This window comes from Bifidobacterium porcinum (genome assembly GCF_055378475.1).
Genome location: NZ_AP029603.1, coordinates 692,056 through 749,726, shown reverse-complemented (window position 1 = coordinate 749,726; position 57,671 = coordinate 692,056). Strand labels below are relative to the sequence as shown.

At 59.4% G+C, this 57,671-nt stretch carries 50 protein-coding genes and 1 pseudogene (1 of these 51 running past the window's edge); 14 read left to right on the top strand and 37 right to left on the bottom strand.

Annotated elements, in window-relative coordinates; translation table 11 throughout:
• A protein-coding gene (locus tag ACZ41G_RS02770; protein WP_464145812.1) for an NADP-dependent oxidoreductase crosses the window boundary here: on the bottom strand, nucleotides 1-58 show its 5' end (the start). The gene continues 860 nt to the left of window position 1, outside the view; 58 of the gene's 918 nt are visible here — the first part of the coding sequence; the start codon lies at nucleotides 56-58; its stop codon lies off the left edge, out of view.
• A gap of 407 nt (nucleotides 59-465) precedes the next feature.
• Here ACZ41G_RS02770 and ACZ41G_RS02765 point away from each other — a divergent pair, with 407 nt between their 5' ends.
• A complete protein-coding gene (locus tag ACZ41G_RS02765) occupies nucleotides 466-762 on the top strand; it encodes a TetR-like C-terminal domain-containing protein (RefSeq protein WP_033505248.1) in 297 nt (98 codons plus the stop codon).
• 184 nt (nucleotides 763-946) lie between these two features.
• Here ACZ41G_RS02765 and ACZ41G_RS02760 read toward each other — a convergent pair whose 3' ends face one another.
• From ACZ41G_RS02760 to ACZ41G_RS02750, 3 genes are all read right to left on the bottom strand, one after another.
• Nucleotides 947-1,378 (bottom strand): hypothetical protein, encoded by a 432-nt coding sequence (locus ACZ41G_RS02760; RefSeq protein ID WP_464145810.1) that lies wholly within the window; start codon nucleotides 1,376-1,378, stop codon nucleotides 947-949.
• Between the two features lie 21 nt (nucleotides 1,379-1,399).
• Nucleotides 1,400-1,546, bottom strand: coding sequence for a type IV pilin protein (locus ACZ41G_RS02755; RefSeq protein WP_464146200.1), 147 nt, complete (start codon nucleotides 1,544-1,546; stop codon nucleotides 1,400-1,402).
• A 184-nt stretch (nucleotides 1,547-1,730) separates the two neighbouring features.
• Nucleotides 1,731-2,189 (bottom strand): hypothetical protein, encoded by a 459-nt coding sequence (locus ACZ41G_RS02750; RefSeq protein ID WP_464145808.1) that lies wholly within the window; start codon nucleotides 2,187-2,189, stop codon nucleotides 1,731-1,733.
• A 198-nt stretch (nucleotides 2,190-2,387) separates the two neighbouring features.
• On the opposite strand from ACZ41G_RS02750, the gene ACZ41G_RS02745 reads away from it, so the two are divergent.
• On the top strand, nucleotides 2,388-2,750 hold the full coding sequence (locus ACZ41G_RS02745) for a hypothetical protein (RefSeq protein WP_464145806.1): 363 nt from the start codon (nucleotides 2,388-2,390) through the stop codon (nucleotides 2,748-2,750).
• Nucleotides 2,751-2,813: 63 nt separating this feature from the next.
• Here ACZ41G_RS02745 and ACZ41G_RS02740 read toward each other — a convergent pair whose 3' ends face one another.
• The 12 genes from ACZ41G_RS02740 to ACZ41G_RS02685 form a co-directional block, all read right to left on the bottom strand.
• On the bottom strand, nucleotides 2,814-4,121 hold the full coding sequence (locus ACZ41G_RS02740; RefSeq protein WP_464145804.1) for a hypothetical protein: 1,308 nt from the start codon (nucleotides 4,119-4,121) through the stop codon (nucleotides 2,814-2,816).
• Nucleotides 4,122-4,573: 452 nt separating this feature from the next.
• Nucleotides 4,574-5,179 carry a YczE/YyaS/YitT family protein gene (locus tag ACZ41G_RS02735; RefSeq protein ID WP_464145802.1) on the bottom strand — a complete coding sequence of 202 codons (606 nt, stop codon included), beginning with the start codon at nucleotides 5,177-5,179 and terminating at the stop codon, nucleotides 4,574-4,576.
• 356 nt (nucleotides 5,180-5,535) lie between these two features.
• Nucleotides 5,536-5,904, bottom strand: a complete 369-nt coding sequence (locus ACZ41G_RS02730; protein WP_464145800.1) for an ACT domain-containing protein — start codon at nucleotides 5,902-5,904, stop codon at nucleotides 5,536-5,538.
• Nucleotides 5,905-6,212: 308 nt separating this feature from the next.
• Nucleotides 6,213-7,511: a class I SAM-dependent RNA methyltransferase gene (locus ACZ41G_RS02725; protein ID WP_464145798.1), complete on the bottom strand. Its 1,299-nt coding sequence runs from the start codon at nucleotides 7,509-7,511 to the stop codon at nucleotides 6,213-6,215.
• Nucleotides 7,512-7,694: 183 nt separating this feature from the next.
• Entirely contained in the window at nucleotides 7,695-8,441 is a 747-nt protein-coding gene (locus tag ACZ41G_RS02720) for a DUF3159 domain-containing protein (RefSeq protein ID WP_441481647.1), read from the bottom strand.
• 8 nt (nucleotides 8,442-8,449) lie between these two features.
• Nucleotides 8,450-9,358: a DUF3710 domain-containing protein gene (locus ACZ41G_RS02715; RefSeq protein WP_441481646.1), complete on the bottom strand. Its 909-nt coding sequence runs from the start codon at nucleotides 9,356-9,358 to the stop codon at nucleotides 8,450-8,452.
• Between the two features lie 130 nt (nucleotides 9,359-9,488).
• Entirely contained in the window at nucleotides 9,489-10,349 is an 861-nt protein-coding gene (locus ACZ41G_RS02710) for an exodeoxyribonuclease III (RefSeq protein WP_033505226.1), read from the bottom strand.
• A 374-nt stretch (nucleotides 10,350-10,723) separates the two neighbouring features.
• On the bottom strand, nucleotides 10,724-12,757 hold the full coding sequence (locus ACZ41G_RS02705) for a dipeptide ABC transporter ATP-binding protein (protein ID WP_412171115.1): 2,034 nt from the start codon (nucleotides 12,755-12,757) through the stop codon (nucleotides 10,724-10,726).
• A gap of 13 nt (nucleotides 12,758-12,770) precedes the next feature.
• Nucleotides 12,771-13,739: an ABC transporter permease gene (locus tag ACZ41G_RS02700; protein ID WP_033505221.1), complete on the bottom strand. Its 969-nt coding sequence runs from the start codon at nucleotides 13,737-13,739 to the stop codon at nucleotides 12,771-12,773.
• A gap of 19 nt (nucleotides 13,740-13,758) precedes the next feature.
• On the bottom strand, nucleotides 13,759-14,685 hold the full coding sequence (locus ACZ41G_RS02695; RefSeq protein ID WP_464145794.1) for an ABC transporter permease: 927 nt from the start codon (nucleotides 14,683-14,685) through the stop codon (nucleotides 13,759-13,761).
• A gap of 310 nt (nucleotides 14,686-14,995) precedes the next feature.
• The gene (locus tag ACZ41G_RS02690; RefSeq protein ID WP_464145792.1) at nucleotides 14,996-16,633 is read right to left on the bottom strand and encodes a peptide ABC transporter substrate-binding protein; all 1,638 of its coding nucleotides are present in this window, start codon (nucleotides 16,631-16,633) and stop codon (nucleotides 14,996-14,998) included.
• Between the two features lie 582 nt (nucleotides 16,634-17,215).
• Entirely contained in the window at nucleotides 17,216-18,256 is a 1,041-nt protein-coding gene (locus tag ACZ41G_RS02685) for a tyrosine recombinase XerC (protein ID WP_412171144.1), read from the bottom strand.
• 409 nt (nucleotides 18,257-18,665) lie between these two features.
• Here ACZ41G_RS02685 and ACZ41G_RS02680 point away from each other — a divergent pair, with 409 nt between their 5' ends.
• The gene (locus tag ACZ41G_RS02680) at nucleotides 18,666-18,944 is read left to right on the top strand and encodes a DUF6725 family protein (RefSeq protein ID WP_029576521.1); all 279 of its coding nucleotides are present in this window, start codon (nucleotides 18,666-18,668) and stop codon (nucleotides 18,942-18,944) included.
• A gap of 249 nt (nucleotides 18,945-19,193) precedes the next feature.
• Here the strand turns inward: ACZ41G_RS02680 and ACZ41G_RS02675 are convergent, their stop codons facing one another.
• The 11 genes from ACZ41G_RS02675 to infC form a co-directional block, all read right to left on the bottom strand.
• Nucleotides 19,194-20,288 carry a prephenate dehydrogenase gene (locus ACZ41G_RS02675; RefSeq protein WP_464146198.1) on the bottom strand — a complete coding sequence of 365 codons (1,095 nt, stop codon included), beginning with the start codon at nucleotides 20,286-20,288 and terminating at the stop codon, nucleotides 19,194-19,196.
• A 119-nt stretch (nucleotides 20,289-20,407) separates the two neighbouring features.
• A complete protein-coding gene (locus ACZ41G_RS02670) occupies nucleotides 20,408-21,457 on the bottom strand; it encodes a prephenate dehydratase (protein WP_152570312.1) in 1,050 nt (349 codons plus the stop codon).
• Nucleotides 21,454-21,987, bottom strand: a complete 534-nt coding sequence (locus ACZ41G_RS02665) for an alcohol dehydrogenase (protein WP_441481643.1) — start codon at nucleotides 21,985-21,987, stop codon at nucleotides 21,454-21,456. The genes ACZ41G_RS02670 and ACZ41G_RS02665 overlap by 4 nt, the downstream gene beginning before the upstream one ends.
• Nucleotides 21,988-22,178: 191 nt before the next feature.
• Nucleotides 22,179-24,107 carry a translational GTPase TypA gene (gene typA, locus ACZ41G_RS02660; protein ID WP_033505208.1) on the bottom strand — a complete coding sequence of 643 codons (1,929 nt, stop codon included), beginning with the start codon at nucleotides 24,105-24,107 and terminating at the stop codon, nucleotides 22,179-22,181.
• A gap of 158 nt (nucleotides 24,108-24,265) precedes the next feature.
• Nucleotides 24,266-24,949, bottom strand: a complete 684-nt coding sequence (scpB, locus tag ACZ41G_RS02655) for an SMC-Scp complex subunit ScpB (protein ID WP_464145788.1) — start codon at nucleotides 24,947-24,949, stop codon at nucleotides 24,266-24,268.
• Nucleotides 24,946-25,758 carry a segregation and condensation protein A gene (locus ACZ41G_RS02650; protein WP_321046819.1) on the bottom strand — a complete coding sequence of 271 codons (813 nt, stop codon included), beginning with the start codon at nucleotides 25,756-25,758 and terminating at the stop codon, nucleotides 24,946-24,948. Before ACZ41G_RS02650 ends, scpB begins: the two co-directional genes overlap by 4 nt.
• Nucleotides 25,759-25,856: 98 nt before the next feature.
• The gene (locus tag ACZ41G_RS02645) at nucleotides 25,857-26,696 is read right to left on the bottom strand and encodes a ParA family protein (protein ID WP_029576527.1); all 840 of its coding nucleotides are present in this window, start codon (nucleotides 26,694-26,696) and stop codon (nucleotides 25,857-25,859) included.
• Nucleotides 26,697-26,978: 282 nt separating this feature from the next.
• Nucleotides 26,979-27,929, bottom strand: coding sequence for a site-specific tyrosine recombinase XerD (gene xerD / locus ACZ41G_RS02640; protein ID WP_464145786.1), 951 nt, complete (start codon nucleotides 27,927-27,929; stop codon nucleotides 26,979-26,981).
• A gap of 462 nt (nucleotides 27,930-28,391) precedes the next feature.
• Entirely contained in the window at nucleotides 28,392-28,775 is a 384-nt protein-coding gene (gene rplT, locus ACZ41G_RS02635; protein ID WP_033492307.1) for a 50S ribosomal protein L20, read from the bottom strand.
• Nucleotides 28,776-28,824: 49 nt separating this feature from the next.
• Nucleotides 28,825-29,019 (bottom strand): 50S ribosomal protein L35, encoded by a 195-nt coding sequence (gene rpmI, locus ACZ41G_RS02630; RefSeq protein WP_015450200.1) that lies wholly within the window; start codon nucleotides 29,017-29,019, stop codon nucleotides 28,825-28,827.
• An 84-nt stretch (nucleotides 29,020-29,103) separates the two neighbouring features.
• Complete coding sequence (infC, locus tag ACZ41G_RS02625; RefSeq protein WP_033505203.1) at nucleotides 29,104-29,805, bottom strand: translation initiation factor IF-3; 702 nt, start codon at nucleotides 29,803-29,805, stop codon at nucleotides 29,104-29,106.
• A gap of 351 nt (nucleotides 29,806-30,156) precedes the next feature.
• On the opposite strand from infC, the gene ACZ41G_RS02620 reads away from it, so the two are divergent.
• The 3 genes from ACZ41G_RS02620 to ybaK all read left to right on the top strand — a co-directional run bounded on the left by ACZ41G_RS02620 (nucleotide 30,157) and on the right by ybaK (nucleotide 32,898).
• Nucleotides 30,157-30,945 carry a thiamine diphosphokinase gene (locus ACZ41G_RS02620; RefSeq protein ID WP_321046411.1) on the top strand — a complete coding sequence of 263 codons (789 nt, stop codon included), beginning with the start codon at nucleotides 30,157-30,159 and terminating at the stop codon, nucleotides 30,943-30,945.
• A gap of 289 nt (nucleotides 30,946-31,234) precedes the next feature.
• Nucleotides 31,235-32,290, top strand: coding sequence for a type I glyceraldehyde-3-phosphate dehydrogenase (gene gap, locus ACZ41G_RS02615; RefSeq protein WP_029576532.1), 1,056 nt, complete (start codon nucleotides 31,235-31,237; stop codon nucleotides 32,288-32,290).
• A gap of 98 nt (nucleotides 32,291-32,388) precedes the next feature.
• Nucleotides 32,389-32,898 (top strand): Cys-tRNA(Pro) deacylase, encoded by a 510-nt coding sequence (gene ybaK / locus ACZ41G_RS02610; protein WP_033492368.1) that lies wholly within the window; start codon nucleotides 32,389-32,391, stop codon nucleotides 32,896-32,898.
• An 83-nt stretch (nucleotides 32,899-32,981) separates the two neighbouring features.
• On the opposite strand, the gene ACZ41G_RS02605 is transcribed toward ybaK, so the two are convergent.
• Entirely contained in the window at nucleotides 32,982-33,962 is a 981-nt protein-coding gene (locus tag ACZ41G_RS02605; protein ID WP_464146195.1) for a 4-hydroxy-3-methylbut-2-enyl diphosphate reductase, read from the bottom strand.
• A gap of 268 nt (nucleotides 33,963-34,230) precedes the next feature.
• Between ACZ41G_RS02605 and ACZ41G_RS02600 the strand changes: the two genes are divergently transcribed.
• Nucleotides 34,231-35,172 carry an aldose 1-epimerase family protein gene (locus ACZ41G_RS02600; RefSeq protein WP_464145783.1) on the top strand — a complete coding sequence of 314 codons (942 nt, stop codon included), beginning with the start codon at nucleotides 34,231-34,233 and terminating at the stop codon, nucleotides 35,170-35,172.
• A 101-nt stretch (nucleotides 35,173-35,273) separates the two neighbouring features.
• The gene (locus ACZ41G_RS02595) at nucleotides 35,274-35,348 is read left to right on the top strand and encodes a 50S ribosomal protein bL37 (protein ID WP_369803150.1); all 75 of its coding nucleotides are present in this window, start codon (nucleotides 35,274-35,276) and stop codon (nucleotides 35,346-35,348) included.
• 739 nt (nucleotides 35,349-36,087) lie between these two features.
• Here the strand turns inward: ACZ41G_RS02595 and ACZ41G_RS02590 are convergent.
• Nucleotides 36,088-36,387 (bottom strand): annotated as a pseudogene (locus ACZ41G_RS02590) (hypothetical protein); the annotation flags it as partial.
• Nucleotides 36,388-36,435: 48 nt separating this feature from the next.
• Nucleotides 36,436-37,059, bottom strand: a complete 624-nt coding sequence (locus tag ACZ41G_RS02585; RefSeq protein WP_244898942.1) for a sigma-70 family RNA polymerase sigma factor — start codon at nucleotides 37,057-37,059, stop codon at nucleotides 36,436-36,438.
• 169 nt (nucleotides 37,060-37,228) lie between these two features.
• Here ACZ41G_RS02585 and ACZ41G_RS02580 point away from each other — a divergent pair, with 169 nt between their 5' ends.
• The 3 genes from ACZ41G_RS02580 (at nucleotide 37,229) to ACZ41G_RS02570 (ending at nucleotide 40,972) form a co-directional block, all read left to right on the top strand.
• Nucleotides 37,229-37,999, top strand: coding sequence for an exonuclease domain-containing protein (locus ACZ41G_RS02580; RefSeq protein ID WP_033492295.1), 771 nt, complete (start codon nucleotides 37,229-37,231; stop codon nucleotides 37,997-37,999).
• A 128-nt stretch (nucleotides 38,000-38,127) separates the two neighbouring features.
• The gene (locus ACZ41G_RS02575) at nucleotides 38,128-39,675 is read left to right on the top strand and encodes a UDP-N-acetylmuramoyl-L-alanyl-D-glutamate--2,6-diaminopimelate ligase (protein ID WP_464145781.1); all 1,548 of its coding nucleotides are present in this window, start codon (nucleotides 38,128-38,130) and stop codon (nucleotides 39,673-39,675) included.
• Between the two features lie 52 nt (nucleotides 39,676-39,727).
• Entirely contained in the window at nucleotides 39,728-40,972 is a 1,245-nt protein-coding gene (locus ACZ41G_RS02570; protein WP_033505196.1) for a carboxylate--amine ligase, read from the top strand.
• Between the two features lie 60 nt (nucleotides 40,973-41,032).
• Here the strand turns inward: ACZ41G_RS02570 and ACZ41G_RS02565 are convergent, their stop codons facing one another.
• The 5 genes from ACZ41G_RS02565 to ACZ41G_RS02545 all read right to left on the bottom strand — a co-directional run bounded on the left by ACZ41G_RS02565 (nucleotide 41,033) and on the right by ACZ41G_RS02545 (nucleotide 50,402).
• Nucleotides 41,033-44,725, bottom strand: coding sequence for an AAA family ATPase (locus tag ACZ41G_RS02565; protein ID WP_464145778.1), 3,693 nt, complete (start codon nucleotides 44,723-44,725; stop codon nucleotides 41,033-41,035).
• A gap of 23 nt (nucleotides 44,726-44,748) precedes the next feature.
• Nucleotides 44,749-46,413 (bottom strand): bifunctional folylpolyglutamate synthase/dihydrofolate synthase, encoded by a 1,665-nt coding sequence (locus tag ACZ41G_RS02560; protein ID WP_033505192.1) that lies wholly within the window; start codon nucleotides 46,411-46,413, stop codon nucleotides 44,749-44,751.
• Between the two features lie 161 nt (nucleotides 46,414-46,574).
• Nucleotides 46,575-47,087: an NUDIX hydrolase gene (locus tag ACZ41G_RS02555; RefSeq protein ID WP_033505190.1), complete on the bottom strand. Its 513-nt coding sequence runs from the start codon at nucleotides 47,085-47,087 to the stop codon at nucleotides 46,575-46,577.
• 331 nt (nucleotides 47,088-47,418) lie between these two features.
• Nucleotides 47,419-49,017, bottom strand: a complete 1,599-nt coding sequence (locus ACZ41G_RS02550; protein WP_321046110.1) for an aminopeptidase P family protein — start codon at nucleotides 49,015-49,017, stop codon at nucleotides 47,419-47,421.
• A gap of 515 nt (nucleotides 49,018-49,532) precedes the next feature.
• Complete coding sequence (locus ACZ41G_RS02545; protein WP_464145775.1) at nucleotides 49,533-50,402, bottom strand: hypothetical protein; 870 nt, start codon at nucleotides 50,400-50,402, stop codon at nucleotides 49,533-49,535.
• A gap of 891 nt (nucleotides 50,403-51,293) precedes the next feature.
• Here ACZ41G_RS02545 and ACZ41G_RS02540 point away from each other — a divergent pair.
• The 3 genes from ACZ41G_RS02540 to ACZ41G_RS02530 all read left to right on the top strand — a co-directional run bounded on the left by ACZ41G_RS02540 (nucleotide 51,294) and on the right by ACZ41G_RS02530 (nucleotide 54,923).
• A complete protein-coding gene (locus ACZ41G_RS02540; RefSeq protein WP_464145773.1) occupies nucleotides 51,294-52,505 on the top strand; it encodes an ROK family transcriptional regulator in 1,212 nt (403 codons plus the stop codon).
• Between the two features lie 95 nt (nucleotides 52,506-52,600).
• Entirely contained in the window at nucleotides 52,601-53,497 is an 897-nt protein-coding gene (locus ACZ41G_RS02535) for a carbohydrate kinase family protein (protein ID WP_033505181.1), read from the top strand.
• Nucleotides 53,498-53,699: 202 nt separating this feature from the next.
• On the top strand, nucleotides 53,700-54,923 hold the full coding sequence (locus tag ACZ41G_RS02530; RefSeq protein WP_464145771.1) for an MFS transporter: 1,224 nt from the start codon (nucleotides 53,700-53,702) through the stop codon (nucleotides 54,921-54,923).
• A gap of 997 nt (nucleotides 54,924-55,920) precedes the next feature.
• Here the strand turns inward: ACZ41G_RS02530 and ACZ41G_RS02525 are convergent.
• Both ACZ41G_RS02525 and ACZ41G_RS02520 read right to left on the bottom strand, forming a co-directional pair.
• A complete protein-coding gene (locus ACZ41G_RS02525) occupies nucleotides 55,921-56,799 on the bottom strand; it encodes a class I SAM-dependent methyltransferase (protein WP_464145769.1) in 879 nt (292 codons plus the stop codon).
• Nucleotides 56,800-56,810: 11 nt separating this feature from the next.
• Nucleotides 56,811-57,404, bottom strand: coding sequence for a cupin domain-containing protein (locus ACZ41G_RS02520; protein ID WP_464145767.1), 594 nt, complete (start codon nucleotides 57,402-57,404; stop codon nucleotides 56,811-56,813).
• Nucleotides 57,405-57,671: the final 267 nt, after the last annotated feature.

Sequence of the window (57,671 nt, the reverse complement as noted above, 5' to 3'; positions counted from 1 at the left end):
CGCGGATGATCATGTTGTCGAGCGGGTTAACCGCCGCGGCCATGATTTTGACCAGCACTTCCGTGTCGCCGGGCTGTGGAACGGGGATGTCACGTATGCACCTCCATCCGCGACATGCCGCTCCGGTCAGTCCTATCCCGCCAGCGCCCCAAGCCACGCTCTGCCCAACCTCACCGTCACAATCGCCAGCCCCAGGCTGTACCGAAGGCGAGTTGCCGCATCAGCGTCAACGATTCAGACGCTATGGCTGTCCAAGAAGTCGGTCAGTCTGTCGAACACCTTACGCGCGGTGGGGTCGTTCCTTTCTTCCGCGACAAAGCAATCCGACATTGTGCGCCCCTACCCCTCAGCGGATCGACGAGTTCATTCACCGCTCCGGCTTAGTCCAGCGCACGACACGCCCGTTTTCTGATCAAGACGTGGACGCATGAATTCGAATCCGCCCCCGATTCGCAACCGTGGACCGTGTTCGAAAGCCTGTTTTGCCACATGAAGAAGCACCAGGCGTTTTACGAAGTCCTCCACGCGACAGGGCGGGACAACGTCCTGCGAACATCGTTGCGCGAGAAAATCGGATTGACGCAAGAACTCGCGAACGAGGAAGCCTATCGGAAAGCGTTTTTCGCCGACGGAATCAGCGGATGGATCGAGGAATGGATCGAACGAGGCATGCCAGAAACACCCGGCGAGCTGAATGAATCACTGAGACGCTATGTTGACGACGTGCTCTCCAACCTCAACCAGTTATTCGTCCGACCATGACCTTGCCTAGCGTGGAGGCCATTCGCCCAACGACAATTGGCCTCCACACAGCGTACTACCGGCGCCCACACCCGCTGAGCGCGTGGACGCTCTCGTCAATCGGGGCATACGTCGCCAACCGCCCGCCGAATCACTGCGACAGCACCCGCCGCGTGCCACCGATACCCGCTCGGCACCTCCACCATCATGGGCGGTAACACTTTTCGAGCGTGCAAGTAACAGGGCCATAGCTGCTGCGACTCCCACCTTTCCAACTCACCTGTCCGTCACCTGTTGCAGCAGGCTTCCGGTCAGGATTGTCCCGCTTTTCTATGCGCCCCGTCGCCGAATCATACACGTAGAAGACGCTGAGATTGTTGGAGTTGGTGGCATAAATCCGATAGGTGTCGCCGGGATTCAGTGTCTTGCTCGACATGTAGCACAGCGACACGCCCTTGGAAAGCGTGATCTGCGTGTCAAGGTCGGATCCGTGAGTGTAAGTGTGCTTGTGCACCGTGGCATTTCCTTTCAACGTGTAGATGCGACCTTTTTCGCTTGCTCCAACCTGGAAATTCGGCGGTAGCTTACCGCCGAGTTCAACGCTTGCATTCTCAATGGAGTCTGTTGCGTGCTTCACATCGGTCAGCGTGACGTTGTTCTACGCCGCCTTGCGCACTTGCAGATAAATCGGCACGCTAATCGATGCAAGAATGCCAATGATAATCACGACAACAAGCAACTCAATGAGAGTAAAACCCGATTGCCCCGAGGCACGCCGCCTAAGGGACCGATACACACCACGCATGGCTTCACCTCTCTTTCTTCCTGCAAACCCGCCATTGGGTCTGTGGAATAAGCCATCGGAGTCAAGCATCCGCTTGTCTACCCGATGTGTGTTCTTCCTCAGCATCATTACTGATGACTATGTGCTCATTATATAACGGTTCTCAGAATCCCGCATCCGCCTTCACAAACAGCGGGATTCCGCCTCACCGGTCGGGGTCAACGCATGTAATCCGCCGTCCCACCATGCGATGACATCGCCGCCTGGATTGCCCGACTGCCAGAAAGCATCGGAAACCACCCCGCCGACGGCCGACTTCAAGGCAGAAAGAAGCTTTGGACATTGATACCGAAAGTCCTACGCCTGCAACATACTCCAGACGCATTCCAGCAAAGTCAACGCCAGAACGATATTGATCATTCGGTAATGCCTGACATAGAACTTCTGTATCAGGTCGCAACCCACCGTTGGCATAATCACTAACCCAACCCGGCGACACCCAATGCTCGGGGGCAGAGAATGCCGTGTTGAAGATGAGAGCAAAAATCACGATGGAATAGACATAGGCAACAACAGGGCTGATGCTATTGACTATCGCCAGCATCGGGATATCGGAATCCTTCACCTCGTCTATATGGGCAAACAGAGAGAAGGATGCGGCCATCACTACAATCCCAACAAGCAGACCTCCGACAACGACCGACAACGACCGACAACGACCGACAACGACCTAAAACGACGACGGATTAGACGACGCAAACCATGAAACGCTCCAGCCGAACCGTCAAGGAAGACCTATTGCAAGATCACGATCAAGGCCGTCAATCGGACACTCACCGATAGCGACGGTTTCCTCCGGCAGATGCAGGAGAACATCGCAAAAGTTATAATGGCCGCCGACACGATGAGCCCGGACAGTATCCAGGCACGACTCGACGAGCTGCAGAAGAAGCTCATCCGAAAGGCCAACAGCAAGCAGGACTACGATGCCATCGCCGATGAAATCTTTACACTGCGCGAGCAGAAATCACAGGCTGAGGCAGACACCCGCAGCCGCGAGGAGCCCCGGAAGCGCATCGACGAGCTGCAGGGCTTCACCGGAAGTCAGCAATCCGAAATCATCGAATTCGACGAAAGCCCTCGCCCGAAAGCTGGTCCAGCAGATCACCGTTTACGACGACCACTTCACCGTGGAATTCGAGTCCGGGCTTGCAATCGAAATTGAAGCATAACAAGGCTCCTCGCCGCCGACGCATTTGCCGGCAGTGAGGAGACTCATATTTCACTTTCATTCTTCCTTATCCATTGGCAAATAATAGATTTTCCCGTCTTTAGAAATCAGTTGCACATCCTCGGCATACAACTCACCGTCATCCTGCGGATACTCGATCGATTGTGCCGACTCCTGTGCCGCTATCATATCCACTGTTTTCTCGTCAATCGCCCGGAAATTAAAATCGTCATTAACTAACCCGGGAATAAAATGGACCACACCATCGAAACCATCTCTTCTCCGCCTGATCTCGCCGGTATCAATGCCTAATCGTTTGACGGATGCCTGATGCCACGCAGTCAACAATGCTTGAGTATCTTTCACCTGTTTTGCATATGTCGGCAATAGCGCTGCACACTGCCGTCTTGACACAGCCCCCATATGAAGCGCATACCTCAATTCGGAAATCTTATACAGAATATCAAGTAATGCTTTCTGGTACGTATACCAGTTTTGTGACTCTTTCAATTCTTTTTCATAGGCAGAATAATTCAGATCGTTTTTCTTCGAAAAGCCCGCCAAAGTTAAATTGACCTGACCAAGCAACTGCGTACACTCTTCTTCCAGACCATCGAGCTGAGTAATCTTTGACAGCCTCAATTCATCGTTCTCGAGGATTTCCACTTGAAAATCAGCAATTTTCTTAACATGGGCAACGAGTGAAAATACCCGGCTCCGAAACTCGTTATCCTGGAAATCAGATACTTTAGATATACCGTCACTGATTTCTCCAAGCTCCGCATTGATCTGCGTCATGTAATACTGCCCGACAACCATTGCCGCAACTCCCATAGCTGCCGTTGCAGTATTTGCTATTGCTGCAGTCCTTTTTTGAGCTTGAACTGCCACAAGATTTGCATGACCCTTAATCCCATCGGCACCGTGATAGATTCCTCGCACTGCCCCTTTCATAGTCCGAGAATCGGCAAGTTTAGCACCAGCCGGAATTATGGCACGATACAACACTTCGTTACCAGCCTTTACAGCTTGGACAGCATTGGCCGCAGCTACACCAGCCTGGGCAAATGCGGGAACAAGATTATTCACCCGTGCCAGAACGTTATTATCAGTTATCTCTACCAGCCCACTCTCATCCGATACCGCTTCTGCAGGGAGCATATCCACCTGAATGGCAAGTTCATTGGCCTGTTGATCTGAATGAGATAATTCACTGGTTTGCTTTGAAATTATCTCTCCACCACCCCGACGAGATGTATTCTCACCTTTGGGAGAACCAATGCTCTTTTTCCGATACATGAGCAAAGCGACAATGGACGCCACTGCCACAATACATATCGCAATGACAACATACTCAATTTTCAACGCTGCCCCTTACATTGTTCAATGATCGAATACAGTAAATGTTGCGAAGAGATGAAGTTTTCCGGCGTTGACAGTTATCTTACAGCCGCAACTCCCCGACATCTAACTGGCAATCAATGTTCACGCCTGTTGGGCTGATTTGCGCTTGGATAAGATACCGGGCATCGCTCCGTCTGCCGGTGCCAGACACGCCCAAGTGCCCGGTAACCGCAGTGATACTCGACTTTCACTACTTTTCCTTGCTCTTTTCCTTCGCCCCGCTCAAGCAACGCCACCGTCTCAACGTGGCACAATACCTTCTGATTGATGTCAGGTTTTGTGCCCGTTCGCGGAAACATATCCTATCAAAACGGAAACGGGTCCACACCTCTGACATTGCGCATTCGCAGATGCAAACAGATGCGCGGCAAAATTGACATCCATATCACGGTCTTGACCATTGAAGTCTACTATCATATCTTTAAAACTTGTTTTGCTTTTGCATTAACAAATTGAATAATTGGACCTGAAATGATAACTGTAACAATCGTGCATACACCAAACTTTCCACCAAGCAAAACACCTGTAACAACAACCAAAATATCCAATGCCATTCGGACAAATTTAATCTGCCAGTGATTCTTTTCTGCTAAAGCAAAAGTGACTGCCTCATAGGAGCCTCTACCAAGGGATGCCGACGCATATAGTCCTGTTCCGACAGCAAACAAAACCACCCCTAACAACATAATTATAAAATTGATCCACTTATAGGTACTGTAAATATGGCAGTTAGCAAACAAATCAACACAGGCACTGTATACAATCTGGTACAACACAGTTCCTATCTGAATCTGACTTTTATCGTAAATGAGCGCAAACAAAATCATTCCCACTGCTACAACAAAAGATGCTGCCCCAATGCTTATGTGAAATGTTCTTGCAAACCCCTGCCACAGCACCGCAAGCGTAGCTCCGCCAAATCCAGCATACAGTGCAAGTGTAATTCCATAAGCCGCAATCATAGAACCTATTACAAGGATTACCAATTTCTTTAATGTTTTTTTATTGTTATTTTTCATTTACTTTTAATTCAAGTACTTCCGTGCGAGCATAATGTCCGATTGCATCATGCTCCATTTTACTGGCGGCAGGCAAATTCATATCAGGTTCTGCGTAAATGATAGTTTCTTTATCTCAGACAGGTTTTGTCAAATAATGCCCATATGGATCAATAATGCAGCCTCCTCCTCTGCACACAAGTCCTGAAAGTTCAGATGCGATATTATACTCCTGCAGATCAGAAGGGTAAGAACTGTGTCCGACAATCATATCAGCAATGATAAAGAAACATTTTCCTTCGATTGCAATATACTGAACTTACATGCTAATAATTCACCCATCGTATAATTTTCTTTGGATTTAAGGCATCTGAAATCTATATCACTGTATATCCAGCGTTTAATAATACAGCCAATGATTTTTCAAAATCAGCATCTTTCACTAAAATATAATCTGTGTTGTATGTAGATACCGCAAAAATTCCAATTTTATTATCCGCAAGTATTCCAGACAACTTTGAAAGAATGCCAATAAGTGAAAAATCCAAAATCCCTTGAATACGGAAACCACGCCACCCATCTTCACGTTCTATTGTGTTTTCAGGAACGTCATTTGTTTCACACACAAGAGATATTTCTTCATCTGTTTTACCAATGAAGTAGAATTCCCTGCTTAAATCTATATCATCAATATTTTTGACTTTACATACCGTTAGCAGCCGCTCTAATTTATTTAATACCAGCAAATTACTCTCCTTCGCAAATTCCGCTTTGCATAACCTCTCTTAACGTCTAATCCGCTGCCTGCAAACACCACAAATGGTCGAGTTGCCGGATTGATTGTCACCACTTTCCATTTTCCCAAAATCATCCCCAAATGCCTGATATCTAATCCACTGTCTCAAATCGTGACATCTAATCCAAGGTTACAACCTGACACACATTTTGCAGTGGATATGTTTCCATATAAGAAAACCGAGCTTTCCCAGAAGTCTGGCTTCAAATCCAAGCCTCCGAAAAAGCCCGGAAATATGCCGCTTTCAGGCACTCGATTTTAGTTCCTGGACATCAACGCTACCGTCTCAACGTGATGAGTCATCGGGTAGATGTCGTAGGCGTGGATGTCGGCGAGACGATAGCCGAGTTCGCCCACCATCGTCGCGGTATCACGGGCGAGGCTTGTCGGGTCGCACGCGATGTAGATGACCGATTTCGCGCCGCTTTCGGCGATTTGACGGCACACCGCGGCTCTTGCCCCCGCACGCGGTGGGTCCAGCACAACGACATCCGGCTGAGCCAGGTCGCTGGGGACATGTTGCAGCGTGCGGCGGACATCGCCAACACGGGCGTCCACGGAACTGATCTGGCAGTGCCTCAAGTTGTATTGGGCGTTACGCACAGCGGTACGCCCGCCCTCAACGCTGAGCATGCGCGTACGCTCGGCGGCCAGCATGCTCAACGGCAGCGTGAACAGGCCAGAGCCTGAGTACAAGTCCCACAATACGGCCTGTTTGCGGCCGTCAAGCGCCTTACGGACCAAATCCATCACATGGCTGGCAAGCATCACCGGAGCCATGCGGTGTACCTGCCAGAAACCGTTGGCATCCACGCGATAGTCGAAGGTTCCGCCGGCAACGCTTACGGATTCGCGCAGATGCTTGGAACCGGAACGCAACTCGCCATTAACCAGTACCGCGTAATTGTTGCCGACCGCTTTCAGCAACGCCTGCGAATCAGCATGAGTGGTATCGATGCCACGTGGTTCCGGCACGGATAATCTGATTTGAGAACCAGGCTCAAAACTACCATCCCAGATGCGCTCCTCGTCCGCCACCGCAAGCAGCGCACGGGATGCAAGCGGCATGGTGTCAATCGGGACCCGCACATGCGAACCCCGACGGCGCATGGACGGCATTCCATGCTCATCGGCGATCATCTCAATGCGTGTACGCCAATTCAGCCCGCCGAGTTCCACATCATGATCGGCACGTTCAACCGGCACTGGATCACACTCGACATGCCCCATGCGATGCATCTGATCGGTAATCACCGCGGACTTCCAAGCAAGCTGCCCCGGCAGACTCACATGCACCAAGTCCGCTCCCCCGACGCCGCCGCCTTGCGCCAATGGTCCCGCCAACCGCCAGACAGGTTCGACACGATCCGGGCTGGCTTCAAGCACCTCCGCCACTTCGCCGGTCCAGAACCGGTCATCACGGTCATGCGGCTCATCAAGTTCGACGCGCACCAACTCCCCCGGAAGCGCGAACCTGACGAACACCACACGGCCATCGATATGGCCGACACAGCGACCCTGATCGGCATACCGCTCGATACGCACTTCTACCTGCATATTTCCTATCACTTTCCTGCCTGCCAACAGCCGGGCGGTGTACGCGCCGGCCAATCAAGCGGCCCGGACATCGACATGCCGACCGCAACTTGCTGGTGCAACAACCTAGCACAACCTAGTGCCCAGAACACGATAATGGCGGATGATGCGCACACCCTGCACACCATCCGCCATATGACATCATCAGCCGCGTTCCGCAGTCTTGTTTTCCCCATCCTCCGATTGCCGTTGTGCCGCACGCTCAAGCTCACGATGCCGATGCATCGGCGTGGCGACAATCAAATACGACACCCAAATCGCCAACGCCCAGAACGGAATGCCCATCAGCAGACGAGCCGTACCCAGCCACGCCACCCGGTCAGACAGATACAGCGGAACCTGCACGAGCAGACGGAGCGCGAACACACCCACCCACAGCGCGGTTATCGTCATATACGCGCGTTTGAGCGGTTTGTCGTCCATCCAACCGCGGAACCAATCGCGGAAATGCTCAGTCGGCAACGACCGGATGAACTCGACCACCAGCCCAAGCCCCGGCACCCGTGCAATCAACGAGATGCCCAGCAGCACGATATACACGGCATTCGTGATGAAGCCGAACATATAGTAATTGCGCGCCTCATGGCTGTGCCACGCCCACACCAGGCAGATTGCGACCGACACCAATCCGCTCAACGCACCCATGACCGACTGGCGTTGGACAAGCCGGGCCAGCACTTGTACTACGGCGAGTATCGCGGATACCATCACCGTCAGGCGCAAATCGGACGTGACAACGAACATCACGACGAAAACGAAGCCTGGCAGCATCGATTCCACGACGCCACGCGGGCCGCCAATCGCCTCGATGACGGAGAAATCACCGTCCCCCGCTTGAGTGAGGGCGGCGACACCGGTACGCGGTTTGCGGTTCTGGGCCGAATCCGGCATCGCGCCACTCAACGCACTTCGGAGAACATCGGGCCACGGGACAAGGTGGTCTTCTGCTCTACTTGCTGATCGGAGTCGAACGGACCCTTCGGGCGCTGCGGAATCTCGGCGTTTCCCTGCTGCGATTGCTCTGCAGCGGCCTTACGCTCGCCCGGAGTGACCGGCGCATGCATCGGAATCAGGTCGCGCGGAGCGAGCGGCTCTTCTCCACGTTCCACGACGATTTGCGAGAAGAAGCGGTTCAGCGCCTGTGTTTCCTCGTCATCCGGATCGGTCGCGGCCTTGCCGGAGAAAATGCCACGCAGCATCCAACGCGGGCCGTCCACGCCCACGATGCGTGTGGTCACCATCTTGCCTTCCTTGATCGGGACCGGCAGAATGAGCTCCATGCCAAATACGCCCGGCACTTCCTTGGCGACATCACTCTTGGAATCCAGCAGGTCGGCGCGTACGTCGTCCCACAATCCCAGCGTCTTCGGCGCGGCGAACGCCTCGACTTCCAGGCTTGACGTGCCGTACGTAATGGTGGCGCCCAGCACCGCCTTATTCGCGCGGGCGGCTTTGATGCGCAGCTCGATGCCCTTCATGAACGGGATGTAGTAGGCACCAAGGTCGAGGTACTCATCATAGTCGGGGACGTATTCGTCGCGCACATCCCACGGGCCCCAGTCCTCACCGCGGCCTTCATACTCTTCGCTCACCTCGGTGGGATAGTCCACTTGCTCCTCGGCACCCTGGGATGCGTTCTGTTCCTTGGCTTGCGCGGCTACTTCCGACTGTTTCGCTTCGTTGTCGTCAGCCGCGGCTGCCTTGCTGCCGTTGGCATCAACCGCGTTCTGGTGTGCCTTCTTCGCGTCCTTGTCGCGCGCGGCATCATCGTCATGATGCTTCTTCTTGCCGAATCCGAACAATCCCATAGCTCCTCGTTTCTACGGATATGACAGTCCCAAGAATAACACCGCAGATGAAAGCCAGCTGTGAACGCGATGTCGTGCGTTCGCGCGGCTGAAGCCGGCATCGGCAGGTCTCAGGGACGACAACTGCTGTTCACACGTCGTACGTGATGCTCAGCGGCGCGTGGTCGGACCAACGGGCGTCGTAAGTGGGCGCCTTGTCGATGGTGAATCCGCGTGCGGTCTGCGCGAGCTCTGGCGTGGCGAACTGGTAGTCCAGGCGCCAACCGGTGTTATTGTCGAACGCCCTGCCGCGCTGGCTCCACCACGTGTACGGCCCTTGGATGTCACCGGCAAGCTCGCGCATCACATCGACGAACTCGTACTCGCCGAGCCATTTGTCGATATACGCGCGCTCCTCGGGCAAGAAGCCGGAGTGGGTCACATTCGCCTTCGCGTTCTTGATGTCGAGCGGGGTGTGCGCGATGTTGAAATCGCCGCACAGCACCGCCTGCTTGCCGCCGTGCGCCGCCTCGTCGCGCAGCTGCCCCATGCGGGTGAGCATGGTGTCGAGGAAACGGAATTTCTGGTGCATCTTGTTCGGATCGTCAACATCGCCGGAATGCACGTACACGCATACGACCGTAATCTCGTAGCCTTGCGGGGTGCGGACATCCGCCTCAATCCAGCGTCCGGAATCCACGTCTTCCTCAAGCCCGGGTAGCCCATACCGGGTGGCGACTACCGGCAGCGTCGACAGCAGCCCAACGCCGGCGCGACCTTTGATACGGCAGACTTCGTCCATGGTGTGGAAATCGGCGGGATTGGCGATTTTCCCGGAGTCCACGTAGGTATCGGCAATCTTGTTGAAAATCGGGTCGATTTCCTTCTGGGGCGCGCGGACCTCCTGCATGCACCAGACGTCAGGCGTATGCTCTTGCACCCAATGCATGATGCCCTTGCGGTTCGCCGCACGTAGGCCGTTGACATTCGATGTCGTGATCACAATGCTCATGGCTCCGAGCCTAGCAGCGCTCCCCTACGAGACGTCACGCGCTCTTGAGCGTCCGTTACCTTCGTTTCTGCACCGGTTATGCGTTCATCCGCGTGTCCACCTGTACCTCCCATCCGTACAAACTGGCTACGCTTACGGCCATCCCGGCGTAACCAGTTTGTGAGAAAGACCAGCCGCAAGAGAGGCAGACTCTGAGACGGAAGCTCCACAACCCTCTACCGACACGCAGGACAGTCTCAGTGTCGGCACAACCTTCTACCGACACGCAGCACGGTCCCAGCGTCGGCAGAAATACAAAACCGTCTACCGACGTTGAAGGGGTTCCTAGCGTCGGTAGACGGTTATGGGATGTATCTAGGGCAACAGGCTGCGAATCAGTCGAGACCGAGCTTGAGCTTGCCTCCCGGAATCGCGTCGAGCAGGTCGCGCGTGTACTGCTGCTGAGGGTGGTCGAACACCTCGTCGGTTGTCGCATGTTCGACCAGCTTGCCGTGTTGCATTACGACCACCTCGTCGGCGATCTGACGGACAACCGCGAGATCATGCGTGATGAACAGGTAGCTCAGCCCGCGTTCCGCCTGCAAATCATTGAGCAGATGAAGCACCTGGTCCTGCACCAGCACATCGAGCGCGGACACCGCCTCGTCGCAGATGATGACATCCGGGTCGAGCGCCATGGCACGTGCGATCGCGATGCGCTGACGCTGGCCGCCGGACAGCTCGTTCGGATACCGGGTCATCACGGATTCAGGCAGTTCGACCATGTCAAGCAGCTCGCGCACACGCTTCGCACGGCTCTTCTTGTCGCCGATATGGTGGATGCGCAACGGCTCCTCGATGGACCGGTAGATCGAGTACATCGGGTCGAGCGAACCATACGGGTTCTGGAAGACCGGCTGGACATGCCGACGGAAGTCCAGCAGCTCGGCCTTGCCGAAGTCCGAAATGTTCTTGCCTTCGTAGAAAACCTTACCCGACGTGGGCTCAAGCAGCCGCAACACCATGTTCGCGACGGTCGACTTGCCAGAGCCGGATTCTCCCACGATGGCGAGCGTCGTACCGCGCTTGACGGAGAAGGACACGTCATCCACCGCCTTGAACATCTCTTTCTTGCGCGGAAGCTTGAATTCCTTCGTCAGATGCTCGACAGTGATAATGTGTTCGCTCTTCTCCAGCGTCTGCTCGCCCTTGACCTGGTGCTCGAGCAACGCATCCGCATTCTGACCGCGTTCCTTAGCGGAGATGATGCGCTGCGAGGCGAGCGACGGAGCCGCCGCGACCAGCCGCTTGGTATACGGGTGCATCGGGTGCTGCAACACTTCGAGCGATGGGCCGGATTCGACAACCTGCCCCTTGTACATCACGACAATATGCTGCGCGCGTTCCGCCGCCAGACCCAGATCATGCGTGATGAACAGCACTGCAGTGCCCAGCGAATCGGTGAGCGTCTGCAAATGGTCAAGGATGCGCTTCTGGACGGTCACGTCGAGCGCGGACGTCGGTTCGTCGGCAATCAACAGGTCAGGACGGCATGCCAGACCGATGGCGATCAGCGCGCGTTGGCGCATACCGCCGGAGAACTCGTGCGGATACTGACGCGCACGCGTCGCAGCGTCCGGCAGACCGGCTTCATCAAGGAGGCCGGCGATGCGGTCGTTCATATTCGAACCGGTGACATGCTCCTTGGCGATCTGCCAGGCCTTGTCATCGTTTACGCCAGCCTTGATGAGGTCGTCGGCCACACGCCAACGGGTCTCGGAGCCAGGCGTCCATTCTTCAGTGAAGAACTCCATCGCATTGTCAAGCTTCTTACCGCTCATGCCGATCTCGGTGAGCGCCTGCTTGGCGGCGCCAAGCAACGCGGGAAGTTCAGCCGAGCCGATGAAGGTCTCGTCATCTTCGCTTTTGACGTTGACTTCATCGCCTGCAAGCGCTTTCGCAAGCTTGGACCGCTTCTCATGCGAGATGTCCATATGGTTGGCGACAAGCGCTTCCTTGACCTGGGTGCCGATGCGCCACACCGGGTTGAGGTTGCTCATCGGGTCCTGCGGGACCAGGCCCATCTTGCTGCCGCGCAGCTGGTCATACTCCTTGCTCTTGAGGCCGGAGATCTCCTGGCCTTCGAGCTTGATGGAGCCGCCGACCACGTGTCCGGTGCCCGGAAGCAGGCCCAAGACCGCCATAGCGGACGTGGATTTGCCGGAACCGGATTCGCCCACGATCGCCACCCACTGTCCGGGATAGACGTTGAATGAGGCGTCGCGCACGGCATGGACGTCATGCCCGTTGTCGTCGGTGAAATCGACCTTCAGATGCTGTACTTCCAGCAGCGGGCCCTGTTCGCGCTGCATCGCCTCGAGCCGCTGTGCGGCCTCGTCCTTCGCATTGGTATTGGTGTTCTCAGTCATCACATGCTCCTTGTCAGGCCGTACGGCTCTTTGGATCGAGCGCGTCCTTGACGGCGTCACCCATCATGATGAAGGCCAGCACGGTAATTGCCAGCGCGGCCGACGGATAGAACAGGACGGAGGGGTTGGTCCGCAGCACGGATTGCGCGCTGGAGATGTCGCCGCCCCAGCTGACCGTGGTGGTCGGCAGGCCGACACCGAGGAAGCTCAACGTCGCCTCAAGCACGATGTAGGAGCCGAGGGACGTGGTGCCGATGACGATGATCGGGGCCAGCGAATTGGGGATGATATGCCGGATCAGATTGCGCCACGGCGTCGAACCTAAGGCAGTGGAGGCGGTGTTGAATTCGAGGTTCTTCGCTTCCATGACCGCGCCTCGGGCGATACGCGCAGTGGACACCCAGCCGAAGAGCGTGATGACGAGCACCAGCTTCCAGATCGAGGTGCTGGTCTTGAACATCTGCAGCACGACGATGGCGCCGAGCAGAATCGGCAGCGCGAGGAAGATATCGGTCAGACGGCTGAGCACCGCGTCAACCCAACCTCCGAAGAAGCCGGCGAGCGCGCCGATGAACGCGCCAATCACCACCACGAAAATCGTGGACAGCAGGCCGACGCTCAGCGAGGTGCGGGTCCCGTAGATGGTGCGGGTATACACGTCGCAGCCTTGCAGGTCGAAGCCGAAGGGGTGGCCTGCTTTGGCGGGCTCGAGGGAGTTGTCGAGGTTGCAGTAGTTCGGATTCTGCTTGGTGAGCACGCCCGGGAAGAGGGCGACGAACACGACGAAGATGATGAGGATCGCGGAGATGATGAACATCGGGTTGCGACGCAGCGTACGCCACGCGTCAGCCCACATGCTGGCCGCCGGCGCGGATTCGTCGATTGAGTCGACCGCCTGGAGCGGGGTTTCGTCGATCGGTGCGACGAATCGTTCCTGTCCGGGCAATACGCGGGCGGTGTCATTGCGTGATGGTTCTGCCATGATTATCTCTTCCTTCCTCTCACGCGTACCGGATGCGCGGGTCAAGCGCCGCGTACAGCAGGTCGACGATGAGGTTGGTGACGACGAAGATCAGGGTCAGCAGAGTGACGATGGAAACGACCATATTGCTTTCGCCCTTGAGGATGCTCTGATAGGTGAGGTATCCGATGCCGTGCACGTTGAAGATGGTTTCGGAGATCATCGCGCCGCCCATGAGCGCTCCGAGATCCTGGCCGAGATAGGTGACCACGGGAATCAGCGAGTTGCGCAGGACGTGGCGCATGAACACCTGGCGGCGACCCATGCCCTTGGCACGGGCGGTACGCACGTAGTCCTCGTTCATGTTGGATGAGATCTCACCGCGGGTGAGGCGAATGATATACGCCATGGACACTGAGCCGAGCACGATGGCCGGCATGAGCAGATCGACAAAGCCCGGATCGTTGCCGGCGGTGACAGGCAGCAGCCTCCACTTGACGCCGATGAGATACTGCATGATGAAGCCGGTGACGAAGGTCGGCACGGAGATGAGCAGCAGGGAGATGATCAGAATCACCGTGTCGCCCCAACGTCCCTTGTTGAGGCCGGAGATGATACCGAAGATGACGCCGAAAACCGCTTCAAACACGAAGGCCATCAACGCGAGCCTGATGGTCACGGGGAAGGCGCGTCCGATTTCGTCGATGACCGGTTGGCCGGCGAAGGTGTTGCCGAAATCAAGGGTCAGTGCGTTCTTGAGGAACAGCAGGTACTGAATGATGAACGGCTTGTCAAGGTTGTATTCGGCGCGGATCTGGGCCGCGACCGCCTGGTTGACCGGCTTGTCCCCGAACATGGCTTTCACCGGGTCGCCCGGCAGCGCGAAGACAAGAGCATAAACCAGGAGGGTCGTGCCAAGGACCACGGGAATCATCTGCAGAATGCGTCGCAGAAGATATTTGCCCATTGGGTTGCTCCTTATTGCTCTTCGGCCGTTCGCACCGGGCCCTGTCGGGCATGGCGGCACTGCGGCCATAAAATACTTACGATAGTCTACCCCACCTCTGCCCCTGCGTCACCTGTACAAGGCCTGAAACCGCGCTCGCCCTGTATTGTAGGGCATTCGGGGCGTCACGGTGACCGTTTCCGTATACCGGACGTTAACAGCGTAGAAACATTGCTTTTTCGGATAATGATGGGTTTGACACGACGAGGGCGCATGACATGAATCCATGCCATGCGCCCTCGTGGAATATCAGACGCCTATCGGCGTGCCGTCACTTGGACAGCTCCGAATAGACCGGCTGGTTCTGCCAGTTCATCGTGAAGTTCTTCACGCCCTTGGCAGCCACACCGTACGCGTTGCCGTAGTACAGCGGGATGGCCGGCAGATCGTTGAGCAGGATTTCCTGGGCCTGCTGGTAGATCTTGTTCGCGGCTTCGGTGCTGGTCGCGGCGTACGCCTGGTCCATGAGCTTGTCGAAGGCCGGGTTCTTGTAGTCGCCGTCGTTGGAGCCCTGGTTGTCGGCCGCAGCGGAGTCGTACAGCTGGTACAGGTAGTTCTCCGGGGACGGGTAATCAGGCTGCCAGCCGGTACGGAACGCGCCCTTGATGGTGCGGTTGGACACGTCGGTGCGGAACTCCTGGAAGGTCGGGACCGGGTTGGTGGCGGCCTTGATGCCCAGGTTGTTCTTCAGCTGGTTGACCACAGCGTCGTAGATCGGCTTGGCGCCGCCGTCGGCGTTGTAGGAGAAGGTGAGGGTGCCGTCATACTTGGAGATGGCATCGGCCTTGGCCCACAGTTCCTTGGCCTTCTTCGGGTTGTACTCCAGATTGCTTTCGCCCTTGAGGGAGTCCGAATAGCCCGGGGTCATCGGGGAGGTGAATTCCTTGGCCGGGGTGCCGACGCCGCCGAGCACCTTGTCGACGATGGTCTTGCGGTTGATGGCCATGGAGATGGCCTGGCGACGCAGGACGCCTTCCTCGGTGTTGGTCTGGAAGTGATCGAGATCGGACGGGATGGTGAAGGTCTGGCTCACGGAACCGGCCTTGTTGTAAGCCTCGACGTTGGGATCGGACTGGAAGGTCTTGGTCGCGGTCGCCGGGACGGAATCCATGACGTCGAGGTTGCCGGACTGCACGTCGGCGTAGGCGGAATCGGTGGAGGTGTAGATCTTGAAGGTCACGCCGTCATTGTTGACCTTGACGTTGCCCTTGTAGTCGGGGTTCTTGACCAGCACGATTTGCTTGTTGTGATCCCAGCTGGAGAACTTGTACGGGCCGTTGCCGACCGGCTTCTCGCCGAAGGCCTTCGGGTCCTTGTAGAAGGATTCCGGCAGCGGGGAGAAGCCCTCGTAACCGACCTTGACCGGGAAGGTGGCGTCAGGCTGGTTCATGGTGACGGTGAAGGTGTAGTCGTCGACGACCTTGAGGCCGGAGAGCTGCTCGTCGCCCTTCAGACCGTCCTTCTGCAGGTCGTCATAGCCCTTGATGGTCGAGAAGAAGGACGCGCACTTCTGGGCGTTCTTCGCATTGGCGGTGTAGCTCCAGGCCTTGGTGAAGGATTCTGCGGTCACCGGAGTGCCATCGGTGAACTTCCATCCCTTCTTGAGGGTGATGGTGTATTCGCTGGAATCGGCATTCGGCTTGATGGACTGGGCGACTTCGTTCTTCGCGTTGCCCTTGTTGTCGAAGCTCACCAGGCGGGCGAACATCAGTTCGACCGGGCGGCCGCCGCCAGTTTCGTTGGTGTTGCCCGGGATGAGCGGGTTCTGCGGTTCGGAACCGAAGGCGGTGATGATGACCTTGCCGCCGTCGGACGAACCGGAAGTCGAAGATGACGACGAGCCGCAGCCGCCGAGCGCCATCGCGAGCGAGCATGCCGCAGCGATCAGCGCAATTGCTTTCTTCTTCATATGCGTTTTTCTCCTGTGTGTGTTTGATTTTGGGACGAATCCCAAAAAACAACGAGGCTCGGGCTCCCGCCCCAACCTCGTTGCTGAACATCGTCAATTCTTACCCCTCTGTGGGACAAGATGCAAGATGATGTTTTCGCTGCCATCCGCAACGCCTCGCGCATCAGGTGTTCAATCGCGACGTCGTCCAAGGCCTTGCATGACAGGAATTTCCAAGGGTGCCTAGGGCATGCCGGATACTTGTCACTCGACGTGGCCCGCCGATGTTTTCGCAACCATTGTTACGAGTCGGTAAATTTTCTTCTCGTTCCGCGCACAACGCGCGACAAGTCTGCGGGTGCGCGGGGACATGCGGATTAGATGTTCCGCGTGTGGTTTGTTGTTTGCCGATATAGATTTGACGCAGGAAAAAGAGCGTTCGCTCGTCGTTGCAATATGCTCCCGGACCAGTTGCACTGGGTCGCAACTTGGATAATGGCGAGCGCTCTTGCGAACCGAATCGGTTGTCGGCATTCGTTCTCCGGTTCGGCAGCGGTTTATCCAGCCAAAGCATGTCGGGCCACCGCCGCAGCATCGTACCATTCAGGCGCGCGGGAAAGCCTGCCGGTAGCGTTGTTTGAGCTGTTCCATCGAAACGTGGGTGTACCGCTGGGTGGTACGCAACGAGGCGTGCCCGAGCATCTCCTGCACTTCACGCAGATCGGCGCCGCCGTCGAGCATATGGGTCGCGGCACTGTGCCGCAAGGCGTGCGGACTGATGTCCGGAACACCCGCCTTGCGAGCCTCGCGATGTACGACCTGCCGGACGATCCGCTGGTCGACCCGGCCGCCCCGGCGACCAAGGAACAACGCCTCACCGGAACGATCGCCTGCAAGCGCGGGGCGTCCGGCTTGCAGCCACTGGTCCAACGCACGCGCCGCCGGCGCTCCGAACGGAACGACACGCTGCTTATCCCCTTTGCCGGTGACGCGGACGGTTCGCTGGGCGAAATCGATGTCGGCAATGTCAATGCCGACAAGTTCCCCGACGCGGATGCCCGTCGCATAGAGCAGCTCCATCATCGCAGCGTCGCGGACGGCGATTGCATGGTCCGCAGGCGAACCGCCGGTCTGGTGCCGTTGACATTCCGGTTGTTGCCCACCGCGCTCCGATCGACGCTGTCCTTGCTGAGGTCCTTGCTGGTGTCCCTCTCGCGCCGCCCCTGCACTCCCCCGCGCTGTGTACGCATCCGCATCATCCATCAGGGTTTTCGCCTGTGCTTCGGTCAATACCGCCGGAAGCACGGAAGGGATTTTCGGGGTCATGAGCAGGGCAGCGGGGTCGCTGTCAATCAGCCCTTGATCCTGCGCCCAACGGAAGAAGCCACGGACCGCCACGGTCCTGCGCGCCATGCTGGAACGCGCGTATCCGCGGGCGCTTTCACTGGACATCCACGCCCGCAAATCGTCCACATTGACCCGATCGAGCGCTTCGAGGCCATCGATATTCATGGTGACGAGGCAGTCCAGCACATCGATGCGATACGCTTTCAGCGTATTGTCGCTGGCGGCGCGATTGACGCGAAGATCGTGGAGGAACTCGTCGATAACCGCTTCGATTTGGGCGCCGACGAGCTGCTCCATCTGTGACGAGGATTCCTTCTTGTCACAAGCCCGTCCGTCCGCTGCGCCACCTGACCGGCGAGCGCCCGGTTTGCGTCGTTCCCGTTCCATCTGTGTATACCTTCCGTCTGCCCGTATCTACTCGTTCACGCTCGTCCGCTTATCCTTGTTCGCCCATAATAGTTGCCATAGTACGCAGCCGCGATCTACGCCGATACGCGAACGGCCATAAGATGGGCACCGCGGCATATCCGCATATCCGCATATCCGTGGTGTTGACCGCAGGCCCGATCTGCGCGGAACCCCAGCAAGCGAGGAGACCATGTTCATCGTTCCACAACCCGAACCGCACAACACCGCGGGGAACACCGACGTCCCGCCCGCGAAGCGAGAGCCGCGCGACCTGTCCGGCGCCATCGGCGGGAGCGGGGTGCCGAGGCTTCCACGCGAGATTCCATCTGGTGCCCGCATCGTCGTCCGCACGAAGGCAGGTGCGGACCCGAACACCGGCAGAATGACGTATCGGGATTTTGTCGGGCATGTGCAGCAGTGGAACGGAACCACCCTGAAGATGATCCGCGACGCCGCCGCCAACGGGTCTCGCCCCGAACAGCAGGTCAGTATCGAGGCCGATAGCATCGTGCGGCTCAAGCCGGTTCCGGAACGCCCCGGCACAGCGGCACGTCGAAAGGCATCCGACAAGGCTTAGGAACGACCGCGCGCAAATCGGGAATTCAGATGCGAATCGCGCAATCAGACGACTTCTCCCAATATCCAACACCTGGTGTGGGCGTGCCCGGTCAACTCAACCATCGAGGCGGTCGGAACCGGGACACGAAACCGATGACGTGAAACTACAGGCAACCGGAACCAAAAACACAAAACCGGACACACACAACCACACGCCACTGGAATCGCAGGCCGTCCCGCGGATGTCGCATAATCAGGCAGGCAGATGTCACGCGCGCACTAGCGCAGCGGACACCACCGCCGGGCGGCGCTCGACCACCGCGACGGCATCCGAACGCCACCCCGTCACCTGCTCGCCGCGACGTGCCGATTCCAACAGTTGGTCACGCCACGTGGCGAGATTGAGCGGCATGTCCATCGTCACCGGCGTTTCCGCCTGAGTATTCGCGCGCACGCACGCCGCCTTGTAGTCGCGGAATGGTTGGCCGTGGGCGAAGAACTCTCCGATCTGCCGGTTGTCCCCGTCGTGCAACGCGTCAGCGACTGCGACAAGGCGATCGGCCATATGTCGCAACAGCGTTTCGACATTCTCGGCGTCCTCGTCGACCATGGCACGGGTTCGCTGCGGATCAGTCAACGCCACACGGGTCATGTCACGCCACGATCCTGCGGCGAGGGCTGCGGCGATATTGCGGTCGGGATTGTCCGTCAGCTCATTGATCAACGCCGTGGCGACCACATGCGGCATGTGAGAGATCAGCGCCGCGGCGCGATCATGCGTGCCGTCGTCGATGACGATGCACCGATTGGCGCACCCCTCGGTGATCATGCGCGCTACCACAAGGAAACGCCGGTAATCTGTCGATTCGTCCACGGTGATCGCCCACAAGGCATGGTCGAACAGGCTTGGATCGGAAGCCTCGAAGCCGGAACGCTCGGTTCCAGTCATCGGATGGGCGCCCACATAGCAGTTCCCCAGACCCGCGGCGACGACCTGCTGCCGCACCAAGGCTTTTACACTGCCGACATCGGTCAGGGTGGTCGTCGTGCGGTCGATGACCAGGGCAAGCCGGGAGAGCATCTGTGGCATGGCTTTCAGCGGATTGCACAATACGATGAGATCGGGGCGTGCACCGGGATGCCCGGCGAGTTCCTCGAGCGAGTCCACGCATACGATGCCGTCCCGTCTGGCCTGTTCATACGGGTGCGGACGATGGTTCCACGCAATCACCCGATACCCGTTGGCCGCCAGATGGCGTGCCAGGGAGCCACCGATCAGGCCCAATCCGACAATGCCGATTGTCATGCCCGTCTTGTCTGCCATCGTATCCGTCTCCCTTCCTCGTTCTGCCGTGTGCGCCATACTTGTCGAGTCTGCCGCGTTCGTCGAGCCTGCCGCATTCGCCGTATCGGTCGCGGCGAATGCCGAGCCCGTGATGCCCTCCGCATAGCCGCATGCTAACCGCCGCCCGGAATCATCACTCACCACAGCAACTCCCTTGCGGCATCAACACTGCTATCCCACGCCTCTGGAATGGCATGGGGGTCGAAGCACACTCCCCCTTGCGGCAGCATCCATTCATTGACCGGCGGATTCGGGCGCTCCCTGCGCGGGTAGACCGCTAGGGTCTTCACCCAGTCGCCATGTTCGACAACCTCGGTCAGCACACTGCGGAAATGCGGTTGCCATGGGGCCGCATCCACGGCAGCGACGAAACTGTAAGTCCCCGCATGCCCCTTGATCGGGCGGGAGATGAAGCTGGTCATATTCAGTCCGGCGTCACGTAACACGTCCAGGAGATTCGCCAGTACGCCGGGTCCTGTGCTCAACGGGATGAACGCGATGATCGTTTCGAACTCGCTGTTGCCGTCCGCCTTGACTTGCGCCATCAGCGAGGGCACATCATCCCGGCGGGCGAGAACAAGGAACTCGGTTCGAGCGCCGTGATAATCCTGCACATGGTGTTCCAGCGTGTCCAAATGGTATAATTCGCCGCAAATCGATGGGCCGAGCGCCACTTGGCCGTCACGCACGTCCCGGCAGGCGGCCGCGTTCGACGTGGCGGGCATGAGCGTGAGATGATGCCGGGCGATAAATCGCTGGCATTGTGCCAATCCGTGTGGGTGTGCAGTCGCTTCACGGAGCGCGACGCCTCGTTTCGCGCTCCCCTGTGGCACAAACGCGTCGAACACGACATCGACGCCGACATGGGCAAAGCCGACAACGTCATCCGCGTCGATCATCATATCGAGGTTCGGGACCACATACCCTTCGACATTGTTTTCCCACGCGATGACACCCCATCCCTCGCCGTCGCGCACATGCGCCATGACCTTGGGGATGGTGCTTTCCGGCATCGGAGTGATGTTCTCCGACAGCGATGCAAGCATCCGGCTTGCACACACCGCCGCCTGATGAGTGAATGAGCCTTGCGGGCCCAGATAATACAACGGGAGCGACTGGCGCCGACTTGCAGCCTCAAATGCGCGATTACCGTCGCAAACAGTGTTGTCGGTGATGTCTTGGCTCATTGGACTTCCTTGTCTTGCGCGGTGTTGCCGGTGTCTGTGCCATCGGCGGTGCCGCTTGCAGCCGCCGCGTGTGCCGCCGGCCGGATGTCGTCATCCACGGTGATACGGAACCATCGTTTGGGCAGGAACAGCAGGATGACTTGCACCACAATCATGCCGTACAGCCATATCATGCCGACATGCTCACTCCAGAACGGTACCGCCGAGGGGTCCCCGAACCCCACCGGCGCCAATGCGCCCGAACCACGTGGAGCCACCGCAAGCCCCCACGCGACAATCGAGGACGCCGCCACATGGACTCCCAGCCCCAGCGCGCCGGCGCGCGACCGCGCGCACCACGCGGACAGCACGATAACAAGCAATGCGAGGACCAGGCCGTACGGAATATTCGCGGACGCGCCCAGCCGATGCGCAAGCGTGCCGATCATGCCGACCGCGGCGCCAGCGAGCAGCGAAATGGTCATCCGTGTCGGATACGACTGGCGATGCGACCACGGCAGGTCGCGCCCCGAAGCTGGTGAAGAAGTCATATGTCCAGTATGCCTTCCCGCCGCGAAAAACGCCCCGCTGCTTCCACACCGGCGAATCCCTCGCGCTTGTACACCGCGAAACAACATCGCGAAAACGACGACGCCGTCTGCACCCAGACCATGCCGAGTGCAGACGGCGTCAGACCGTCAATCGTCTTCGCGTGTCAAGAGCGCGATGACGATGTCATGCCTTACTTGGCTGCCGCGTTGTTCTGGCGACGCTGCTTGGCGCGCCACTTGTACCATTCGTCGCGGCTAAGGATGATCTTGCGCACGCGGATGGCTTCCGGCGTCACCTCGACGCATTCGTCCTCGTTCGCGAAATCAAGCGATTCCTCGAGGCTCATCTTGATTGGCGGGGTGAGCGTTTCAAGCACGTCGGCGGTGGAGGAACGCATATTGGTCATATGCTTGGCCAACGTGATGTTGACATCGAGCTCGTCAGGCTTGTTGTTGATGCCGACGACCTGACCTTCGTAGACCGGGGACTGCGGCTCGACGAAGAACTGGCCGCGGGCCTGCAGACGCTGCATAGCGTACGGGGTGGCGACACCGGCGCGATCGGAGACCATAGAGCCGTTCTGGCGGGTCACGATCTCACCTGCCCACGGGGCGTAGCCAGCGGAGATGGAGCTCGCGATGCCTGTACCGCGCGTGGCGGACAACAGTGCGGTGCGGAAGCCGATCAGGCCACGGGACGGCACGGTGAATTCCAGGCGCACCCAGCCGGAACCGTGGTTGGTCATCGAATCCATACGGCCCTTGCGGTCGGCCAGCAGCTGCGTGACCGTACCCATGTACTCCTCGGGCACGTCGATGGTGGTGTTCTCCATCGGCTCGTTGATCTTGCCGTCGATCATCTTGGTGACCACCTGCGGGCGGCCGACGGTCAGCTCGTAACCTTCGCGGCGCATCTCCTCAGCGAGGACAGCCAGCGCGAGTTCGCCACGGCCCTGGACCTCCCACGCGTCAGGACGGTCAGTCGGCAGCACCTTGATGGACACGTTGCCGATGAGCTCGCGGTCGAGACGATCCTTGATCATACGGGCGGTAAGCTTGTGATCCTTGCCTTCACGGCCAGCCAGCGGGGAATCGTTGACGCCGAAAGTCATGGAGATCGCCGGATCGTCGACATGGATAAGCGGCAGCGGACGCGGGTCGTTCGGGTCGACGATGGTTTCGCCGATCATGATGTCGCTTACACCGGCGACAGCGACGATGTCGCCGGGGCCTGCGGATTCCACCGGGATGCGGTCCAGACCCTGCGTGCGCAGCAGTTCGGAGACACGGAAGTTCTCAATCGAGCCGTCCACGCGGGACAGGCCGTAGGTCTTGCCCTTCTCGAGCAAGCCGTTGTACACGCGCACGAGGCCGAGACGTCCGAGGAAGTCGGAGGAGTCGATGTTTGCGACATGGGCCTGCAGCGGTGCGCCCTCCTCGTACTGCGGGGCGGGGATGTTGGCGATAATCGATTCGAACAGCGGTTCGAGGTTGTCGTTGTCCGGCAGGGCGCCGTCGGCAGGCTGGTCGGCGGAAGCGTAGCCGACCTTCGCGGCGCAGTAGATGACCGGCAGGTCGAGCAGGGAGTCGAGATCAAGGTCGACGCCCTCCTCCATGACGTCCTGAGCCAGGCCGAGCAGCAGATCAGTGGATTCGCTGACGACTTCGGAGATGCGGGCGTCCGGACGGTCGGTCTTGTTAATGCACAGGATGACCGGCAGCTTCGCCTCGAGCGCCTTGCGCAGCACGAAACGGGTCTGCGGCAGCGGGCCTTCGGACGCGTCGACGAGCAGCACCACGCCGTCGACCATGGAAATACCGCGCTCGACCTCGCCGCCGAAATCGGCGTGGCCGGGAGTATCGATCACGTTGATGGTGATGCCGTTGGGCTCGCCGTACTTCGCGGCAAGGGGGCCGGTGTACTTGACCGCCGTGTTCTTGGCGAGGATGGTGATGCCTTTCTCGCGTTCCAAATCGTTGGAATCCATGACGCGGTCCGGGACCTCCTCACGTTCGTTGAAGACGTGGGACTGCTGGAGCATGGCGTTGACCAAGGTGGTCTTGCCGTGATCGACGTGCGCTACAATTGCCACATTACGGATATCACCGCGAACTGCCATCAATTACCTCTCTTAATTGCATGATTTGTCTACGTATCACTCTCGGATGCGGGAATCACCCACCTACCGCTTACACATAAACCGTCACAAGATTACCGGCGGACCACGACAGGTTGAATCGGCTGTCCGCGAAGCACACAGGCCGGCACGGCGACGGGCTACAACGCGCCAAGCTGCTCCCCCGCCGCCTCGCGGACCACTTGTCCTGCGTCGGCCGGCAGGAACGGGGCCAACGACGGCAAATCGTCCAACGAATCGAGGCCCATGTATTCGAGGAACAATCCGGTCGTCTCCAGCAACGCGGCGTGTGTCTGGGGATCCGCGCCATGTTCCTGCACCAATCCGCGCACGGTCAGCGATCGGATCACGCCGTCGGAATTGACGCCTCTGATGGAAGCGACCTGGGCGCGAGTCATCGGCTGCTTGTACGCGATGATGGCGAGCGCCTCGAGCGCCGCCTGCGACAGGCGGGAAGTTTGCCCGTCAGTAACGAACGCTCCGACAACCGGTTCGAACTCGCTGCGACTGACATACTGCCATCCACGAGCGCTGCTGCGCAAAGCAAAGCCTCGCGGGGCGATGCCGTGTTCGAGATCCCCGTCGTATTCGCGTCGGAGCGATTCGAGCGCGTCGCGGACATCCTTGGGATCGCAATGCAACGCGTGCGCTAGGTCCCGCTCCTGTTGCGGCCCGTCCGCAACCATCAGCACCGCTTCAAGGCACGCGGGCAATCCGCCGGGAAAATCATCCACTTGCCAAGCCTGCTGTAGCTTGTCCGAGCCACCCGGAGCCGCCGTGCCGCTCTGAGAGGCCATCTCACGCTTCGTATTGTCTTCGATCATGACATATCCTTCTCGCCAACCAATTGAGCAGTATCCCGCCCCGGCATCCACCTGACGAACAACGGTTCGAACGGCCCAGACTGGCGGTATTGCACGGCTCCCTGCTTGAAAAACACGAGAATGGCGAAGAACCGCGCGACCACCTCAAGCGTACCGTGTGCGTCCTCGCACAGCTTGGAGAACGCCATGCCCTCTCCGGCGGGCAAGGCGCGTAGGCGATCGCGAACCAACGTGGATTGCTCCCGCAAATCAACCAACGGCACATGCAATTGATGCGTTGCAACATGTTCCAGCGGCGCGTTCGTCAATGCCGCCGCGGCGATTCCCGCAAGCTCCTGCGGGGTGAGCGTCCACACCAATTGCGGCAGCATCGCGGCGAAAGCGGGGTCAGCGTTGCCAGGGTGGGCGTGGCGCGCGTTGTCATCCATCCGAACACGGAAATCGGACGCCGCCTGTTTGAACGCATGATATTGCAGCAGTCTAGCGAACAGGAGATCGCGTTCCCGCAATGCCTCCATGCTGCGTTCGTCCTGGGTGCCGTCTTCGTCATGCGGCAACAAGGCAGCGCTTTTCGCTTCGATGAGCACGGATGCCACATCGAGGAACGCACTCGCCTCATCCATATTGCGCTCAGTGTCGAGCGTGCGCACGTATGCAAGAAATTCTTCCGTGATGGCGGACAGGGACACTTCAGTCAGTTCGAGGCGTCTGTTGGCGATCATGCCCAACAGCACGTCGAACGGGCCAGCGTAGTTGTCCAGATTGACGGAGAAACCGTCCGCAGCCGGCATGTCCGCCATTGCCGTCATGGCCGGCGTACCGGTTTCATCACTTTGGACACCGTCCGACGCCTGCACCGACCCCTGCACGGATGGCGACTGCCCACTCACGGCGTATCCGCCAACGTTCAGGCGACGACTCCGCGCGCGACCATTTCGCGGGCGACTTCACGATATTCCTGTGCGGTTTTGTGGTTCGGCGCGTATATCGTAATCGGCGCGGCGGCGACTGTCGCATCGGGCAGTTTGATGGATCGGGAGATCACCGTATGGAACACCTTGTCGCCGAACGCCTCATAGATGCGCTGCAGCACTTCCTCAGAATGCAGGGTGCGTGTGTACATGGTGACCAGCACCCCGTCGATTTCAAGGGAAGGGTTGATGCGCGACTGGACTTTCTCGATGGACTGCATGAGCAGCGCCACGCCACGCAACGCGAAGAACTCAGCGGCAACCGGAATCATCACGCCGTCCGCCGCAGTCAGCGCGTTGACGGTGAGCAGACCGAGGGACGGCTGGCAGTCGATGATGATGAGATCGTATTCATCACGTACTTTGCGCAGTACGCTAGCGAGAATCTGCTCGCGACCCACTTCGGTGACCAATTGGACTTCCGCCGCAGACAAATCGATATTCGCGGGCATGACGTCAAGGTTCTTGAAATCCGTATGTTGGATGATGTCGTGCGGGTCGACGGACGGGTCGAACAGGGCGGTGTACACGGTGTTGTCCACGGTGTTCGCGTTGATGCCGAGACCGACCGTAGCCGCGCCCTGCGGGTCGAAATCGACGATCAGCACACGACGACCGTACTGGCTGAGCGCGCCGGCGATATTGATGGAGCTGGTGGTCTTGCCGACGCCGCCTTTCTGATTGCACATCGCGATAACGCGCGCAGGCCCGTGCTCGTGGCGCGGCTGTGGCGCAGGAAACGTCTCATATTCTCGTCCCAGTAAATCCGTTGGCATACCGTTCACTGTACCAAGCGGCGTGTCCACGTCCGGCTGCGTCTCACCCTCGGCATCCAACTCATCATCGTCGGATGTATGAATCGATTGCGTTGCGCCAGTATGCGTGCCCATAATCGGCAATAATCCCTGACGGGTGTCGCGCATCGGGGTCATCGTGTCATCCACGCCTGCTCCTTCCCGCGTATCCGCCGCGGATACGCCTGACGTGCGACCGCGTCGCCGCACACCGAACACCATCGTATCGCCCGCACGTCCCAGCGGCTGTATTATGTCGGACGGTCATCTCGCCCGTGGATGAGCGGTCATATACGTTTCCATCAATGTTTCCGGTGCGATATGCGTGTAGATTTGCGTGGTCGTGACCGACGCATGCCCCAGCAGTTCCTGCACGGTGCGCACATCGGCGCCACCTTGGATCAAATGCGTGGCGAAGGAATGGCGCAAGGTATGTGGGTGCAACGGACGGGCCAGATGCGCCCGCTCCCCCGCAATGCGTACGGCGTCCCAAGCGCTTTGCCGCGACAGGCGCTGGCCGCGGCGGTTGAGGAACACCGCCCGCAGCTCGGGCTGCTTGGCTTTGCTCGCGAGCGCAGGCCGACCGAGGTCTCGATACCGTTCCAATGCGTCACATGCGTAGCTGCCGATCGGCACCAGCCGCTGCTTTGACCCCTTGCCGGTGAGCCTGACCAGTCGGTCATCGAAGTCAATATCAGCGAAATCCACGCCCACGGCCTCGGAAATACGGGCACCGGTAGCATACAGGAATTCGAGCAACGCCTTGTCCCGCAAGACTACGGGATCTTGACTTCCGTGCATCGCCGCGGCATCCAATAATGTCGAGACCTCGTCGATTGTCAAAACGTCCGGCAGATGTGATCCGCCTTTCGGGGCGCGCACTTTCGCGGAGACATCGTCGCTGACAGCGCCACGCGATAATGCGAATCGGTGAAATTCGTGGATACTGGCGAGATGGCGCCGGCGGCTTGCCACGCTCTGGCCTTGCCTGGCAAGCGATTGCGCATAGGCTTGCACATCCTGCTGCCGAATTCCGTCCATCGAGCGGATGCCGTGATCTTCCATCCAGGTGATATAGCGATCGAGATCCGACCGGTAGGCATCGACGGTCGCGTCCGCGAGGCCGCGTTCCACGGCGATATGCCCGATGAACGCCGACAGCTGGTCGCGCAGCGATGACGACAGTGTCGTCGACGGATTCAATCGCTCAGCCATCGTCCCATCATCTCCCGTGCCGGTGTTGTGCCGGTGTACCTACATGTTCTGTGCTGTTGCATATGGTACAGGCACGGCAACACGACGACGGTTGTCCGTTCCTGCGTTCACCGCGCAAGTTCACCTGATCGAGCACCACGTCTCGGTTCCTGATGGGTGTCGGAGACAACGTGCTGCCAATACAACGGGCGGCTGACACTACGGGTTGCTAATACAACGCATTACTGATACAAACTGTCTGCACTGAGACCGGTCTTGGCATAGACAGTTTGTGAAGGTGGGCGACGGCACCCGATCCGTGACAGGACACCATCGCATCCGTCTCCGTCGGACACACATGCCGACCAACGGGCAGAACATACGACAATGCCCCGGCTCCTTAGAGGAGTCGGGGCATTGCGAGACGTTACAACGGTCAGCGGGGTTCAGACCTCCGCATCGCCGCTATGCTCACGGATGCGCTCAGGCAGCGACCGGGGCGTTCACATCAGCCGGCAGCGCAGCCTTGGCGGCGTCGACGATGGTCTTGAACGTGTCCGGATCGGAGACGGCGAGCTCGGCGAGAGCGCGACGGTCGAGTTCGATGCCGGCGAGACGCAGACCCTGCATGAAGCGGTTGTAGGTGATGCCTTCAGCGCGGACGGCGGCGTTGATGCGCTGGATCCACAGCTTGCGGAAGTCACCCTTACGCGCCTTACGGTCACGGTAGTTGTAGGTGAAGGAGTGCAGCAGCTGCTCCTTGGCCTTACGATACAGACGGGAGCGCTGGCCGCGATAGCCGGAAGCCCTCTCGAGAACGACGCGACGCTTCTTGTGGGCGTTGACTGCGCGCTTGACACGTGCCATAGTTATTTCCTCAGCTTTCTATTCGTCTAGTAACTCAACGGGCTTCGGCTCAGCGACCGAGCAGACCGCGCATCTTCTTCGCCTGCGACGTGGCCAGCACCTCGTCAGCGGACAGGTGACGGCGCTTCTTGGCCGACTTGTGCTCGAGGTTGTGGCGCATACCGGTGCCGGCGTGCATGAGCTTGCCCGAGCCGGTGACGCGGACGCGCTTGGAAGCGGCGGAATTGGTTTTCATCTTCGGCATTGCTGCCCTCCTTGTGATCATCTATCACATCGTGTTGGATAGCGTGGGCGAATGGGCTCGGCCCATCCGACACATTCATTTGGCTTACTTGGAAGGCTTGTCTTCCTTCTGTCCGCCGGAGGCGACAGCCTCTTTGGCGGCTTGGGCCGCCTTGGCCTTCGACTCCTGCTTGGCTGCGAGGCGAGCCGCCTGGCGTGCCTGGCGCTCCGCACGCGATTCGGCGCCGCGACGGCGCTGCTCGGACTGCGTGTGCACCTTCTTGCCCTTGGGCGCAAGCGTCATGATGATGTTGCGGCCCTCCTGCTTCGGCGCAGATTCAACCGTGCCGTAATCCTGTACCTCGTCAGCGAGCTTCTCGAGAAGCTCCACGCCGCCGATCGGTCGGGACTGCTCGCGGCCACGCAACATGATGGTGACCTTGACCTTGTCGCCGCCTTCAAGGAAGCGGATGACATGGCCCTTCTTCACCTCGAAGTCGTGGGCGTCGATCTTGAGACGGAAACGGATCTCCTTGATTTCGGCAGTGCTCTGATTTCGGCGCGCTTCACGGGCCTTGATCTTCTCGTTGTACTTGTACTTGCCGTAATCAATGAGCTTGGCCACCGGAGGCTTCGCGTTCGGTGCCACCTCGACGAGATCGAGGTTCGCTTCCTTCGCCAAGTTCAGCGCAACCGTGGTCGCGATGACGCCGACCTGCTCGCCGTTCGGGCCAATCAGGCGCACTTGGGAGACGCGAATCTCGTCGTTAATGCGTGGTTCGTCGCTAATGATGACTCCAATCCTCATATTTCCTGAAGCGGATTCCCCTCAGAACCGTTCGCGGCGAGTTCATGGAAGACACTGACGCAATCTCGTCATACGAACCCGTACAACCAAATCGTCATTCAACAATGCGTTGACACGCATCAAGGTCTAGCCTTGAACCCGAAACCACGACAGGCTTCCAGGTGGGGTTAACACCCGCTTTCTTGATTTCTCAAGCCGGTGCAATAGCTTAGCACATGGCCGGACCAAATGCAGCCGCGTGTCGCGACCTCGTTGCGAGCGATGTCCAGGCAACGCAACTCCCCGGCGGACTCAAGTCCCGCGATCCGACCGGCCGCCATTATACTGGTCGCAGATCAGGAAGGAGGCCCCATGGAACAGGAACGCCAGCGACGCCAGCAACCGCGCGACACCGACATTGCGGCTACGACATGCGTCGTTTTCGCGGCAGGCACGTATTTCGGCGGACGTCCTTCGGTCCCGCCGAACGCATTCGTCATCGCCGCCGACGGCGGTCTCGACCACGCACATGCCCTGGGCATCCGCGCGGATGCGGTCATCGGCGACTTCGATTCCATCAGCGGGCCGGTTCCAGAACAATCCGGCACCATCCGCCTACCTGAAGAGAAAGACGATCCTGATTTGTTGTCCGCCTTGAAAGTCGGTTGGGCCAAGGGCGCCCGGACTTTTCATATATATGGTGCGCTCGGCGGGCGTGTCGATCATTCCATCGCCAATATCCAGATCCTTGCACGTCTGGCAGCCCACGGCGGCATCGGCTACCTGTTCGGCGACGACACCGTCGTCACCGCGATATCGGACGGTTCGCTCTCCTTTTCCGCGGATGCCGCGACACGCGGCGCCGGGCACATGGTATCGGTGTTCTCGCACAGCGACCAATCGACCGACGTCACCGAACGCGGCCTCAAGTATCGTCTCGAACACGCCACTATGCTCAACGACACGGTCCAAGGCGTCAGCAACGAGTTCCTGACCGCCACCCCCGCGGTCGTCAGCGTCGGCTCCGGCACGCTGATCGTCACGTTCCCCATCGAAGCGGGACTGCCCCATGTCGAGCGTCTGCACGCATTCAGCGGCGACCTGGGCGCGTTGAGCACCGCAGTGTCCGCAGCGCTTGCGACACCGCGTCAATCGGCGTGACGATGACCACGATTGCAGGGAATCACCCGGGGTCTTCGCGCCAACGAAACCGTTCGCCACGGTCTGCAAGCATCTTGCGAAAACTAACGTTTGCAATGGCCGATAACGTTCAGCAACGTTGCACAGGACACTCATGGAAATCACATAACAGTTGCGCCTTCAGCATGATTGCTGCCCCGACATTCGTACACCGTGAGCATTACAGTGGGTAGCGTTGGTAAACAATGGCCGAGGTGTGTGCCCGCTTACGCCCGCGCACGCCGAAGCCTGATCCCTAAGGGAGATATACATGACAGTAAAGATTGGTATCAACGGCTTCGGCCGTATCGGTCGTCTTGCGTTCCGCCGCATCTTCGAGCTGCAGGCTCGTGGTGGTCAGGCCGGTGACATCGAGGTCGCAGCCATCAACGATCTGACGACCCCGTCCATGCTGGCTTACCTGCTGAAGTACGACAGCACCCACGGCACCTTCCGTCATGACGATGGCACCCCGGTCGAGGTCACCTCCACCGATCACTCCATCATCGTGGACGGCAAGGAATACACCGTGTACGCCGAGAAGGACGCCAACAACATCCCGTGGGTCAAGAACGACGGTGTTGAGTACGTGCTCGAGTGCACCGGCTTCTACACCTCCGCCGAGAAGTCCCAGGCGCACATCAACGCTGGTGCCAAGAAGGTCCTGATCTCCGCTCCGGCCAAGGACGAGACCACCCCGACCGTTGTGTACGGCGTGAACCATAAGATCCTGAAGCCGACCGACACCATCGTGTCCGCCGGTTCCTGCACCACCAACTCCATGGCCGCCATGGTCAAGCTGCTGAACGACAAGTTCGGCATCAAGGCTGGCTTCATGACCACCATCCACGCCTACACCGGCACCCAGATGCTGCTCGACGGCCCGCGCTTCCCGAAGGCCCGCAACAACCGCGCCGCTGCGATCAACACGATTCCGCATTCCACCGGCGCCGCGAAGGCCATCGGCAAGGTCGTCCCGGAGGTCAACGGCAAGCTCCAGGGCCATGCCCAGCGCATCCAGGTCCCGGATGGCTCCGTCACCGAGCTGACCACCGTTCTCGAGAAGGCCGCAACCGTTGACGAGATCAACGAAGCCTTCAAGGAAGCCTTCTCCGACACCGATTACTACGGCTACAATGCCGACGGCATCGTGTCCTCCGACATCATCGGCGACACCCACGGTGGCGTGTTCGATCCGACGCAGACCGACGTCAACACCGTTGACGGCCTGACGCTGGCTCGTACCGTCTCCTGGTACGACAACGAGTACGGCTTCACCTCCAACATGATCCGTACCCTGCTGTACTTCGCTGAGCTCAACAAGTGAGCTTAGCTTAGCGTTCCAGCGCTGAACAACCCCTCGGAAGCGATTCCGAGGGGTTTTTCTTATGCCGCCCGTCAACCGGTGGTGCAAGCATGTGGGGCATGGGCAAGAAGAAACACAACGACAAAGGCATGGGCTCGACTCCGGCAACCCTGCAACTGGAACGCGCCGGCGTGGAGTTCAAACTGTATGAATACGACCACTCGAACGACCACATGGATGAAGGGTATGGCGTCGAGGCGGCGGAAAAACTCGGTCTCAACCCCAAGCAGGTGTTCAAAACCCTGATGGCAGATACCGGCAAGGAGCGCGTAATCGGTGTCGTCCCGGTCAGCGGCCATATGGATTTGAAGGCCCTGGCGGCAGCGGTCGGTGCGAAGAAAGCAGCGATGGCCGACCCGAAAGTCGCGATGCGTGAAAGCGGCTATGTGGTCGGCGGCATCTCCCCGCTCGGCCAGCGCACCCGGCATAAAACCGTGCTGGATGACAGCGCCCTGCAATTCGATGAAATCCTTGTGTCCGGTGGCAAGCGCGGCCTAAGCGTCGGCGTCAATCCGCACGATCTGGTCGCTGTGCTCAACGCGACGACCGCGCCGATCGGCACGTGGTGACGGCTACGCCGACGCACCCCGCCGCGGCCTAGCGCGCGGCTATGCTCCCCATACGTTTGTGCTTTCCTCGCGCTTGCGCTTCCCTATCGCTTGCGCAATGCTGCGGGGAGTACAAAATGCATGCTCTCCTTGACAGTCTCGACATAGGAGACATCGGTGAATCCAAGCGGCCGAAGCGCCTCGACCACGCCGCCGACCAGCGAATCAGGCACCGAGGCGCCCGAGGAAACACCGACCGTGTCAACGCCCTCGAACCAAGCCGGATCCATTTCCGCGGCATCATCGACGCGGTGAGCGCGCCCCCGCTCCCCCAGCGCTTCCTGGGCGACTTCCATCAGCCGCACTGAATTCGACGAGTTCGCCGACCCGACGATGACCACGCATTGCGCCCGTTCGGCAACCGTTTTCACCGCGGTCTGCCGGTTCTGCGTTGCATAGCAGATGTCTGAGCTCGGCGGCTCCTCAATCCAATCAAAGCGCTGCTTGAGCGCCGCCACCACGCCGGCGGTCTCATCGACGCTCAACGTGGTCTGAGTGAGCAGCACCAGCTTCTGCCCTGGCCGGAAATCGAGATCAGCGACATCATCCTCATGTTCGATCAGATGGACATGCTCCGGCGACTCCCCCACCACGCCGACGGCCTCATCATGCCCGCGATGCCCGATATACACGATCTCATAGCCCTCACGGACGAACCGCAGCACCTCACGATGGACTTTGCTCACCAACGGGCAGGTCGCGTCGACGATGAACATGCCGCGCCGCTTGGCTTCCGCCTGCACTTGCGGCGACACGCCATGCGCGGAGAACACCACCGGCACACCCGCGGCGACCGCATCATCGGGGATTTCGGACAGTTCCTCGACAAACACCGCGCCTTGGGCAGCAAGATCGTCGACCACATGGCGATTGTGCACAATCTGGCGGCGCACATACACCGGCGGCAGGCCGCTGTGCGGGTGCGCGGTTTTCACGATGGTCTGCACGGTGGCGATTGCACGGTCAACGCCGGCGCAGAACCCCCTCGGATCAGCCAGAATAATATGCTTGCCGTCGCCGCTCATACCGCTTGCCGCTCCCATCTGTGTCTCAACGCGTTTGCGCACCCCGTTCGAGGCACCATTCATCGTAATGCCTGCCACCATCGTCAACACGGTTTCGGCGAGCCTCACGCAGTTCGTGCACAACACGCCGCCCGTGACCATATTGCGTGCCGTGCGACGTGTGGTATACAACACTATGCGCCCATCGCGATAACATGGAATCCAGCGACCCGCGCCGAAGCGGTGGCATCCGCAGCGGCGCATATGTTTAGCGGACAGGAGTCAGGGCATGTTCCCACCAAGGACAGGACAGCAGTATCATCTCGTATTCGGCAGGTATGAGGCGACCGTCACCGAGCAAGGCGCGGCATTGCGCAGCCTCACTCTCGAAGGCAAGGACATCATCGTGCCGTTCGATGAAGACGATATTCCTAATTGCTGCCGCGGACAGCTGCTCATCCCCTTCCCCAACCGTATCGAAGACGGCGAATACGAGTTCGAAGGAACACAGTATGTGCTGCCGATCGACGAGCATGAACGCCATAACGCGATTCACGGGTACGGCTACCGCGCGTATTGGACGCGGCTTGCGCGCACGGACAACAGTGTCAGTCTGCAATGGCGTGCGCCCGCATTGGAAGGCTACCCGTTCGACGTGGTCGTCACCGCGGATTACCGACTAGACGAACACGGCCTGTCCCTGACGCTCAGCGCGCTGAACAACGGCTCGACCGACGCACCGTGGGCCGCTGCGATGCACCCTTGGCTGGCCAACGGACGGTACAGCACCGGAGACGCAATCGAGCAGGACAATGCCGAATGCCATCTGCGCGTGCAGGCAGACACGCACGTCGTTGCCGATGACAGGCTCCTGCCGCGAGGAACGGAACCCGTGGACGACACCATCTACGATCTGCGCGACAACCCGACCTTGGAAGGGCGGCCTTTCGACGACGCCTGGACCGACCTGCATCATGATGAAGATGGCAATGCATCCGCCGTGTTCACTCGCCCGGACGGCATGACCATCACCGTCAGCGGCGGCCCGACCATCACGTCGTTCCAAGTGTGCACAGGAACCGGCTTCCCCGAGGCAATCCGCCCGCAAGGTGTCGCCGTAGAACCCCAGACCGCATACGCGAACGCCTTCCGCAGCGGCAAGGATCTCATCGTCATCAAGCCGGGCGATACAAGTGTCACGAGCATCCGCATCTCTGCGGAACAACGCTGAATCCTGGTCGGACAACGCTGAAGCGGCCCGTCGATTTGTAAACGTCCCGCCGATGTGCGATAATCCCGTAGGCTTACCAATCTTTAGCAAAGGAGTCCATTATGGGTATGCGTGGACGCAAGCGCAAGGCACGTCGCAAAAAAGCCGCTAATCACGGCAAAAGGCCAAATGCCTGAGTTGCGCTGACGGATGTCGCGACACGCCGGTCTACGGTGGCGGCATCCGCGACATCGCATTGCAGCACAAGCTGCATGAACCCTGTGGGTGAAGACATGAATATCGCCCGCAGGGTTTTTCTTTGCCGCAAATCGTTGGGGTTCGTAATTATCGGGTGTCCGTGACGAACAGGGGTATTGCGGGAAGTGTGTCTGGTGGCGGCATGCAGAAGCCAATCAAAGGTTCTGGTCGTCGTGTTTCGCGCACATTCTGCATGCCATGGCATACGTGACTTGTCGAACCCCACCGGGACGCTGCGCGTCGGGCCCGTATTCGGCGGGTTGCGTATGCCGGGACATACACGGTCCGGTGTAATGACTCCCAGACAGGGCAGGACGACTTCCATCCGACACGAAACGTATGCCGAAACATACGCAACCCAACATTTCAGCAACGGGTATCAGCCGACAACCCAGTCAACACGGCGAATTTCCGCGCGACGGTGGTTCAATGCGCGTCGGGGTATGTGGGGAAGGTCCAGCCTTCGGGGACAGACAAATCGGTGACCGTCACAATCTCCGTGCCAGGCACCCGCACACGGCGTACCACCACCGTGCCGCCAGTCGGGCGCGGGGCATCAGCGTGGCGTACGACGTCATCGGGCTGCAGATCTGTGACATGCCCATCAACGCCGTCGGCGACATGGAGGTCACGGGCGTCGCGAACATCACGCGCATCACGGACATCCTCATGCCCGCATTCCTCTTCACGGCAGCAAGCATCCAAGGTACGATGCAACCGCTCGATCAGACATTCCGGCGCCGCCTGCGGACGCAGATAGGAACGCATCATCGCGATGAGCGCCCTCTCCTGCGCATCGCAACAGGATTCGGGATCGAAACACTCATGCCCGCCGTCACGCGCGGCTTCAACGCCTTCGGGATCGCCGTCCTCGCCCGAGAACGAACCAATCTGCGCGATATGCACATCAGTGCGCGTCACGCCTTCGCGGGTATGGCGGGTGATGGAGATATGGCTATGATGCTCATACTGATTCATGCCGACTCCTTCCTGCGATGCCCGCGGCATGCTGGCTTACATGTGTCGCTATTCATTATGGCCCGCCGTGACTGACTTGGTATGGCCGCGACGTGGTGAATTCGCGACCGGCGAAGAGGAATCAGCTTCGCTTGCACGAGTGCGCCCGACACCATATCCGCGTTCTTTCGCATACGTGGCGAGTTCCTGCTTGAGTTGGGTACGCGCACGGTTGAGCCGGCTCATCACCGTACCGATTTTCACACCTTGCTCGTCCGCCACCTGCTGGTAGGACTTGCCGTCGATCGCAGCGTCGATGAACACCTGCCGACGTTCAGGGCTGAGTTTGTTGAGCGCCGCCATAATCTCTTCGGGCGCGTACGTATCGAGATACTGCTGTTCAGCCGATTCCAGGCCTTGCGAAGCGTGTTCGGAGGCGGAGTAGATATCCCAGTCATCGTATTCCCCAGTCGAATCGTTCGCGCGCTGCGGGCGCCGCTTCGCTTTGGCGTACTGGTTGAAATACGAGTTGCGCTCGATTGTAGTCATCCATGCTTCGAAATTGCTGCCCGGTTTGAAGCTGTCAAACGCCTTGAATCCCCGTTCGAAGGTGTCCTGGACCAGATCCTGCGCGTCATCGGGATTATTGGTCAGTTTCATTGCCTGACGGTACAACGTGTTCACCGCGGGCATGGCGAGCTTTTCGAAGCGCTTGCGCTTCTCTTCTGTTGATTCGTTCAGCTCGTTGCTCACCCCACTATTCTATGACGCGCCGCACTCGGCGTTTCGTATTCGGCGACAACGGCGAGCCGCAGTAGCGTCATGCCGGTGATTGTCTGTTTCGCATCGCACAATGTTCCCTATGACCATGACTTATGACGCACTGATTGCGGCGTTGGAGGAAGCGCCACAACAAAGCGATGACACGCAGCTTGGCTCTTCGTGGCTGCTTGGCTTCGACACCGAAACCACGGGTGTTGCGGCGGGGCGTGACGCCATCGTGTCCGCCACCCTCGTATTGCGCGATCCGCAGCGCGGCCATGAAGGCGACGCCGAGGCCGAGTGGGTAATCAACCCGCATCGGCGGATGAATCCGAGGGCGAGCGCCGTCAACGGCTTCACCGACGACTATCTCGCCGAACACGGCATGGAGCCGACGGATGCAATCGACCAGATTGCGCGGGCTATCGCAGCGGCGCAGGATAAAAACATCCCGCTACTGGCCTATAACGCCCCCTTTGACGTCCATATGCTCGAAGGCGACCTGAATCGCTGGAAGCTGCCCCAAGTCAGCGAGCGCCAAAATCCCGCGGAACCGTCCAACGGCATGCTGGTGGTCGACCCGCTGGTCATCGACCGCGCGGTATCCAAGCGCCACGGCAAGCGTACCCTGACCTTGACCACAGAATATTACGGTGTCGTCCCCACCGGCGATTTCCACAACGCCACGGCGGACACGGTCGCCGCGGTGGACCTCATCAAGCCGATGAGCACTTTGTATCCTCAGGTCGGGCATCTGACCTTGGGTGAGCTGATGGATTGGCAGCGGCAAGCGCATGATGCTTGGCAGACATCGTTCAATCAGTGGCTGGAAAGCCGCGGCCGTACCCCGCTGCACGACCAGTGGCTGTGACCGCATCGGCAGATATCAGGCGAAAATCATGCGCCGCCGGACTCCCGGCACGCGCCTGCACGGAACCGACACAGCGCACCGTCTACAATGAGGGCGGGCAGACGGGGAACGACAAGAAAGGTTCGCTCATGGCTTTGACTCTGGCTTCGGCCGCACAGCTGCTACAACAGCATCATCTGCTGCACGAAATCGTCCGGGCTGACCGCTGGACGCTGGACGCCGGCGAATTCGAGGGTTCGGACACCCCGTTCTCTTCGGTCACCTATGACACGCGCAAGGTGGAAGACGGTACGCTGCTGTTCTGCAAGGGCGCCTTCCGCCCGGAATATCTTGACGGGATCGATGCGCGCGGGCTGTCGGCATACGTGTCCGAAACCGAGTTTCACGAACGCACCGCAGCCCCGGGACTGATTGTATCCGACGTGCGCAAGGCGATGAGCCTGCTATCCGCGGAATTCTACGGTCGTCCGCAGGAAAAGCTGACCGTGGTCGGCATCACCGGCACCAAAGGCAAGACCACGACCGCCTACTTCACCCACGCCGTGCTCAGCGCCCTCAGCGGCGGCAAGGCGGCGCTGTTCTCGTCGGTCGACAACTGCGTGGACGGCCGCACGTACGTGGAATCCGATCTGACCACGCCGGAATCTCTCGATGCCTTCCGCATGATGGGCGAGGCCGTGAACCATGGCATGCGGTATCTGGTCATGGAGGTCTCTTCGCAGGCGTACAAGGTCAATCGCGTGTACGGCCTGACCTTCGACGTGGGCGTGTTCCTGAACATCTCCCCCGACCATATCAGTCCTATCGAGCACCCGACATTCGAGGACTACCTGTGGTGCAAGCGGCAGATCGTCGACAACTGCCGCACACTCGTGCTCGGTGCCGACGCGGATCATGCCGATCTGATCAGGCAGCAGGCGCAGCGCGACCGGCGGAGCATCGTCACCTTCGCGCTGCATGACGAGGCGAAACTCACCACGCCCGCCGACGTTGTGGCAAGTCCCGCGGACCCCACCCATACGCAGTACCGGATCGAGGCCGATGGCGTCGATTTCGGCTTGTTCTCGCTCGCAATTGACGGTGATTTCAACTATGCGAACGCCGCCGCAGCACTTGCGATTGTCCACGCGTTGGGGCTTGACGCGTCATCGGAAGCCCTGCACGCGATGGAACACGTGAAGATTGCCGGACGTATGGAACGCTTCGAAGACCCGTCCACGAATACCGTCGCCATCGTCGACTACGCGCATAACGGGATTTCCATGAGAGCGTTGCTCGATTATGTCAACGAACGCTTCGGCACGCGTCACCCATATATCACCCTGATTACCGGTTCCGCAGGCGACAAGGCGTACGACCGCCGCAAGGAAATCGTTGAAGCGGCCCAGCATCGGATCGGCCGGTTCATCTTCACCGAGGAGGACACCAATACGGAACCCACGGAAGATATCTGCAAGCAGATGGCGGGCTACGTCACCGACCCACAGGTCAAGTCCGACATCATCCTCGACCGCGCACAGGCCATCGAAAACGCCGCCGCAGTCGCGAAAAGCCATCCGGAGCGTCTCGACGTCATCCTTGCCATCGGCAAGGGCAACGAACGCTGGATCAAGCGACTGAACCGGCATACACCGTATGAGGGCGATGACGCGATTTTTGCACGCTTGCTGGGTTGACGCGGCATATAGAGCGAACGCATTCGACATTCATGACAGGTAAGGAATAATTATGGATTTTGAGCCAATCGTCCTTGGCGGAGACACTCTCGGATATTCATATGCGCGAGAGCTTCACCGGTGTTATTCCAGCAAAACGACCATGCTGGCGGGCGCTGACATCAAGTACTCTTCAGCCAGTAGATTCACCGATTACCACACCATCGAAGATATCGACAAAGAACAGCGACTGATGGAGTGGCTCCACGCCCATGCGGGTCATTTCGATGCGCAGCCCGTAGTCATCGCCGGGGCAAGCGACTGGCATGTGCGCAACCTGTCGAAGCACAAACAGGAGCTGGAAGAACTGGGATATGTGATTCCGTATATCGATTTCGATCTGCTTGACGACATTACGCAAAAGGACCGCTTCTACGCCCGCTGCGACCGACTGGGCATGCCGTATCCGAAGACCATCGTCGTGCCGTTCTCCGATTCGTATGACGATTCTGTGCTTGCCGGCACGTCGATGCGTGTCGTACGCGAGAAGCGGGAACTGTCTGGACTGAGCTATCCGCTCATTGCCAAGCCTTCGAACTCCGCCGACTGGCATTATGCCGATATCCCCGGGAAAAACAAGGTCTATATCGTCTCTTCCGAACAGGAGCTGTTCTCTATCTACGATGCCGTCGCCGCGTCAAGCTATTCGCATGCTTTGCTGATTCAGGAGCGTCTGTCTGCTAGCGACGAGTCGCTGCATACGCTGACCACGTTCTCAGATGCCAACGGCACCGCCATCGTGGCAGTCAGCGGCGATGTGCTTGTGCAGGACCGCAGCGCCACCGGCATCGGCAATCCTCTGGTTATCATGTCCACGGGCAAGCATCATGATTTGCTCGAGGCAGCCGGGCGATTCCTTGCGGATACCGGTTACGAGGGCTATGCCAATTTCGATGTTATGGATGACGCAGACGGCAACCCCCATTTCCTGGAAGTCAACACGCGTCCCGGCAGGAACACCTACTATGTCAGTCTGGCCGGGTGCCCGTTCGTCAAGCCGCTGATCGAGCATTTCGTCATGCATCATGATTTGCACGATGCTCTGTCCGCCAAGGAACTTGCCGCCGACGACGATTTCCTGTTCACGATGGTTCCGCGCAGCGTCATCGACCATGAGACACATGGGGCCAAGCATGATGACGCCATGCGTATGTTCGACTCGGGCCATTGGAGCAGCCCGCTGCTGTGCCGCGAGGATACCTTGAGGCAGCGGTTCTGGGGCCGGGTCAACTTCGAGCATATGCGCTTGAAGTTCTGACCGGCTGGCGTCATCAGCCGGCATGGCGGCGGCGACGGCTGGCGGAACAGCCGTCAACCATCAGCCGCGACGTTCCAACCGCTGGCTGATGGCGGCGCTCACGCCGTCGGCGCGCATGGTGATGCCGTAGAGCGCGTCGGCGATGGCCATCGTACGCTGCTGGTGCGTGATGATGATGAGCTGGGCATGCTCGCGCAGGTCGTCCAGCGCGTCCAGCAGCCTCGTCAGGTTCACGTCGTCGAGCGCGGCTTCCACCTCGTCCATCACGTAGAAGGGGCTGGGGCGGGCCGTGAAAATCGCGAACAGCAGGGCCAGCGCGGTCAGCGAACGTTCGCCGCCCGACAACAGGCTCAGCTGCTTGACGCGCTTGCCGGCGGGGCTTGCCTCGACAATCACGCCCGTGCCCAGCATGTCGTCCGGGTCTTCAAGCCTGAGCCGGCCGGTACCACCCGGGAACAGGGTGGCGAACACATGCTGGAATGCGGCTGCCGTATCGTCGAACGCGCTGGAGAACACACTGACCATGGTCTGGTCCAAGTCCTGCACGAGTCTGAGCAGATCCTGGCGGCTTTTCGCAACATCGTCACGCTGGTCGTGCAGATACTGGTTGCGCGCGTTGAGCGCCTCATATTCCTCGGCGGCGAGCGGGTTGACCTTGCCCAAGGCCTTGAGGTCGCGCTGGGCGCGTTCCAGACGTTTGACCTGCTCCTGCCGCGCGTACGGGACGGCCGCCGGGGCTGACTGATCCTCGTTCTGCACTTCCGACTGGTGTTCCCCCGGAGCAGCGGCATGCTCCGGCGATAACACCGGCACCGGGTGATCAGGGGAATACTGCTCGACCAGCTCGTCCATATCCATACCGAGCGTGTCCGCTACCTTCTGCGTGAGCTGTCCCCAAGCGGCAGCCTGCCGTTCACGCTCCACATCAAGCTCATGTTCGTCGCGCTGCAGACGCTGCACCTGGGGTTCCAACCGGTCGCGCTCCGCCCGCAATGCTTTCAGTTCCTCATCATGGGTGGACAGTTCCGCTTGCAAATAATCGCGGCGCTGTGCGGCGCGGACGACGCTCGTATGGGCGAGCCGTGCACAGGCGGCGGCATCATTCGAGACCTGGTCCGCCGCATCCGCCCGCCGGCGACGGGTGTCGTTCTGTTCTTGGATTCGCGCCTGACGTTGCCTCGCCTGTTCGGCGTTGTCGCGCAACAAGCCGATTTGCCGTTGCAAGGACTGGGCTTGCCGGTCGGCTTCCTTCCATGCGAGTTTCGCGGACACCTCCTGTTCGCGCGTCTGCCCGAGTTGCTGCTCGAGCTGATGTTCGCGGGCGGCGAGGTCGTCAAGGTCGGCGTTCGTATCCTGCGATTCCTGCGCGGTCGCCAATGCCTTGCGCACATCCTCAAGCTTGCCTTGATGGTCGTCCCGCCCTTGTGATGCGCTGCGTAACGTCTCCTCGACGCGTGCGAGCTGCCGTGCGGCGGTCTCGACCCGGTCCCGCGCCGCCTTCAGCGTTCGTTGCGCCTGTTGCGCCTTGACTCGCGCCTCGGTACGCAACTGCGCCTGACGGTCAACGTCGAGCCGGGCCTGGTCGCGTTTCTCAGTCAGCTCTGCCACCGACGCATCGATGTCGGCAAGCCGGGAGCGCAATCCCTGCATGTCGGCAAGCGCCTTGTCTCGCTTTGCTGCCAGCGACAGATCGCTTTGCGACAGGGATGATCCGCCTTGCGCCCCCACCACGGTAAGTACCTCTCCCTGACGGGTTACCGCTCGTTTCCACGGGCCCTGATTGACGGCCTTGAGGGCATCGTCACGGGTCTCCTTCGCGGCAGTGTCGGCGAGTAGTGCACGCACCGCAGCTGTGACACGACGGGCGGACTCAGGGTCTTGAGCATGCGGGTTCGCCTCGACCAGCGCGGCGGCGGATTCGTGCGGTTTTGGTTGGCTTGCGGCAGTATCAGCGGTGGCAGCGGTGCTGACGGCGGCAGCGGTGACGCCAACGTCATCAGTGTTATCAGTATCAACGTTATCAGTGCCGACAGCAGCATCGTCCGTTTGCCCGCCGAGCGGATGCAGCAGCACCGCCTTGCCGAGCGCATGGTCCTGCGCACGTTCCAGAGCGGCGAGCATCTGCTCCTGCCCGGGGACGACAATCGCGCTCGCATAGTCGCCGAGGGCGTGCGCAACGGCTTCCTCCCACCCGTCTTCGATGCGGATGAAATCCGCGAGCCGCCCCATCACGGCGATATCCCGGTCGGTTTCAAGCTCCCCGGCGGCATTTCGGCTGTCCAAAGTATCGGCGAGCGCATCCGCCTTGGCTTGCAGGGAGATGATTTTCCCATTGAGCTCCCGCTGCCGGGCAAGAGTCTCATCAAGCCCCTCCTGACTGTGCTGGAGGGCTGTTCTGGCTGCGTCAAGTGCCGCTCCCCCGTCGTCATCGGCGTCTTGGCGCTCCTGTTCCAGCTCAGCGACGCGCGTGCGCGCCTGCTCCGCTTGTGTCCGCATATCGGACAGTTGTGTGGACAGATCAGCGATTCTGGTGTCCGCAGCATGCACCGCCGATTCCTCGCGGGCTACCAGTTCCCGCAGATTGGCGATATGCGCGTCACGCTGTTTCGCGGTTTTGCGCAGTTCGGTCAGGGTCTGGCGAATCGAGGCGAGCCGCCGTTCATAGTCGGCGCGTGTTTCGGTCGCCTGATCATAGGCGAGCCGCGCGTCATCGACCGCACCCCGCTGCTTGGCTACCTGCCGCTCAAGTTCGTCGGCGCGTTTGGTGAGCATGTCGGGGTTTTCGCCGGTATCGGCCACAATCTGCGAGCGGATGGAAGCGGCGCGTTCGGCGGCCACAGAAGCAAGAGAGCCGAATCGTTCCTCAAGACGCGACAAATCGTGCCACACTTGATTCGCTTGGGCGAGCTGCGGGTTAGATCCCGAGGTGATGGCCTCCACCTGTTCGATGCGCACTTTGGCTTTTGCCAAGTCCTGTTGCAACGCGGCGAGCTGGCGGCGGGTGTCGGCGAGATCGCCGCGCAGATGGTCACGCTTATCTCGCAACTGGCATGCGTCATCGGCGAACAGCCGGGCTTGGGCGTCCCTGATGGTCATCTGGATGGTGTCTGCACGCCGGGAAACACGCGCTTGACGCCCCAGAGGGCCGAGCTGGCGGTGGATTTCGCGCAGCAGATCGTCAAGCCGGGCGAGATTGTCTTCGGTGTTCGCCAGCTTGCGCAACGCTCGTTCCTTGCGTTTGCGGTGCTTGAGAATGCCGGCGGCCTCCTCGATGAACGCGCGGTGTCCGCTCGGGTCAGCGCGCAGAATGGCGTCAAGCCTGCCCTGCCCGACAATCACATGCATCTGCTGGCCGAGGCCGGAATCCGACAGGAGTTCTTGGATGTCCAGCAGCCGGCACGCCGACCCGTTGATTGCATATTCCGAGCCGCCGTTGCGGTACAACGTACGGCTGATGGTCACTTCCGTATAGTCGATGTCGAGCGCGTGATCGGTGTTGTCGATGGTCAGGGAGACCTGCGCGCGCCCCGCAGGCGGCCGGGTGGAGGTGCCCGCGAAAATCACGTCCTCCATCGACGTGCCGCGAAGGTTTTTGGCGCCTTGTTCGCCCATCACCCAAGTCAGGGCGTCAACGATGTTGGATTTGCCTGACCCGTTCGGGCCGACGACGGCTGTGACGCCCGGCTCGAAGCGCAGCGTCGTCGGGTTCGCGAAGGATTTGAATCCGCGGAGGGTGAGTTCCTTGAGATACATGGGCGTGGCGGGGTTCTGGCCGGTCAGGCGTTACTGGTTCCGGAGGCGTTGCCGGCTGGGTTGTCCGTATTGCCTGACGTGCGTGCGTCGATGGTGAACTTCAGTCCTTCCTCGCCGGCGTTGAGAATCTCGTTGATCACATCGTCGGTTTCCGGCTTGCCGTCGGTGTCGTCGTCAATATCATTGGTGGCAACAGATTGATTGCCGGTGTCGGCAGTGTCGGTGCTCTTGCCGGCATCGTTCGCGTCCTCAGGCGAGACAACGGGCGGATTGACACGTTCGGCCTTCGGCTTGGCCAGATCGGCGGCCATATGTTCGGTCAGCAATGTCCTCGCGTCGCCCGCAGTGACGAAGCTGCCGCAAATCAGCACGCCATGCCCATAGCCGACGCCAAGGTCATCTTCAGCGTCGACCTTGTCGACAGCGGCCTGGATGGCGTCCGGAAGATCCTTGATGACGGTCACGCGGTCCGGGCCGAACACGCGCACCGCAATCTTCTCCAGCTCTTCGACTGGCATGACGCGGTCACGCCAGGAGTTCTCGGTGACGATGATCTCGCTCAGAATCGGCTCGAGCACGCCAAGATATTCCTCGACCTGCTTGTCGCCCATCATGGCGACCACGCCGACCAGCTGCTGGAAGCTGTAATTCTCCTCAATTGCGGCGCGTAAGGACTGGGCGGCGTTCACGTTGTGCCCGCCATCGACGATAATCGTCGGGGATGTGCGGACCTGTTCGATGCGGCCGGGCACCTTCACGCTGCCGAGCGCCTCATCGACCAGATCTTGGTCAAGCTGGCCGTTGACCGGAATCACGGTTTCCGCGGCGGCAAGGGCTGCCAAGGCGTTATGCGCCTGATGCTCGCCGAATTTCGCGATCGGCACATCACGGTATTCGCCTTCCGGCGTGCGCAACGTCGCCATCTGGCCGCCGACTGCGGGGACGCGGGAGACGACTTCCATCTCCTCCCCGTCGCGAACCAGCGTGGCGTTGTTGCGTTTCGCTGCGGCTTCAAGAATCGGCATGACCTGCTCGGCGTGCGGCTGGCGGCCGATAATCGCCGTGCAACCGGGCTTGATGATGCCTGACTTCTCGGTGGCGATTTTCTCGACCGTATCGCCCAGCCACTGCATGTGATCCATGTCCACCGGGCCGATAATCGCGGCATCCGCATCCATCACGTTCGTCGCATCCCAGGCGCCACCCATGCCGACTTCGAAAATCGCGACATCGACCGGGGCGTCGGCGAACTTCCAAATCGCCATCGAGGTGAGCACCTCGAAGAAGCTCATCGGCGGCTTGTTCTCCTGCTCCATCTTGCGGTCCACCAGCGCAACCAAATCCTTGATCTGGTCCCACGAGTCAATGAAATCGTCATCGGACAGCTGCTGGCCGTCAATGGCGATACGCTCGTTGATCTTCTCCAGATGCGGGGACGTGTACAGGCCGGTACGCATGCCGTACGATCGGCAAATCGCCTCCGCCATGCGCGCGGTGGACCCCTTGCCGTTCGTGCCAGTGATGTGGATGACGCGGAAGCTGTCCTGCGGGTTGCCGAGCAAATCGACCATCATGTTCATGCGGTCGAGGTCGAGATTCGTCTTGTTGTGTTCCGGTGGGCGCTTCATGATTTCACGCTCAACATCACGGATGTTCTCACCGCTGCGATTCGGATGTTCAAACGACATACCCGCTGGTCTCTTTCCTATGCCTATTGCTGTGCTGTGGGGACATGCGGCCGGCGCTGGCAGACCGCATTCGCGCGCCCGGATTGCCGTCTGGAGGCCAATGCGGGCACTTTGTTCCTATTCTATGCGAATTGTATGCGAAATCCGTGGGGAATCCGCAATCAGCGCCCACCGCGAAAAATCGCGGCCCGGTCGCCATGCTCGCGGCGCTCAAGGTAATCACGGAACACGGCCATGCGCTCGACGGTGCTCGCCGCGAGCGGACTGGGCAGGTCGTCCACAGCGAACCAGCCGACCTGAAGACTTTCCTCATCGCCCACGAAAGGCTGCGCGTTGCCGCCGGGGCGTAGTGAGCACAGGAAGGAATGATCCATGTACTGCGCCTGATCGCCGTTGCCGTAGGTGATGATGCGGTCGCTACTGGTGACCGCCACCAAATCGGTGACAACCGCGTCCACGCCGGTTTCCTCCTTGATTTCGCGCACCGCGGTATCCGCCGGCTCCTCCCCCGGCTCGACGATCCCGTAGACGAGCGCCCACTGCCCGGTGTCCGAACGCCGGCCGAGCAGCACGCGCCCGGCATCGTCGCGCACATAGGCGGTGACGCCGGTCAGCCATAGAAGGCTGTGACCGATGGATTTACGCAGTTCGATGATGAAATCAGGTGTCGGCATGGGTGCTCCAGGTTTGTTTTCGGTGGTGCTTGTCGGTGGTGTTGAGGGGCGGGGGTATGGGAAGGTTGGGCGTACGGAAGGGTTGGGCGTGGAGACGGGATGTGGGAATCGGGGTTTGGTACGTGTCGAAACGTGCGGAAAGTGCGTAACGTACCGAAGCGTGTGGAACGCATCCGAACGTGTCGAAACGTGCGGAACGTACCGTCACGTACTGGAACGTGTCGAAATATGCCCGAAAATACCGGAAGTACCGAAAGATACGTCAATCCGTTGCGATGGCTTGCTCCGGCATGGCCATCGCAACGGATTGATGCCTCAGGGACGCAGAATCTCAGTCCTCGCGCGCAGCCGCACGCTCGGCAAGCCAAGCCTCGACCTCGTCGATCTGCTTGGGGATGCCGGCGGAAATCCATTCGGGGCCGTGCTCGGTCATGAGTACATCATCCTCGATACGAATGCCGATGCCACGCAGCTCAGGCGGCAGCAGCAAATCGTTCGCCGCGAAATACAGGCCGGGTTCGATTGTGAAAATCATGCCCGGCGTGATCTTTGCGCCCTGGTACGACTCGTACCGGGCCTGCGCGCAATCATGCACGTCAAGCCCCAGATGATGCGCGACACCGCAAGCAAGCCAACGACGATGCTGCTGTCCTTGCGGGGACAGGGATTCCTCGACCGGGACTTTCAGAATGCCCCACTCGTGCAGGCGCTCGGCGATCACGCGCATGCACGCATGATGGATATCCGAATACGTGGCACCCGGCTGCGCGGCTTCGAAACCGGCCTGCTGGGAGTCCAGCACCGCCTGATACAGCTTACGCTGCAAGGGCGTGAACTTGCCGTTGACCGGGAAAGTGCGCGTGATGTCAGCCGTGTACAGGCTATCGACCTCGACACCGGCATCGACGAGCAGCAGTTCGCCGTCGCCGACCACTCCGGTGTTGCGCATCCAATGCAGAATCGGCGCATGCTTGCCCGAGGCGATGATCGTGTCATAGCCGACGGCGTTGCCCTCCTCGCGGGCCACCGAATTGAACGCGCCCTCCAGCATGCGCTCGGAACGCGGGCGTCCGATCACGCGCGGCAAGTGGGTGAGCATACGGTCGAAACCGTGCTTCGTGGCCTCGACAGCCTTGCGGATCTCGCCAATCTCATACTGGTCCTTAACCATGCGCTGCTCGGAACCGAACTCCGCCAACGCCTCATCAGCCTTCGTGTTGGTATCCGGGTCGCCGAAACCGTTCGCCTCGCGCACCCGTTCGACCATCTGCGTGATCGACGGGTCGGTGGTGCGCACCACACGCAACTGCACGGCACCCGCCTCGGCGCCGACATCCTTGCTGATCGCGTCCTCGAGTGTGGCGATGTCATGGGTCTCGATGCCCGTCATCGCCTTGAGCTCGCGCAGGCCTGCGCGCGGGCCGACCCAGTACTCGCCGTAATGGGTGTCACGGTAGTAATCAGCCGTGCTGTTATCGGCACGAGGGGCGACGAACAGTTCCGGCGTATGGGTTTTGCCGGCCTTCGCCTCCGCGCTGTTCGGATCGAGCGGGTTGAGCACGAGCACGGCACCCGCCTCGTAATCGCAGCCCAAGCCGGTGTAATACGCGAACGCGGTATCCGGGCGGAACGCGTAATCGCAATCATTGTTGCGTACCTTCGGCTGACCCGCGGGAATGACAATGCGCTCACCCGGGAACCGCTTGCCCAGCGTCTCAAGACGCTTGCCGATGTACTTGCTCGATTCCAACGGCTCGACCGCCGGCTCGGCGTTGTCCCAGCCGGTGGTCATGAACTGGCGGAACGTCTCGCTGTTCGGGCGCAACGAACGGTTGTTCACCCGGTCTGCCATCGGCTGGTCCGGGCCCGGGGCGTTCTTGCTTTCTTCCGCCTCATACGCCTTATCTGCTTCAGTCACTACCGAACTCATGTCACTCCTCCAACACAAGAATCGTTGTTGTTGCTGTCACTCTAGTCATACCCGCCGGTCACGATTGCCGCAAACGCCGACATCCGACGCGTTACGCATGTCACGGCATACGTGATCCGCCCGAAGCCTTGTCCCGCCAAAACCGGCACCACCGGCCCCTCCACCACCCGGTTTGCGAGCCGATCCTCACACAACGGGGATCGGACACGCCAGAATCGACACATCCCCGCATCTCCACCACCCGGATTGTGAGCCAATCCTCACACGGCGGTACGTTGCCATTGCCACAACCGGCGATGCCGTCTCCCCCGATACACAGTTTGTGAACCAAACCTCACATGATGAGGGTTGGGCGCGTCGGAATCGGTGTCTCGTGCATCTCTGCCACCCGGTTTGTGAGTGGATCCTCACACAACGGGGCTCGGACGCGCAGAATCGACGCCTCCCCGCCTTTCCGATACCCAGTTTGTGAGCGAATCCTCACACGGTGGCAGATAACACTGCGACGACAATCGTCAATGCAAATCAGAGCCGAGCCTACGATCAGCGGCTGCCAGCCGAGGCAAAGACAAGAACTTCCCCAGTCGTATTCGTCGACCCAGCTGACATTCCAGTCGGTCAACAACACTTGCTGTCAGCTCAGACCGCGATTCCTCGCTACGCAAGTCTTCGCCTCTCACCGCGACATGTACCCAATGAGCGTCTCCAATCGTTTTCAACCGACGCCGATCATGATTCCACTGCCAAGCATGCTGCTGACCATCATACTCAACAGCGACACGCGCCTGTGGATACGCCAAATCAAGAAACAGCTGTTCGCCGCGCGACTCAATACCGCTTGACAATTCCAAGCAATAATTGACTTGCGGACACGGCAATCCATGCTGCATGAGCGTCAATCGCAGCAGAGTTTCAGGAAAAGAATCCGTGTTTTCTCGCACAAGTTTCAATGCTTGGGCACACGTCTGGAATCGGCTGCGATCGCCGACACCCGCTGCTTGAATGAAATTCACGAATTCGGATTTCAATTGCCCGATTGAATACCACTTCAGCTCCGTATCCCGACGCATTAAAGCATCTCCGAGTAACACCATCTCGCGCAGTCCTGCTTTGCGTGCGCACATGATCCATACCATGCTTGGCGCCACGCAAGTGATGCCGTCAATAGTTGTCGTCGGCAGCTCATGGGACCAAACCATTGCCCGCACCCCTTCAAGCCGTGGCCTATCGCTTGGGCGCGGTACGACCACAGTGATTTCATCAGTATCAATTTCTGACGGCACTTCGACACACATCAATTTCAGTGCGGTTTCTTGTCCGAACACCAGCGGCTTCGAACAGCGAGATTGTGCCATAAGACAGCGCTGGAGTGTGAGCGCTCTCATGCGAATCAGTCTGGTGCGAGTGGATTCGAAGAACTCTGCAGAGCGACTCTTCAACGATCGCTGGACCAGCATGGAACATTGTCTAACTTCAATCATGATGTCACCATAGCCAGCCAACGCTCGCATTGTCTTCCACATTGGGAACATGTGGATAAAAGAGGAATCGCATGCGCCGCGCGGTCACCAGCCGCAGTGTCATGCTCCCTGTGTGAGGTTCACTTGGACGGCAGCGTTGTTGGCTGTGGGAGTCGGTGACTTGCCCGTCTCCGATGCAAATTGTGCGAGGATTCGCTCACAAACCGGGTGATGGAAGGGTCGGTGTCGTTGGTTTTGGTGGTGCCGCCCCCATTGTGTGAGGTTTGGCTCACAAACCGGGTATCGGAGGAGACAGCATCGCCGGTTGTGGCAATGGCAACTTACCGCCGTGTGAGGATTCGCTCACAAACCAGGTATCGGAGATGCGGGGAGGCATCGATTCCGGCGCGCCCGACCCCCATTGTGCGAGGATTCGCTCACAAACCGGGTGATGGAGATGCGGGGATGTGTCGATTCTGGTGTGGCCGACCCCCGTTGTGTGAGGTTTTGCTCACAAACCGGGTGATGAAGTGGCCGATGGTGCCGGTTTTGGTGGTGCCGGGTACCGTTGTGCGAGGATCGACTCACAAACCGGGTGGCAGAGATGGGGAGAATCACCGATTTCGATGAAGTCGCCCCTGCCGTACAAGGATCAGCTCGTACAACAGGCGATGGCGGTTGGGAATATCGCCGCGACACGCCGACGCCATCACTTGCCGTTTTTGATTAACAGAGTTAAACTTTTAATCAAGTTCAGATTCAAAGACGAACCGCCCGCCCGCAAGCGGAGCAGGAGAACAGCCGCAAGGAGGTGCCATGAACACGGAGTCCACCGCCACAGCAACCCGATCAACCGTATCGGAAACCAACCGTTCACGCGTGTTGCACTACCTGTACACGCACGGCATCAGCTCACGCGCCAGCATCGCCCACGCACTCGGCCTGTCCGCGGCGGCAATCACGAAAATCACCGCACGTCTGATCGACGCCGGCATCATCCACGAAGTGGGCGGCATCGAAGAGCGCAAGAACCGCCGGTCCATCGGCCTGGAACTCGACCCCGAACAGTTCCATTTCATCGGCGTGAAATTCGCCCGCAGCCTCGTCGAAATCGGCGTATTCGACCTCAAGGGCGCGACATCAAGCCTCACAGACCTGCCGACCGTCAAGAACGACACGATTCCCGAGACGATCCACAGCATTCACGAGACCATCAGCACCCTGCTTGACAGCGACCCTTCCATCGTCGCCATCGGCATGGCGGTCCCCGGGCCCTACCTGCGACACAAAGGCAGAACCGCCGTCGTCTCCTCAATGCAAGGTTGGCGCACATTCAATTTCCTCGATGAGTTCTCCGATGCATTCCGCGTACCGGTGTTCGTCGAGCAGGACGCCCGCGCCGGCGTGCTCGCGCAATATCTGTTCGATCCGGCAAGCAACAACTGCGATAATCTCGCCTATTATCTGCTGGGCGAAGGCGTCGGCCTCGGTGTCATCGACGATGGCAGGCTCGTCAACGGAGCCCAGGGTGCCGCGGCCGAAATCGGCCATGTCAGCATCGACGTCAACGGCCTGCCGTGCGACTGCGGCAACCGCGGATGCCTCGAGCGCTACTGCTCTGCGGTCGCTATCCACGAGCGGCTCGCCGGAACCGGCATCGTCCCCGACACGGGCGGCATGACCCACAAGCAGGCATGCCACGCGCTGTTCGAGCAGGCCGCGCAGGGCGATGCCGACGCCCAAGCACTCGTCCACGAGATTGGCCGGTATGTCGGCTACGGTTGTGTGACCATCTTTAACACATTCAACCCTGAGCGCATCGTCTTGGGCGATATCGTTGCCGAAGGTGGTCAGCCGCTGTTGGACGCGGCGCGCGAAGTGGTCGATGAACGCGTCATTCCCGAACTCAACAAGGCGACCACCATCTGCCTGTCCAAGCTTCCCGCGGATGCCGCCGTCATCGGCGCCGCCGCGGTCGCGGTGACCCAGTTCCTTGAACATCCGTCAAGGTTCTTCGCCATCACCTAGACACCCGCCTAGGGACCCGATAACTGTCCAGATTTCCCAATCGGAAAACAGAACAAACCAACCAACAACCAACCACACCATCGAAAGGAATCATCATGGCAAAGCCAATCGTTCTCTCACTCGGCGAACTCCTGTGGGATATGCTCCCCAGCGGCAAGCGCGCAGGCGGCGCCCCGGTCAACTTCATCTACCACGCCATGCACAATGGCGCGGACGGCTACGCCATCAGCGCTGTCGGCGAGGATGAGCTCGGCGATGAGCTGGCCAAGGTCACCAAGGACGCCGGCATCAACGCGATCATCCAGCGCAACGCCTGGCCGACCGGCACCGTTGATGTCGCGCTAAAGAACGGTATCCCCGAGTACACGATCGTCCGCGGCGTGGCATGGGACCACATCCTGTACACCCGTGAACTGATCGAACAGGTGGAGAAGGCCGACTGCGTGTGCTTCGGCACGCTCGGCCTGCGCTCCCCCGAATCGCATGACACCATCGTCGAGCTGCTCAAGCACACGAAGCCCGGCGCCATGAAGTTCTTCGACATCAACATCCGCGGCGACCACTACTCCAAGGAGCTGATCGAGGAACTGCTCGGCTACGCGACCGTGTTCAAGCTCAACGACGCGGAACTCCTGCTGCTGCGTGACATGTTCGGCATCCGCGGCACTTCCGACGACGAGGCCTGCCGCTGGTTCCTCACCCAGTACGGCTTGGATTACATCATCCTGACCGGCGGCGCGACCTTCAGCACGATTATTTCCAAGACCGGCGACAGCTCCACGCTGTCCACCCCGCACGTCCAAGTTGCGGACACCGTCGGCGCCGGCGACTCGTTCTCCGGAACGTTCGCGGCGAAGATTCTCACCGGCGCAAGCCTTGAGGAAGCCCACCGCGCCGCCGTGAACACCGCAGCCTTCGTGTGCACCAACGATGGCGCTTGGCCTGAGTATCCGGCGCAGATTCCGGATTATCTCGCCGAAGCAGGCATGTAATCCGCCAGACCTCTGACGACATGCTTCTCTTCACGACCGCATAACAGCCACGCGTAGCAACTATGCATGGCAACCATGCGGCCCCGCACCCCAGCCCATATCCGTTCATCACTGGTATCGACTGGGGTGCATGCATTTCATATCTTTCATCACTCCAAACCGCATAACCGTTACCGGTCGCGTTGCATCAAAAGGGGAAATCATGAGCAACACCACTGCGACGGCGAAGAAAACCAACATCAAGGCACTCATCCCTGTGATTGCCGCATTCTTCGTCATGGGTTTCGTCGATCTGGTCGGCACCGCCACCAACTACGTCAAGCCTGAATTCAACCTGTCCGACTCCCAAGCGAACCTGTTCACCTCCATGGTGTTCTTCTGGTTCCTGATTTTCTCCGTACCAACCGGCGTGTTGATGAATAAAATCGGCCGCCGCAAGACGGTGCTCATTTCACTGGTCGTCACCGCCGTGGCCATGCTGCTGCCGGTTATCGCGTACACTGCGGTCGCCGGCACGCCACGACTGGCGCTTATGATCATCTCGTTCTCACTGCTGGGCATCGGCAACACACTCATGCAGGTGTCGCTCAATCCGCTGCTCACCGTGTTCGTGAACGGCGACAAGCTCGCATCCACCCTCACCACCGGGCAGTTCGTCAAAGCGTTCGCGTCGTTCTTCGCACCGCTGATTGCCGGATGGGGCGCATCCAAACTCGGCGCATGGTGGGTGCTGTATGTGATTTATCTGATCATCGGCATCATCGTCGGCGTCGCACTGGCGCTGGACAAGATCGACGAGCCTGCGCCTGATGCCGGACAAGCCAGCATCGCGAGCTGCTTCAAGCTGCTCGGCAATCCGATCATTCTGCTATGCTTCCTCGGCATTATCGCGCACGTGGGTATTGATGTCGGCATCAACGCTCAGGCACCGCGCATCCTGATGGAACATACCGCAGTACCGCTCGCCACTGCTGCCGGCGCGACCTCCTTGTACTTCGCGTTCCGCACCATCGGTACGGGACTTGGCGGCATCGTGCTGCAGAAGATGGATAATAAAACGGCGCTGCGCATTTGCGGTGTGATTATGGTGCTGGCGGTTGTTTGCTTCGCCGTGTTCACCACGATCACGTCCAACCCGCCGCAATGGCTGTTCTATCTTGCGGTTGCGCTGATCGGTTTCGGCAACGCGAATGTGTTCTCGCTGTGCTTGTCTCACGCGCTGAACGCCCTGCCCTCCCGTCAGAACGAGGTATCCGGCCTGATGATGATGGGCCTGATCGGAGGGGCAATCTTCCCGCCGATTATGGGTGCCGCCGCCGATGCGATGGGTCAAGCCGGTTCGATTATCGTCGTGGCGGTGGGTGCGATTTACGTGCTCGTCATTGCGCTGGCTTACGACAAGGCGATGGAGCCGGCGAAGAAGTAAGTGTCAGGTGCAATCGTGCACTCGGTGTACTAGTGCAATCATGCAACAGCGCCGGAATGGTTCGCCAGTTCGGATAGTCTCGTTTCCGCCTGATTGCTGAGTTCGAGGGGCTCTTTGCGCGAGAATCGACTCGTGCAAGGAGCTCCTCAGCATTGTTGTCGGAGGGCAGGTGCGGAGGTCCTATGGGTGGAAAGCTCCGAGGGGCGCCTGCTTGTGGGCAATCCTCATATGGCGGGGACCTGTCTCCCGAAACCGGTGCTTCTCCGCATCTCAATCGCCCGGTTTGTGAGCGAATCCTCACACAACGGGGGTCGGGCGCACCAAAACCGACGACACCGGCCACTCCACCCCCAGTTTGTGAGCCGATCCTCACACGATGGGGGGTCAGGCACGCCAGAATCGGCGCCTCCCCGCATCTCCAACACCCACTTTGTGAGCGAATCCTCGCACATCGGTACCCAGACCACCACGAATCACCATCGCAGGGTGGTCGCGCCACCCACTTTGTGAGTCAATCCTCACACGACAAGGGTTGCACACGCCAGAATCAGTGTCCCGCGCATCTCCGATACCCGTTTTGTGAGTGAATCCTCACACATCGGCACTCGGACCATTCCGAATCGTCGTCGCGGGGTGGCACCCAGATTGCGAGCCAATCTTGCTAATTCCCCTCTTGTTGATTCCCTTCCCCTGATTCGCATCTCTCATTGATTCGCCTCTAACCTATGCCCAATCTGCTGATTCGACCAGACCGGTCAGAATGTCCAGTCTCGCGATGGCGGGAGCGCGGAAGACCATCCGCAGCAACCGTGCCGCATGAAGACAGCCCGAGCAATGCCCTATCCAAGAGCACTACCCGGGCTGTCCATGTCCAGTTCGCGAATCCTGCTTGACCGCACTCCCCGCAATCAGCTACATGTCAGCTGAAGAGAGATATGCGACCGGCATCACCCGGCAAGTCATCATCCGACCATCAGCGAATTACTGTCCTTCCGTCTTACGCCCTCTTCACGGCGACAATCGCATACGCGCACAGGTTCGCATCGTACCGGCAAAACACCTTGCGCATAGCAAGAACCCGCTTTCTACCCGCCGAATTGCGTATCATATTGCTGGCGAACCGCATCGCGCCGCCGAATCCCTCGTCACTGACGATGCGGGCGGGCTCCAGTAGGTGCATCGGACGTTCCAGTGTGGCGGTGACGTCAAATCCTTCGCCGTCGAGCATGTCCACCCATTCGGGGAGCGTCAACGGTCTTGCCCCGACATGAATCGCCCGCGAGATTCCACGTTCCAGGTCATTGCGCAATTGCCGGTCGGCATCTTCCGGTTTCAATCCCATCTCATGGATCGCATAGCGACACCCGGGTTTGAGGATTCTCGCGGCTTCACGCACTACGGCACGCTTGCGTTCAAGTGGGAGCATGGTCAGCATGGCCTCACCAATGACAAGGCTCGCAGACGCATCCGGCAGACCGGTACGCGCAGCATCCGCCTTGACCATTCTCGCTTGACGGTGTTCACCGACGATCTCACCCATCGCCGTTTCACCTTCCGGATTCGGATCGACACCCGTATAACTGCGGGGATTCACTGCGAGCAGTAACGCTGCGGTCTTGCCTACTCCGGGGCCGAATTCTACAATGTCATCGTCAGCATTCACGCCAACGGCATCAAGCATGGCACAAGTCAGCTCGATGCCACCGGGGCGCAGCACGCGTTTGCCCATCTTGGCGAGCAACCAGTGCCCCTGCAGGCGCTGTTCCTCGGGGCCGGAACGCTGTCCGTGGACACTTTGCGTTATCCGGGCATTCCGCAAGCCGAGGACGCTCTGCTCGCCTGAAGGAGTGCCCGAAGTATTTGGCTTGTTGGACATGCCCAAAGCGATCACCGATCACCATCCTGCTGTTCGAGTTGCGAATCTTCCTGTTCTTGAAGATGTTCGCCGTGCCGACTCCCATGTCCATGGCATCCGCAGCTTCCATGATGACCCCGGTGAGACGGGTCACACGAATCCGGTTGCGCATTGCAAGCATCGCCCTCTTGCGTCTGACACATCGATTCCACGTCAATCAGCGTTAACGACATACGGCTCGGCTCCAATGCCGTCAACGCATGCCTCTCCCCCGGCGCCAGATAAATCACGTCGCCCGCTGAGACGATATTCCTTGTCCCTCCGACCGTGAAATCGAACTTGCCTTCAAGAATATTGACGATCACCGCGCGCGCTGACGCGTGATCAGTGAGCACCTGCCCTTCACCGAACGTAAAGAACACGTGTCGCAACAACGGGTTGTTCACCACTACGCGGGAGGTGGTCGTGTCATCAAGAATGGGAAGATTCTCGTTGATTCCGGTACTCACGACAGATTCGGAAACAGTCGTTTTGGCCATAATGCCTCTCTTTCTGTATTCGGTATGAGACAAATCTTGCACGAGTCGCGTCCCGGCGATACGCAGAAACGCTGAATGCAGGTTCATTATCACAATGGCAGCACAACACTTCAAGACTTTTCAACGGGAAATTGGAGCCAGCAGTGTGGGGTGTATCACACCGGCCAATGGTTCCATCTGCCTGTCCCGTAGGCAAAAACTCCAGACATACGCTGTTACGATAATCGTCTGCCCGGGCCCTGCCGAGACGACTGGACATGGCAGGCAACCAGGTAAGATCGCGGCAGACGCAGCTTACGATGGGGCACTGGCGTCGCGACACCGGAACACCGCACGCCGATCTGCGGGTATCTG

Excerpts from the sequence above, each read along its gene's own strand:
- ACZ41G_RS02705 (WP_412171115.1), bottom strand. The coding sequence starts at position 12,757 with ATGACTGAGAACACCAATACCAATGCGAAGGACGAGGCCGCACAGCGG.
- infC (WP_033505203.1), bottom strand. The coding sequence starts at position 29,805 with ATGAGGATTGGAGTCATCATTAGCGACGAACCACGCATTAACGACGAG.
- ACZ41G_RS02530 (WP_464145771.1), top strand. The coding sequence starts at position 53,700 with ATGAGCAACACCACTGCGACGGCGAAGAAAACCAACATCAAGGCACTC.
- ACZ41G_RS02710 (WP_033505226.1), bottom strand. The coding sequence starts at position 10,349 with ATGAGCATTGTGATCACGACATCGAATGTCAACGGCCTACGTGCGGCG.
- ACZ41G_RS02585 (WP_244898942.1), bottom strand. The coding sequence starts at position 37,059 with ATGCCCGCGGTGAACACGTTGTACCGTCAGGCAATGAAACTGACCAAT.
- ACZ41G_RS02735 (WP_464145802.1), bottom strand. The coding sequence starts at position 5,179 with ATGAAAAATAACAATAAAAAAACATTAAAGAAATTGGTAATCCTTGTA.
- ACZ41G_RS02745 (WP_464145806.1), top strand. The coding sequence starts at position 2,388 with ATGCAGGAGAACATCGCAAAAGTTATAATGGCCGCCGACACGATGAGC.
- ACZ41G_RS02700 (WP_033505221.1), bottom strand. The coding sequence starts at position 13,739 with ATGGCAGAACCATCACGCAATGACACCGCCCGCGTATTGCCCGGACAG.
- ACZ41G_RS02525 (WP_464145769.1), bottom strand. The coding sequence starts at position 56,799 with ATGTCCAACAAGCCAAATACTTCGGGCACTCCTTCAGGCGAGCAGAGC.
- ybaK (WP_033492368.1), top strand. The coding sequence starts at position 32,389 with ATGGGCAAGAAGAAACACAACGACAAAGGCATGGGCTCGACTCCGGCA.
- ACZ41G_RS02670 (WP_152570312.1), bottom strand. The coding sequence starts at position 21,457 with ATGAGCCAAGACATCACCGACAACACTGTTTGCGACGGTAATCGCGCA.
- ACZ41G_RS02600 (WP_464145783.1), top strand. The coding sequence starts at position 34,231 with ATGTTCCCACCAAGGACAGGACAGCAGTATCATCTCGTATTCGGCAGG.
- ACZ41G_RS02540 (WP_464145773.1), top strand. The coding sequence starts at position 51,294 with ATGAACACGGAGTCCACCGCCACAGCAACCCGATCAACCGTATCGGAA.
- rplT (WP_033492307.1), bottom strand. The coding sequence starts at position 28,775 with ATGGCACGTGTCAAGCGCGCAGTCAACGCCCACAAGAAGCGTCGCGTC.
- ACZ41G_RS02695 (WP_464145794.1), bottom strand. The coding sequence starts at position 14,685 with ATGGGCAAATATCTTCTGCGACGCATTCTGCAGATGATTCCCGTGGTC.
- ACZ41G_RS02645 (WP_029576527.1), bottom strand. The coding sequence starts at position 26,696 with ATGCCAACGGATTTACTGGGACGAGAATATGAGACGTTTCCTGCGCCA.
- ACZ41G_RS02685 (WP_412171144.1), bottom strand. The coding sequence starts at position 18,256 with ATGGAGCAGCTCGTCGGCGCCCAAATCGAAGCGGTTATCGACGAGTTC.
- ACZ41G_RS02520 (WP_464145767.1), bottom strand. The coding sequence starts at position 57,404 with ATGAACCTGCATTCAGCGTTTCTGCGTATCGCCGGGACGCGACTCGTG.
- ACZ41G_RS02750 (WP_464145808.1), bottom strand. The coding sequence starts at position 2,189 with ATGGCCGCATCCTTCTCTCTGTTTGCCCATATAGACGAGGTGAAGGAT.
- ACZ41G_RS02755 (WP_464146200.1), bottom strand. The coding sequence starts at position 1,546 with ATGCGTGGTGTGTATCGGTCCCTTAGGCGGCGTGCCTCGGGGCAATCG.
- xerD (WP_464145786.1), bottom strand. The coding sequence starts at position 27,929 with ATGGCTGAGCGATTGAATCCGTCGACGACACTGTCGTCATCGCTGCGC.
- ACZ41G_RS02720 (WP_441481647.1), bottom strand. The coding sequence starts at position 8,441 with ATGCCGGATTCGGCCCAGAACCGCAAACCGCGTACCGGTGTCGCCGCC.
- ACZ41G_RS02620 (WP_321046411.1), top strand. The coding sequence starts at position 30,157 with ATGGAACAGGAACGCCAGCGACGCCAGCAACCGCGCGACACCGACATT.
- ACZ41G_RS02575 (WP_464145781.1), top strand. The coding sequence starts at position 38,128 with ATGGCTTTGACTCTGGCTTCGGCCGCACAGCTGCTACAACAGCATCAT.
- scpB (WP_464145788.1), bottom strand. The coding sequence starts at position 24,949 with ATGATCGAAGACAATACGAAGCGTGAGATGGCCTCTCAGAGCGGCACG.
- ACZ41G_RS02580 (WP_033492295.1), top strand. The coding sequence starts at position 37,229 with ATGACCATGACTTATGACGCACTGATTGCGGCGTTGGAGGAAGCGCCA.
- ACZ41G_RS02555 (WP_033505190.1), bottom strand. The coding sequence starts at position 47,087 with ATGCCGACACCTGATTTCATCATCGAACTGCGTAAATCCATCGGTCAC.
- typA (WP_033505208.1), bottom strand. The coding sequence starts at position 24,107 with ATGGCAGTTCGCGGTGATATCCGTAATGTGGCAATTGTAGCGCACGTC.
- ACZ41G_RS02565 (WP_464145778.1), bottom strand. The coding sequence starts at position 44,725 with ATGTATCTCAAGGAACTCACCCTCCGCGGATTCAAATCCTTCGCGAAC.
- ACZ41G_RS02535 (WP_033505181.1), top strand. The coding sequence starts at position 52,601 with ATGGCAAAGCCAATCGTTCTCTCACTCGGCGAACTCCTGTGGGATATG.
- ACZ41G_RS02605 (WP_464146195.1), bottom strand. The coding sequence starts at position 33,962 with ATGAGCGGCGACGGCAAGCATATTATTCTGGCTGATCCGAGGGGGTTC.
- ACZ41G_RS02690 (WP_464145792.1), bottom strand. The coding sequence starts at position 16,633 with ATGAAGAAGAAAGCAATTGCGCTGATCGCTGCGGCATGCTCGCTCGCG.
- ACZ41G_RS02550 (WP_321046110.1), bottom strand. The coding sequence starts at position 49,017 with ATGAGTTCGGTAGTGACTGAAGCAGATAAGGCGTATGAGGCGGAAGAA.
- ACZ41G_RS02650 (WP_321046819.1), bottom strand. The coding sequence starts at position 25,758 with ATGACGGCAATGGCGGACATGCCGGCTGCGGACGGTTTCTCCGTCAAT.
- ACZ41G_RS02570 (WP_033505196.1), top strand. The coding sequence starts at position 39,728 with ATGGATTTTGAGCCAATCGTCCTTGGCGGAGACACTCTCGGATATTCA.
- ACZ41G_RS02545 (WP_464145775.1), bottom strand. The coding sequence starts at position 50,402 with ATGAGAGCGCTCACACTCCAGCGCTGTCTTATGGCACAATCTCGCTGT.
- ACZ41G_RS02725 (WP_464145798.1), bottom strand. The coding sequence starts at position 7,511 with ATGCAGGTAGAAGTGCGTATCGAGCGGTATGCCGATCAGGGTCGCTGT.
- ACZ41G_RS02665 (WP_441481643.1), bottom strand. The coding sequence starts at position 21,987 with ATGACTTCTTCACCAGCTTCGGGGCGCGACCTGCCGTGGTCGCATCGC.
- rpmI (WP_015450200.1), bottom strand. The coding sequence starts at position 29,019 with ATGCCGAAGATGAAAACCAATTCCGCCGCTTCCAAGCGCGTCCGCGTC.
- gap (WP_029576532.1), top strand. The coding sequence starts at position 31,235 with ATGACAGTAAAGATTGGTATCAACGGCTTCGGCCGTATCGGTCGTCTT.
- ACZ41G_RS02675 (WP_464146198.1), bottom strand. The coding sequence starts at position 20,288 with ATGGCGCACACGGCAGAACGAGGAAGGGAGACGGATACGATGGCAGAC.
- ACZ41G_RS02715 (WP_441481646.1), bottom strand. The coding sequence starts at position 9,358 with ATGGGATTGTTCGGATTCGGCAAGAAGAAGCATCATGACGATGATGCC.
- ACZ41G_RS02560 (WP_033505192.1), bottom strand. The coding sequence starts at position 46,413 with ATGTCGTTTGAACATCCGAATCGCAGCGGTGAGAACATCCGTGATGTT.